The sequence below is a fragment of the Aeromonas sp. ASNIH7 genome, from assembly GCF_002903485.1.
GTDB lineage: Bacteria > Pseudomonadota > Gammaproteobacteria > Enterobacterales > Aeromonadaceae > Aeromonas > Aeromonas caviae.
In genome coordinates this window covers 4641863-4697534 of the sequence record NZ_CP026226.1, presented here as the reverse complement: position 1 = coordinate 4697534, position 55672 = coordinate 4641863, and the positions used below count along the sequence as shown (strand labels likewise).

At 62.9% G+C, this 55672-nt stretch carries 48 protein-coding genes, 6 tRNA genes and 8 pseudogenes (1 of these 62 only partly in view); 39 read left to right on the top strand and 23 right to left on the bottom strand.

The genetic code is table 11. The annotated features are described in order from the left end of the window. The first annotated feature begins 87 nt into the window (after window positions 1–87). Together C2U47_RS21995 and C2U47_RS21990 are read left to right on the top strand one after the other, a co-directional pair. Window positions 88–1823: pseudogene (locus C2U47_RS21995) on the top strand (ABC transporter transmembrane domain-containing protein). A gap of 109 nt (window positions 1824–1932) precedes the next feature. Beyond that, window positions 1933–3684, top strand: coding sequence for an ABC transporter transmembrane domain-containing protein (locus C2U47_RS21990; RefSeq protein WP_103261909.1), 1752 nt, complete (start codon window positions 1933–1935; stop codon window positions 3682–3684). A gap of 54 nt (window positions 3685–3738) precedes the next feature. On the opposite strand, the gene C2U47_RS21985 is transcribed toward C2U47_RS21990, so the two are convergent. After that, window positions 3739–4920: a hypothetical protein gene (locus tag C2U47_RS21985; RefSeq protein ID WP_045524570.1), complete on the bottom strand. Its 1182-nt coding sequence runs from the start codon at window positions 4918–4920 to the stop codon at window positions 3739–3741. A 426-nt stretch (window positions 4921–5346) separates the two neighbouring features. On the opposite strand from C2U47_RS21985, the gene C2U47_RS21980 reads away from it, so the two are divergent. Further along, on the top strand, window positions 5347–5820 hold the full coding sequence (locus tag C2U47_RS21980) for a DUF4442 domain-containing protein (RefSeq protein ID WP_010674883.1): 474 nt from the start codon (window positions 5347–5349) through the stop codon (window positions 5818–5820). 149 nt (window positions 5821–5969) lie between these two features. On the opposite strand, the gene ybcJ is transcribed toward C2U47_RS21980, so the two are convergent. The 4 genes and pseudogenes from ybcJ to C2U47_RS21955 all read right to left on the bottom strand — a co-directional run bounded on the left by ybcJ (window position 5970) and on the right by C2U47_RS21955 (window position 8778). Then, window positions 5970–6203, bottom strand: coding sequence for a ribosome-associated protein YbcJ (gene ybcJ / locus C2U47_RS21970; RefSeq protein ID WP_103261908.1), 234 nt, complete (start codon window positions 6201–6203; stop codon window positions 5970–5972). Window positions 6204–6368: 165 nt separating this feature from the next. Continuing rightward, window positions 6369–6491 (bottom strand): annotated as a pseudogene (locus C2U47_RS21965) (enoyl-CoA hydratase); the annotation flags it as partial. Window positions 6492–6544: 53 nt separating this feature from the next. Beyond that, the gene (locus C2U47_RS21960; RefSeq protein WP_103261906.1) at window positions 6545–8332 is read right to left on the bottom strand and encodes a class I poly(R)-hydroxyalkanoic acid synthase; all 1788 of its coding nucleotides are present in this window, start codon (window positions 8330–8332) and stop codon (window positions 6545–6547) included. Window positions 8333–8427: 95 nt separating this feature from the next. Then, window positions 8428–8778 (bottom strand): phasin family protein, encoded by a 351-nt coding sequence (locus tag C2U47_RS21955; protein WP_041211496.1) that lies wholly within the window; start codon window positions 8776–8778, stop codon window positions 8428–8430. Between the two features lie 294 nt (window positions 8779–9072). On the opposite strand from C2U47_RS21955, the gene C2U47_RS21950 reads away from it, so the two are divergent. The 3 genes from C2U47_RS21950 (at window position 9073) to pdxY (ending at window position 11853) form a co-directional block, all read left to right on the top strand. Further along, on the top strand, window positions 9073–9636 hold the full coding sequence (locus tag C2U47_RS21950; RefSeq protein ID WP_010674879.1) for a VC2662 family protein: 564 nt from the start codon (window positions 9073–9075) through the stop codon (window positions 9634–9636). Window positions 9637–9713: 77 nt separating this feature from the next. Beyond that, a complete protein-coding gene (locus C2U47_RS21945) occupies window positions 9714–10469 on the top strand; it encodes a DUF429 domain-containing protein (protein WP_103261905.1) in 756 nt (251 codons plus the stop codon). Window positions 10470–10989: 520 nt separating this feature from the next. After that, window positions 10990–11853: a pyridoxal kinase PdxY gene (gene pdxY, locus C2U47_RS21940; protein ID WP_010674877.1), complete on the top strand. Its 864-nt coding sequence runs from the start codon at window positions 10990–10992 to the stop codon at window positions 11851–11853. Window positions 11854–11893: 40 nt separating this feature from the next. Here pdxY and C2U47_RS21935 read toward each other — a convergent pair whose 3' ends face one another. From C2U47_RS21935 to C2U47_RS21920, 4 genes are all read right to left on the bottom strand, one after another. Continuing rightward, window positions 11894–12202, bottom strand: a complete 309-nt coding sequence (locus C2U47_RS21935) for an antibiotic biosynthesis monooxygenase family protein (protein ID WP_010674876.1) — start codon at window positions 12200–12202, stop codon at window positions 11894–11896. 104 nt (window positions 12203–12306) lie between these two features. Beyond that, the gene (locus tag C2U47_RS21930) at window positions 12307–12813 is read right to left on the bottom strand and encodes a GNAT family N-acetyltransferase (protein ID WP_010674875.1); all 507 of its coding nucleotides are present in this window, start codon (window positions 12811–12813) and stop codon (window positions 12307–12309) included. Between the two features lie 101 nt (window positions 12814–12914). Further along, window positions 12915–13307: an NUDIX hydrolase gene (locus C2U47_RS21925; protein WP_010674874.1), complete on the bottom strand. Its 393-nt coding sequence runs from the start codon at window positions 13305–13307 to the stop codon at window positions 12915–12917. 26 nt (window positions 13308–13333) lie between these two features. Then, on the bottom strand, window positions 13334–13888 hold the full coding sequence (locus tag C2U47_RS21920; RefSeq protein WP_103261904.1) for a class IV adenylate cyclase: 555 nt from the start codon (window positions 13886–13888) through the stop codon (window positions 13334–13336). Between the two features lie 267 nt (window positions 13889–14155). Between C2U47_RS21920 and C2U47_RS21915 the strand changes: the two genes are divergently transcribed. The 3 genes and pseudogenes from C2U47_RS21915 (at window position 14156) to C2U47_RS21905 (ending at window position 16077) form a co-directional block, all read left to right on the top strand. Further along, window positions 14156–15001, top strand: coding sequence for a DUF5718 family protein (locus C2U47_RS21915; RefSeq protein ID WP_103261903.1), 846 nt, complete (start codon window positions 14156–14158; stop codon window positions 14999–15001). 117 nt (window positions 15002–15118) lie between these two features. Next, window positions 15119–15603: pseudogene (locus C2U47_RS21910) on the top strand (GNAT family N-acetyltransferase). Window positions 15604–15639: 36 nt separating this feature from the next. Next, entirely contained in the window at window positions 15640–16077 is a 438-nt protein-coding gene (locus C2U47_RS21905; protein ID WP_103261902.1) for an acetyltransferase, read from the top strand. A gap of 70 nt (window positions 16078–16147) precedes the next feature. On the opposite strand, the gene C2U47_RS21900 is transcribed toward C2U47_RS21905, so the two are convergent. Both C2U47_RS21900 and C2U47_RS21895 read right to left on the bottom strand, forming a co-directional pair. Further along, on the bottom strand, window positions 16148–17536 hold the full coding sequence (locus C2U47_RS21900; protein WP_103261901.1) for a DEAD/DEAH box helicase: 1389 nt from the start codon (window positions 17534–17536) through the stop codon (window positions 16148–16150). A gap of 195 nt (window positions 17537–17731) precedes the next feature. Then, complete coding sequence (locus tag C2U47_RS21895; RefSeq protein ID WP_103261900.1) at window positions 17732–18208, bottom strand: glutathione peroxidase; 477 nt, start codon at window positions 18206–18208, stop codon at window positions 17732–17734. Between the two features lie 208 nt (window positions 18209–18416). Here C2U47_RS21895 and C2U47_RS21890 point away from each other — a divergent pair, with 208 nt between their 5' ends. From C2U47_RS21890 to C2U47_RS21875, 5 genes and pseudogenes are all read left to right on the top strand, one after another. Further along, window positions 18417–19025, top strand: coding sequence for a 2OG-Fe(II) oxygenase (locus tag C2U47_RS21890; RefSeq protein WP_041211488.1), 609 nt, complete (start codon window positions 18417–18419; stop codon window positions 19023–19025). Between the two features lie 200 nt (window positions 19026–19225). After that, window positions 19226–20215, top strand: a complete 990-nt coding sequence (locus C2U47_RS21885) for a D-alanine--D-alanine ligase (RefSeq protein WP_010674866.1) — start codon at window positions 19226–19228, stop codon at window positions 20213–20215. A gap of 190 nt (window positions 20216–20405) precedes the next feature. After that, window positions 20406–21155 carry a tRNA-uridine aminocarboxypropyltransferase gene (locus C2U47_RS21880; RefSeq protein WP_010674865.1) on the top strand — a complete coding sequence of 250 codons (750 nt, stop codon included), beginning with the start codon at window positions 20406–20408 and terminating at the stop codon, window positions 21153–21155. A 2-nt stretch (window positions 21156–21157) separates the two neighbouring features. After that, window positions 21158–21271 (top strand): annotated as a pseudogene (locus C2U47_RS23140) (DTW domain-containing protein); the annotation flags it as partial. Between the two features lie 366 nt (window positions 21272–21637). Continuing rightward, complete coding sequence (locus tag C2U47_RS21875) at window positions 21638–22417, top strand: TSUP family transporter (RefSeq protein WP_010674863.1); 780 nt, start codon at window positions 21638–21640, stop codon at window positions 22415–22417. Between the two features lie 52 nt (window positions 22418–22469). On the opposite strand, the gene C2U47_RS21870 is transcribed toward C2U47_RS21875, so the two are convergent. Both C2U47_RS21870 and C2U47_RS21865 read right to left on the bottom strand, forming a co-directional pair. Beyond that, the gene (locus C2U47_RS21870) at window positions 22470–23402 is read right to left on the bottom strand and encodes a LysR family transcriptional regulator (protein WP_010674862.1); all 933 of its coding nucleotides are present in this window, start codon (window positions 23400–23402) and stop codon (window positions 22470–22472) included. 51 nt (window positions 23403–23453) lie between these two features. Continuing rightward, entirely contained in the window at window positions 23454–24371 is a 918-nt protein-coding gene (locus C2U47_RS21865) for a DMT family transporter (protein ID WP_010674861.1), read from the bottom strand. Window positions 24372–24540: 169 nt separating this feature from the next. On the opposite strand from C2U47_RS21865, the gene C2U47_RS21860 reads away from it, so the two are divergent. The 12 genes from C2U47_RS21860 to yjjG all read left to right on the top strand — a co-directional run bounded on the left by C2U47_RS21860 (window position 24541) and on the right by yjjG (window position 31660). Then, window positions 24541–25428: a helix-turn-helix domain-containing protein gene (locus C2U47_RS21860; protein ID WP_103261986.1), complete on the top strand. Its 888-nt coding sequence runs from the start codon at window positions 24541–24543 to the stop codon at window positions 25426–25428. 62 nt (window positions 25429–25490) lie between these two features. Then, on the top strand, window positions 25491–25613 hold the full coding sequence (locus C2U47_RS23580) for a hypothetical protein (RefSeq protein ID WP_256094327.1): 123 nt from the start codon (window positions 25491–25493) through the stop codon (window positions 25611–25613). A gap of 76 nt (window positions 25614–25689) precedes the next feature. Next, window positions 25690–27324 (top strand): ATP-dependent endonuclease, encoded by a 1635-nt coding sequence (locus tag C2U47_RS21855; RefSeq protein WP_010674859.1) that lies wholly within the window; start codon window positions 25690–25692, stop codon window positions 27322–27324. A 106-nt stretch (window positions 27325–27430) separates the two neighbouring features. Further along, complete coding sequence (locus tag C2U47_RS21850) at window positions 27431–28150, top strand: hypothetical protein (protein ID WP_041211484.1); 720 nt, start codon at window positions 27431–27433, stop codon at window positions 28148–28150. 224 nt (window positions 28151–28374) lie between these two features. Next, a tRNA-Met gene (locus C2U47_RS21845) sits at window positions 28375–28451 on the top strand. Window positions 28452–28547: 96 nt separating this feature from the next. Further along, window positions 28548–28624: transfer RNA gene (locus tag C2U47_RS21840), tRNA-Met, on the top strand. A 97-nt stretch (window positions 28625–28721) separates the two neighbouring features. Beyond that, window positions 28722–28798, top strand: a tRNA-Met gene (locus C2U47_RS21835). Window positions 28799–28894: 96 nt separating this feature from the next. Further along, window positions 28895–28971: transfer RNA gene (locus C2U47_RS21830), tRNA-Met, on the top strand. Between the two features lie 96 nt (window positions 28972–29067). Beyond that, window positions 29068–29144 (top strand) — tRNA-Met (locus C2U47_RS21825). 96 nt (window positions 29145–29240) lie between these two features. Next, window positions 29241–29317, top strand: a tRNA-Met gene (locus C2U47_RS21820). A gap of 144 nt (window positions 29318–29461) precedes the next feature. Further along, on the top strand, window positions 29462–30946 hold the full coding sequence (locus C2U47_RS21815) for a M17 family metallopeptidase (protein WP_041211483.1): 1485 nt from the start codon (window positions 29462–29464) through the stop codon (window positions 30944–30946). Window positions 30947–30979: 33 nt separating this feature from the next. Continuing rightward, entirely contained in the window at window positions 30980–31660 is a 681-nt protein-coding gene (gene yjjG, locus C2U47_RS21810; protein WP_010674855.1) for a pyrimidine 5'-nucleotidase, read from the top strand. Window positions 31661–31731: 71 nt separating this feature from the next. Here the strand turns inward: yjjG and C2U47_RS21805 are convergent, their stop codons facing one another. Beyond that, window positions 31732–32988: an amidohydrolase gene (locus C2U47_RS21805; RefSeq protein ID WP_041211482.1), complete on the bottom strand. Its 1257-nt coding sequence runs from the start codon at window positions 32986–32988 to the stop codon at window positions 31732–31734. Window positions 32989–34359: 1371 nt separating this feature from the next. Between C2U47_RS21805 and C2U47_RS21800 the strand changes: the two genes are divergently transcribed. After that, window positions 34360–35213, top strand: a protein-coding gene (locus C2U47_RS21800) for an IS5 family transposase (protein WP_103261584.1) whose coding sequence is annotated in 2 segments (ribosomal slippage) — window positions 34360–34702 and window positions 34702–35213 — 855 coding nt in all. Because the reading frame shifts where the segments join, the coding sequence is not laid out codon by codon here. Here the strand turns inward: C2U47_RS21800 and C2U47_RS21795 are convergent. From C2U47_RS21795 to elyC, 4 genes and pseudogenes are all read right to left on the bottom strand, one after another. After that, a pseudogene (locus C2U47_RS21795) lies at window positions 35149–36116 on the bottom strand (IS1595 family transposase). The gene C2U47_RS21800 and the pseudogene C2U47_RS21795 sit on opposite strands and share 65 nt — an antisense overlap. 112 nt (window positions 36117–36228) lie before the next feature. Next, the gene (pfkA, locus tag C2U47_RS21790) at window positions 36229–37200 is read right to left on the bottom strand and encodes a 6-phosphofructokinase (RefSeq protein ID WP_010674852.1); all 972 of its coding nucleotides are present in this window, start codon (window positions 37198–37200) and stop codon (window positions 36229–36231) included. A gap of 143 nt (window positions 37201–37343) precedes the next feature. Beyond that, entirely contained in the window at window positions 37344–38099 is a 756-nt protein-coding gene (tpiA, locus tag C2U47_RS21785; RefSeq protein WP_029314576.1) for a triose-phosphate isomerase, read from the bottom strand. A 135-nt stretch (window positions 38100–38234) separates the two neighbouring features. Further along, entirely contained in the window at window positions 38235–39020 is a 786-nt protein-coding gene (gene elyC, locus C2U47_RS21780; RefSeq protein ID WP_041211480.1) for an envelope biogenesis factor ElyC, read from the bottom strand. Between the two features lie 128 nt (window positions 39021–39148). On the opposite strand from elyC, the gene cmoM reads away from it, so the two are divergent. The 9 genes from cmoM to C2U47_RS21730 all read left to right on the top strand — a co-directional run bounded on the left by cmoM (window position 39149) and on the right by C2U47_RS21730 (window position 49675). Further along, complete coding sequence (gene cmoM / locus C2U47_RS21775) at window positions 39149–39925, top strand: tRNA uridine 5-oxyacetic acid(34) methyltransferase CmoM (protein WP_010674849.1); 777 nt, start codon at window positions 39149–39151, stop codon at window positions 39923–39925. Between the two features lie 114 nt (window positions 39926–40039). Then, window positions 40040–41359, top strand: coding sequence for a chromosome partition protein MukF (mukF, locus tag C2U47_RS21770; RefSeq protein ID WP_029314574.1), 1320 nt, complete (start codon window positions 40040–40042; stop codon window positions 41357–41359). After that, the gene (gene mukE, locus C2U47_RS21765) at window positions 41340–42077 is read left to right on the top strand and encodes a chromosome partition protein MukE (protein WP_029314572.1); all 738 of its coding nucleotides are present in this window, start codon (window positions 41340–41342) and stop codon (window positions 42075–42077) included. Before mukF ends, mukE begins: the two co-directional genes overlap by 20 nt. Before the next feature lie 45 nt (window positions 42078–42122). Further along, window positions 42123–46550, top strand: coding sequence for a chromosome partition protein MukB (gene mukB, locus C2U47_RS21760; protein ID WP_010674846.1), 4428 nt, complete (start codon window positions 42123–42125; stop codon window positions 46548–46550). A 150-nt stretch (window positions 46551–46700) separates the two neighbouring features. Then, complete coding sequence (locus tag C2U47_RS21755) at window positions 46701–47087, top strand: septal ring lytic transglycosylase RlpA family protein (RefSeq protein ID WP_103261899.1); 387 nt, start codon at window positions 46701–46703, stop codon at window positions 47085–47087. A gap of 288 nt (window positions 47088–47375) precedes the next feature. Beyond that, on the top strand, window positions 47376–47849 hold the full coding sequence (locus C2U47_RS21750) for a cupin domain-containing protein (protein WP_103261898.1): 474 nt from the start codon (window positions 47376–47378) through the stop codon (window positions 47847–47849). A gap of 17 nt (window positions 47850–47866) precedes the next feature. Then, a complete protein-coding gene (locus C2U47_RS21745; protein ID WP_029314570.1) occupies window positions 47867–48352 on the top strand; it encodes a GNAT family N-acetyltransferase in 486 nt (161 codons plus the stop codon). Between the two features lie 264 nt (window positions 48353–48616). Further along, window positions 48617–48925, top strand: a complete 309-nt coding sequence (locus C2U47_RS21740; protein WP_010674842.1) for a putative quinol monooxygenase — start codon at window positions 48617–48619, stop codon at window positions 48923–48925. A 258-nt stretch (window positions 48926–49183) separates the two neighbouring features. Continuing rightward, window positions 49184–49675: a SixA phosphatase family protein gene (locus tag C2U47_RS21730; protein ID WP_103261897.1), complete on the top strand. Its 492-nt coding sequence runs from the start codon at window positions 49184–49186 to the stop codon at window positions 49673–49675. A 56-nt stretch (window positions 49676–49731) separates the two neighbouring features. On the opposite strand, the gene C2U47_RS23440 is transcribed toward C2U47_RS21730, so the two are convergent. The 4 genes and pseudogenes from C2U47_RS23440 to C2U47_RS21710 all read right to left on the bottom strand — a co-directional run bounded on the left by C2U47_RS23440 (window position 49732) and on the right by C2U47_RS21710 (window position 51398). Then, window positions 49732–50112, bottom strand: a complete 381-nt coding sequence (locus C2U47_RS23440; RefSeq protein WP_085943958.1) for a hypothetical protein — start codon at window positions 50110–50112, stop codon at window positions 49732–49734. Then, the gene (locus C2U47_RS23435; protein WP_085943960.1) at window positions 50102–50329 is read right to left on the bottom strand and encodes a hypothetical protein; all 228 of its coding nucleotides are present in this window, start codon (window positions 50327–50329) and stop codon (window positions 50102–50104) included. The genes C2U47_RS23440 and C2U47_RS23435 overlap by 11 nt, the downstream gene beginning before the upstream one ends. Before the next feature lie 125 nt (window positions 50330–50454). Then, entirely contained in the window at window positions 50455–50658 is a 204-nt protein-coding gene (locus tag C2U47_RS21715; protein WP_039040737.1) for a hypothetical protein, read from the bottom strand. A gap of 123 nt (window positions 50659–50781) precedes the next feature. Beyond that, a pseudogene (locus tag C2U47_RS21710) lies at window positions 50782–51398 on the bottom strand (LysE family translocator). Between the two features lie 441 nt (window positions 51399–51839). Between C2U47_RS21710 and C2U47_RS21705 the strand changes: the two are divergent. Beyond that, window positions 51840–52865, top strand: a complete 1026-nt coding sequence (locus C2U47_RS21705; protein WP_010674839.1) for a Wadjet anti-phage system protein JetD domain-containing protein — start codon at window positions 51840–51842, stop codon at window positions 52863–52865. A 344-nt stretch (window positions 52866–53209) separates the two neighbouring features. Here C2U47_RS21705 and C2U47_RS21695 read toward each other — a convergent pair whose 3' ends face one another. After that, a complete protein-coding gene (locus tag C2U47_RS21695) occupies window positions 53210–53788 on the bottom strand; it encodes a PhnA domain-containing protein (RefSeq protein WP_103261896.1) in 579 nt (192 codons plus the stop codon). 179 nt (window positions 53789–53967) lie between these two features. Between C2U47_RS21695 and C2U47_RS21690 the strand changes: the two are divergent. Together C2U47_RS21690 and C2U47_RS23680 are read left to right on the top strand one after the other, a co-directional pair. Then, a pseudogene (locus tag C2U47_RS21690) lies at window positions 53968–55160 on the top strand (methyltransferase). 188 nt (window positions 55161–55348) lie between these two features. Further along, window positions 55349–55672 (top strand): annotated as a pseudogene (locus tag C2U47_RS23680) (chitinase); it runs 1109 nt beyond the window's last position.

Genomic DNA, 55672 nt, shown 5'->3' with positions numbered 1-55672 from the left:
CCCACTCGTTCGCCCCCGCCAGGGGGCGATTGTATTGAGCTTCTCTTCATGATCACGCGGCAGCGCGCTGCGACCAAGGACTTCTCTGTGAGCGTATTTTTGCGGCTTGGCTGGTTTTTCAAGGATCAGTGGCGGCGTTATCTGGTGGCCATCTCCCTGCTGATGCTGGTGGCCCTGTTGACCGTGATCCCCCCAAGGTGGTGGGCTGGGTGGTGGATGGCATCGCCAAGGGTGACCTGGACAGCGGCACCCTGACCGGCTATCTGGCGGGGCTTTTGGGCCTGGGATTGCTTATCTACCTGCTGCGCTATGTGTGGCGGGTCATGCTGTTCGGTGCCTCCTACCGGCTCGCCTACGTGCTGCGCAACCGGCTGTTCAGCCACTTCACCCGCATGAGCCCGGATTTCTACCAGCGCCACCGCACCGGTGATCTGATGGCCCACGCCACCAACGACATCCAGGCGGTGGAGATGACCGCAGGGGAAGGGGTGCTGACCCTGGTGGACTCCTTCATCGTCGGCATCCTGGTGCTCTCCATCATGTGCAGCCAGTACTCCTGGCAGCTGACCCTGCTCTCCCTGCTGCCCCTGCCGGTGATGGCTTTCTTCATGAACCGCTTCGGGACCCAGATCTACAAGGAGTTCAAGGCGGCTCAGGGGGCCTTCTCCCGCCTCAACAACAAGACCCAGGAGGCCCTCTCCGGGGTGCGGGTGCTCAAATCCTACGCGGTCGAATCCCTGGAGGACGAGGGCTTTGCCGAGCTGACCCGTCAGGCGGGGGAGCGCAACATGGCGGTGGCCCGCATCGACGCCAAGTTCGACCCCGTGATTTACCTGTGCATCGGCTGCTCCTATTTTCTGGCGGTCGCAGGGGGCAGCGCCCTGGTGCTGCAAGACAAGCTGACTCTGGGGGAGCTCACCAGCTTCACCATGTACCTCGGCCAGCTCATCTGGCCCATGTTCGCCATCGCCTGGCTGTTCAACATCATCGAGCGGGGCAGCGCCGCCTACTCGCGCATCGAAAGCCTGCTGGGGGAGCGCAGCGACATCGAGGAGCCGGCCCATCCCGTTGCGCTGGCCTCGGCCTTTCCCCTGCGGGTGCAGGGGCTGGGCTACCGGCTGGAGCAGCGCACCCTGTTGCAGGGGGTGGATGTCACCCTGCAGGCTGGCGCCATGCTGGGGATAGTGGGACGTACCGGGGCAGGCAAGAGCTCCCTGCTCAAGCTGCTGATGCGCCTGGCCAACCCCACGGCCGGGGAGATCCGCATGGGGGAGGTGCCCATCTCGCAACTGTCGCTGGGTGAGCTGCGCAGCCAGTTTGCCTATGTGCCCCAGGAGCCGTTTCTGTTCTCCACCACCATCGCGGCCAACATCGCCCTGGGCCGCCCCGAGGCGAGCCGGGAGGAGATTGAGCGGGTGGCGCGCATCGCCTGCGTTCACGACGACATCAGTCGCTTCCCCAAAGGGTATGAAACCGAGGTGGGAGAGAAGGGGGTGACCCTCTCCGGCGGTCAGAAGCAGCGTCTGGCCATCGCCCGCGCCCTGCTGCTGGATGCCCCTATCCTGGTGCTGGATGACGCCCTCTCGGCGGTGGATGCCCACACCGAGCAGCAGATCCTGCTGGCCCTCAAGGTCCACAAGCGCACCCTGGTGCTGGTGAGCCACCGCATGACGGCGGTGGAGCAGGCGGACGAGATCCTGGTGCTGGAGCAGGGAGCGATCAGCGAGCGGGGCCGTCACGAGACCCTGATGGCCAGGAACGGCTGGTACGCGGACATGGTCCGCTACCAGCGCCTGGAGCAGGACGTGGAGGAGAGCCTGTGAACAGGATGACAAGGCCCCTGGTTTCCTTCACCCCCCGCCCGGCTCCCGCGAGCGGAGAGGGGAGCAAAGAGAGTCAATTCCCGTGGAACGTTGCGCTGGAGGCAAGTCTGTGAATCCAACCATCAAACGGCTGCTCGCCTACTGCGCCAGCTACCCCCGCTGGCTGGTGCAGGCGGGCATCTGCCTGCTGCTCGCCACCGGCGCCGAGGTGGCGGGCCCCTTGCTCATCAAGCTCTTCATCGATGACTACCTGGCGCCGCGCCGGCTGGAGTGGGGCATCATCGCCGCCCTTGCCGCCGGTTATCTGGGGCTGCAGGTGTTGTCGGCGGCCGGCTTCTATCTGCAATCCCTGCGCTTCAACCGTATCGCCCAGGCGGTGGTGCAGCGTCTGCGCGAGCAGGTGTTCGCCACCGCCATCCGCCTGCCTGCCCGCTATTTCGACAAGCACCGCTCGGGCTCCCTCATCTCCCGCATCACCAACGACACCGAGGCGATCATGAACCTCTATGTCCAGGTGATAGGGCTCCTGGTGCAAAAAGTGGTGCTCCTGTGCGGTATCCTGCTCTCCATGGCGCTGCTGGACTTGCGCCTGATGCTGGTGTGCGCCACCCTGCTGCCGGCGGTGGGAGCCGTGATGTGGCTCTACCAGAAACTGAGCGTGCCCGTGGTGCGGGCGACCCGATCCTTGCTCTCCGACATCAACAGCCGTCTCAACGAGTCGTTGCAGGGGATGCCGGTGATCCAGGCCATGGTGCAGGAGCGCCACTTCGCCAACGCCTTTGCCGGGGTGAACCAGCAGCACTGGCAGGCGCGGATCAAGAGCCTCAAGATCAACGGCATCCTGCTGCGCCCCCTCATCGATCTCTTCTACATGATGGTGCTCATCGGCCTGCTGGCCCTGTTTGCCCACGAGGGGCTGAGCACGGCGGGGGCCATCCAGGTGGGGGTGCTTTACGCCTTCATCAGCTATCTGGGGCGGATGATCGAGCCCCTCATCGAGATGACCAACCAGCTCAACCAGTTGCAGCAGGCCATGGTGGCGGGGGAGCGGGTGTTCGCCCTGCTCGATGAAACCCGCGAGAGCACCGACGGGGAGGTGCGCCCCCTGGAGGGACGGGTACGCTTCGATGGGGTGGGCTTCTCCTACGACGGGGAGCAGCAGGTACTGCAAGATGTGAGCTTTGCCACCCGGCCGGGCCAGATGCTGGCGCTGGTGGGCCACACCGGCAGCGGCAAGTCCACCATCATCAGCCTGCTGATGGGTTTCTACCCCCTGGATCGGGGGAGCATCCACTTTGATGATCACCCCATGAACGGCCTGGCCCTCTCGGCGGTGCGCCGCAGCATCGGCCTGGTGCAGCAGGATCCTTTCATCTTCGTCGGCACCCTGGCCGAGAACCTGCGCCTTGGGCGTGACGGCATCGAGGATGGGCGGCTCTGGCAGGCCCTGGAGGAGGTGCAGCTGGCCGATTTCGTGCGCCGCCTGCCCGATGGCCTGACCACCCTGATGGAGGAGGGGGGCAAGAACCTCTCCGCTGGCCAGCGCCAGCTGCTCTCCTTTGCCCGCGCCCTGGTGGGGGATCCGCGCATCCTCATCCTGGACGAGGCGACCGCGAGCGTGGACTCCCAGACCGAGCTCGCCCTCTCCCAGGCGCTCTCGGCGGCGCGCCGTGGCCGCACCACCATCGCCATCGCTCACCGCCTCTCCACCATTGTGGATGCCGATGAAATCCTGCTGCTCTCCCGCGGGTGGGTGAGCGAGCGCGGTACCCACGGCGAGCTGATGGCGCTGGGAGGACATTATGCCCAGCTGTTCGAGATGCAGAGCCAGGGGGCCTGGCTTGAAGAGAAACGGGCCTGAGGCCCACCTAAAAAAACAGCCGGCATCTGCCGGCTGTTTTTTTGACTGGCGGGGTTACACCGTGGCCTTGCTGCGGCTGACCAGCTTGGGCTCCAGGGGCGGGAAGTCATCGTTGAAGAAGGTATCCGCTTCTTCAATTTGTGCCTTGCGCTGCTTCTGGATGAAGTTGTCGAAGTCGCGCTTGATCTCGGGGTCCTTGAGGGCCTCGTAGTCGAACACGTTGGCGGCATAGAGGTAGTTGAAGTAGATGTCGACGAACTCGGCGCTGGCACAGGCGGAGGTGAACTTGCTGTTCTGGCGGTCGAAGTTGACGCGGTACTGCTTGATCTTCGGCACATAGACCAGCTCGTTGCCCACCTTGAACACTTCCACCGTGACCCCCACCGTGATGGTCTTGTAGAAGTCCTTGTTGTTCTCCACCCCGAAGCGGATGGCATCCCCCTGCTTTTGCAGGAACTTGTTGAAGCTGGCCAGCGCCGTGGTGCCCTGGCTCACCACCACGTCCATGATGAAGTTGATGAAGTCGGTGGCGATGCTGAGCCCCTTGATGTGGCGGCTGTAGCTCTGCTGATCGATCTTGCTCGGCCCCATCAGGGGGATCTTGGAGAGGGCCCTGGCCCAGAGATCCGCGTCCGTCTTGTACTGCTCGCCATAGGCTTCGGCGTAACGGTTGATGTAGGCGGTGACCACGGAGGTGATGGCGATGAGGTAGGCCTTCTGTTCCGCCAGCTTGGCCATGACGGCGGGATCGTCCAGCAGCTCGTTGGCCACGATGAACTCCACCAGACCGTCCTTGTCGGCATAGGGATCATTGCCCACCGCCCGGACGGTGTCGGGCAGATTGACGTCGTTGAAGAAGGCCTCGGCCTCGGCGAACTGATCATGGTTGCTCAGGCGGTTGGCCGGTGCCTCGCGCACCAGCTGGCAGAGCACCAGCTCGGCCTCGTAGTCCGACTCGCGCCACAGGGGGGCCTGCAACTGGTTGCCGAAGGTCTTCTTGTAGGCGAGGTTGAAGTCAAACAGCACCGAACTGCAGCCGCAATCCATGGCGAAGTCGACGGTGTAGCTCAGCGGCCCGGTGGGCAGGGGCTTGCTCATCTTCCCCTTGGCGCTGAGGTTGGCATAGCACTTGAGGTACTCTCGGCCAAACAGCTCGTAGGCACGGTTGTTGTTGAAGTTGAGCTGGAAAGTACCGGCGCTCTCGCCCCCGTTGAACAACTGTTGCACGTGACTCATCTCTCTATCCTTATGGTGAGATTGGTAGACGGGTTGACCCGGTGCCGAGTGGCTACTTCCGGGCCAGCAACAGCCTAGCGAGGGAGTGGGGGTTTGGTTACTGCGAATAATCCCAGTGGCGGGGGCGGGATCCTGGGCTAGCCCCCTGACGGGGAGTATTTCTTGTTGTGTTTCATTCGGATATGGCTGTCATGGTCCCGTCATCCGGGGCGGGACCTTGAAAAAATCGGAAAAGGGAAAGAGAGGGGCGACCCGGGGTCAGGAAAGGCCGGTTTTATCATTTGCCAGGCAAATAGAACCCGACCATTGCATGAATTTTGCAAATACCCTTTGGGGGCCCGCTCACAGGGATGGCACGGGAGGCTTGTCTATCGGGAAGCAGGCTGGCAACATTTGCGTCACATTCACTCATCGGATCAGTTTGCAATGGACCTGCAACGCCTCAAAGCCAACCTCGCCCTGCGTCTGTTCGCCTGGCGCTACATTCCCGTCATTGGTTTCTGTGCCCCCGTCATCGAGCAGATGGACGCCAGGGCGCTGCGCATCCGCATTCCGCTGGGCTGGCGCACCCGTAACCACCTGGGCAGCATGTATTTCGGGGCGCTCGCCACCGGTGCCGACCTGGTGGGGGGGCTCCTGGTCATGGAGAAGGGGCGGGCGCGGCGCAAGAAGGTGCATTTTGCCTTCAAGGATGTGCAGGGGGAGTTTTTGAAGCGCCCGGAGGGGGACGTGCAGTTTGATTGCGCGGCGGGGGAGCTTATCGACGCCATGATCGACGAGTCCCTGGCGAGCGGCCAGCGCATCAACCGCCCCATCCAGGTGGTGGCCACCTGTCCTTCGCGCAACGGCGACGAGGCCATGGCCCGCTTCGTGCTGACCCTCTCCATCAAGGCCAGCTGAAGGCCAGAGGGCGCTTGGCGCCCTTGTTCAAGCCGGGATCAGAGGATCTCGGGATTGATCCCTTCCTTCACGACCACCTTCATGCCATTGAAGTTGACCGCCCGCTCGGCCACTGTGCTGGGTAGCGCTTGCGTGGCAGGGCGTCAGGATCAGAGGAGCTCGGGGCTGATGCCTTCCTTCACGACTACCTTCATGCCGTTGAAGTTGACCACCTGCTCGGCGACTATCTTGCAGCGTTTGCGGGTCTCGACCTGACCGTCCACTTCCACCAGGCCCTCGGCGACCAGCGCCTTGGCGGCACCGCCACAATCGGCCCAACCCTGATGCTTGATCAGGTCACACAAGGCAACGAAGGGGTGACCTTCGAGCAGAAACGTCTCCATGGGAAATCCTCTAGCTGGATGAATGGCTGAAACAGCGGGGGCTCATTCTAGGCAGTTAGGCGGGGCAGGGAAAGGGTCCGGGCCGAATTGCCCCGAAAAAGGGGCGAGCACAGGCAATAAAACCAGCCCGACCGGGCTGGTTATGTCTCTGGGGGCCACTGGCGCTCAAGGGAGTTTCACCACCGCTTCCCCCGTCACGGCGAGGGCGCCGCCCTGGGTGAAGATGCGGGTGGCCAGGGTGGCGATGGGCTTGTCGCTTCGAAGGGCAATCACCTCCACCTCCGCCGGGCCGAAGCGCTTGGTCAGGCGAGCCTTCTGGCCCACGGCAAGGGGTTGTGTACTCATGCGGGTTCCTCTTCTTGCATCCTGACGCCGGCAAACACCGGATTGAGCCGTACCTTGACGTAGCTGCCGGGGGCCGCCTCCAGCCCCTCGACAGGCTGCCGGGCGGGGACGGGCTCTGCTTCGTCACGGTCTTTGATAAAGCGCATCATCTCGGGCCACCAGGAGCCGCTCTGGTGGGTCGCCCCCGCCAGCCACTGCGCCGGGCTGTCCGCCTCGACCTCGCTCTGCCAGAAGCCGAATTTGTTGGCATCCGGTGGATTGATGATGCCGGCGATGTGCCCGGATTCGGCCAGAATGAAGCGCCGTTCGCCCCCGAACAGCGCCATGCCCTGCCAGGTTCCCTGCCAGAGGGCGATGTGATCGTCCACGGCGGACACCAGCAGCACCGGGGTCTTCACCTTGGCGAGAGCGATGCGGGTGTGGCGGATCTTGAGCTCCCCCTTCACCAGCTGGTTTTCCAGGTAGAGTCGGCGCAGCAGGCTGTTGTGGATCTTGCCCGCCACGTTGGTGCTGTCGCTGTTCCAGTGCAGCAGATCGAATGCCACCGGGCTCTGGCCCTTGAGGTAGCTGTCGATGTAGTAGTTCCAGTAGAGGCTGTTCTCCCGCAGCAGACTGAAGGAGACCGCGAGCTGGCGCCCGTCCATGATGCCCCTGGCCTCGTTCTGCGCCTCCAGCGCCGCGATGATGGGCTCGTGGATGAAGATGCCAAGCTCCCCGGGCTGGGATAAGTCCAGCAGGGTGGTGAACAGGGTGGCGCTACGCACCCGCTGCTTCTGGCGCCGCGCCGCCAGCCAGCCCATGGCGAGTGACAACGCAGTGCCACCGATGCAGTAGCCGATGCCGTGCACCTCCCGCTCGCCGGTGGCCGCCTCCACGGCGTCCAGGGCGGCGATGACCCCGTCCACCACGTAGTCGTCGAGATCGACCTGCCCCTGTGCCACCCCCGGGTTGCGCCAGGAGATCATGAAGACCGTCTGCCCCTGGGCGACCAGCCAGGCCACCAGGGAGTTCTGGGGGCGCATGTCCATGATGTAGTACTTGTTGATGAAGGGGGGCACGACCAGCACCGGGGTCTTGCCCACCGTCGCTGTGGTCGGGCTGTACTGGATGAGCTCAAAGAGCTCGGTGCGCAGCACTACCCGGCCCGGGGTGGTCGCCAGATCCCGGCCGAGCTCGAAGGCGGACTCGTCGGTCAGGCGGATGTTGAGGTGATCGGCGCTGCGCTCCAGATCTTCGGCCAGGAGCGCAAGGCCGCGCACCAGATTCTGGCCGTCGGACTCCAGGGTGAGCTTGAGCAGCTCCGGGTTGGTGGCCAGGAAGTTGCTGGGAGCCATGGCGTTGACGTACTGGCGGGTGAAAAAGCGCAGTCGCTCCCGGCTCTTCTCGGGCACGCCCTCCAGGGCATCCACCGCCGCCAGCAGGTGTCTTGCGGTCAGCAGATAGGATTGCTTGAGGTAGTCATAGAGGGGTTGCTCGCTCCAGGCGTCGGCCTTGAAGCGGCGATCGCTGCGATCCGGGGTGATCACCGGCTCGCTCGGCTGGCCTGCACTCTTGAGCAGGGTGTGCTGCATCAGCTTGAGCTGATCCTGCCACCAGTTCATCTGGGACTGGATCAGCTGCCAGGGCTGCTGGCTGCCCTGCTCCAGCACCTGGCCCAGATCGTCCAGACTGGTCTGCAGCAGGGCCTGGGCGGTGCGCTCGGTCTGGGCTCTGGCCATGGCCAGCAGCTTGTCGTTGTAGTGGGCCAGGGCCTCGAACAGCGGGCCGTAAGATGATTGGCTCATGTGTTCTCCTTCACCCACGCCCGGGGCGGGCACTTGCCCGTTCTGTCGAGTCGTGGGGAGATGTGGCTGCCCGCAAGACGGGCAGCCAGGGGTTATCAGGCCTTGCCCGTGCTCTTCTTGATGCCATCTGCGGTCAGGGCATCCAGTTCTTCCTTGAACTGCTGGCCGAGGGTGCTGAGCTTCTGGATGTCATCCAGCATCTGGCGGGAGAGCTGGCTGGCGCTCTCCAGCTGCACGGTGCCGAGGGCCGCCAGGCTCTGGGCATCCTGCACCTTGCCGACGGCCTGCAACTGGTTGAGCCCCAGTTCGGCGTAGGCATTGGCGGACGCCAGTTGCAACCGGGTCAGCTGTTCGATGTTGCTGGCCAGCAGCTGGTTGTAGCGGGTGAGGGGAGCGGCAAAGCCTTGCATCTGCTCGGTAAAGCTCTTGATCACGTCCATATTCATCATGGGTCTCCGGTTCGGCAGAACACTGTTTTTGCGGGTCAATCGACCCTTCTTGCGGGTACAGCACGTCATCCCTGTGTTACGTGTTGTTTGCTCTGTTCAAACACACGTTTGAGCATTCTGCAACCAATCTACCTTTGGTATAAATGTTAGTTTCTGTTTGAATTTTCCAATCCGCCGAGAGAGCCATCCCCGGGTTCAGACGAGAGGTGACGCAGGGCAGGGGGCGGGGTCTCGTTCCCCGGGGCCTACGCTGGTACCCTTGAGCCACACCCTCTTCACAAGGAATCCCCGATGAAACCGTTCGCCCTGCTGCTCGGCTGTGGTGCCCTGACCCTCGCCGGTGTCGCCCAGGCCAGCACGCCGGTCCAGATCTCCCTGCCCGGTGTCAACCTGCCCTCGTCCAATCAGGTGGAAGGGGCAAGGGCTTCCTTCCTCTACGGCCGCACCGGCCAGGTGAAGGGGATCGATCTGCCGGTGTTCGCCCTCTCCGACGTGGATCAGTTCACCGGCCTGCAGCTTGGTGTGTTCTTTGGCGCTAGCCGGGTGCGCCATCAGTTTGGCGGGGTCGCCATCAACGCCGTCAACTGGCACGAAGGGCAGGATACCGGCCTCAATCTGGGCTTCGTCAACCTGACCAACAATGTGAAGGGGCTCAACTGGGGGGCGGTCAACATCGCCCAGGGCAATGCCCTGGCCAACGTCGGCTTCGTCAACTATGCCGAACGCACCACGTTCCAGCTGGGATTCGTCAATGCCACCAAGCACCTAGACGGCTTGCAGATTGGCCTGGCCAACTACGCCGAGAACGGCATCTTCCCCATTCTGCCCCTGATCAACTTCAAGAAATCCTTCTAGGGACCAACTTGCCCTTGCTTTAGGAGGGGCAGCCATTACCCTGTGCTCCATCAAGGCTGCACAGAGGTAACAGGGGCATGACAACGGAACACATGGACGCCATCGGCATCGGCTGGGACGTGAGGGGCTGGCAGGGCAATGCCCAGGCGGTGGCGGTGGTGGGTTGGCAGGCCCGGGAGTCGCGTCTGCACTGGCTCGGGATCTCCCCCCTGTTTCGCCTGAGCTCCCGGGTCGCGCCGGATCTGGATGCCCTGCTGCGCCCGGCCCTGCAAGACGAGGTGGCGCTGATGCAGGTGCTGGCCTGCCCGCGCCTTGCTCTCGGCATCGATGCGCCCCTGGCCTTTCCCCGCGCCCTCGCCGATCTGCTGGCGGGGCGGGGGAGCGGCTTTCCCGTGCCCCAGCGGGAGATTGACAACCCTTACGCCTACCGGGATTGCGAGCGCTGGCTCCATCAGCACTATGGCAAGAAGCCCCTCTCCGCCACCTTCGACAGGCTCGGCAACAACGCCACCCTGGCCCTCTCCATGCTGCCGCGCCTCGGGGATCTGCAACTGGTGCCAAAACGGGCGAGGGCTGCCGGGCGCGCGGTGCTGGAGGTCTATCCCGCCCTGGCCAAAATGGGGGGCAAAGCCTCTGCGGTGCGGCCCGAGCTGCAACCCCACCTGCCAGCAATCCTCATCCCTGGAACGGATCCCTATGATGCCGCGCTCTGCGCTCTGATGGCCCTGCAATTTGCGGCCGAAGGGGCCGTCACCTCGCTGCCTGCCCTGGTGGACCTGCCGGACGAGATGGCACCGGACGAAGGCTGGGTCTACCACTTCGCCCGGGATTGAGGCGCCCAAGGGCACCGCGCTCCCCCTGATGACTGCTGGCGACTCGCTGCAGCCACGGCACTGGTGACGTGACTTGCTGTCGCCACTGCGTATGGCTTGCCGTTGCCACGGTGTCAGGCAAGGGTAGGCCGCCTTTGTCCTGTGATCTTCCGACGCCTCCTTGACCCTTGCCCTTGTTGCCTTACTTTGCGACTGCCGACTGCCGACTGCCGACTGCCGACTGCCGACTGCCGACTGGCGCCTTTTCATCGGACCTCATCCTTGATCCCGACTGTTCATGGCTGGTTTAAAAATCACCTTGTATGCCATCAGACAAGAGACGTACAAGTACATTTATCACGCCGCAGCAGCGGGGAGATGGCTCCAGGGTTGTACAGAAACAGGGTAGCGGGGGTCAAATATGCGGCAGGTTAAGCCTGCAGAAGCATAAATAGGGAGTCAGGGCGTTAATTGCTGGAAGAGCCGTCTCTTCATCCGATATATTGCCTCTTTTCCTCAGGCTTCTTGTCCGGTGGTGTCGATGAAACGCATTCTCTCTATCCAGTCCCACGTGGTGTTTGGCTGTGCCGGCAACAGCGCCGCCGTGTTCCCCATGCGCCGTCTCGGCATGGAGGTGTGGCCCATCAATACGGTGCAGTTCTCCAACCACACCCAGTACGAGGCGGGTTGGCAGGGAATGGCAATGCCGGCGGGCCACATTGCCGCCTTGTGCCAGGGGCTTTGCAATATCGAGGTGCTGGCGCGCTGCGATGCGGTGCTAAGTGGCTATCTGGGCTCGGCGGAGCAGGGGGACGAGATCCTGGCGGTGGTGGCGGCGGTGAAACGAGCCAATCCGGCGGCCCTCTATTTCTGCGATCCCGTGATGGGGCATCCGGAGAAGGGGTGCATCGTCGCCCCGGGCGTCACCCGCTTTCTCACCGAGCAGGCCCTGCCGGTGGCGGACATCATGGCCCCCAATCTGCTGGAGCTGGAGACCCTGTGCGATGTCCATCTGACAACCCTGGCCCAGACCCGGGTCGCCGCACGCCAGTTGCTGGAGAAGGGGGTGAAGATGGTGCTGGTCAAGCATCTGGGTCGCGCCGCCAGCGTCCCCGGCCGCTTCGAGATGCTGCTTGCCACCCCCGAGGGAGACTATCTGATCGCCCGTCCCCTTTACGATTTCGCGCGCCAACCGGTGGGCGTGGGGGATCTCATCAGCGCCCTGATGCTGGCCAACCTGCAGGCGGGATATGATGGGGTGAGCGCCTTCGAGCGCACCAACGCCGCGGTGGATGCGGTGCTGAGACAGACCTGGGAGGCGAATGCCTACGAGCTGCAGCTCATCGCGGCCCAGAGCGCCTTTGCCGAGCCGCAGATTGCCCACAGGGCCGAGCGCCTGGCCTGACGCCATTGATCAGCCCGTGACGGGACGAGCTGATCAAGGTTCAGCTTGCGGCACTGATCGGTGTTGCATCCTGAAAATGTTCGACCCTGGGGAAGGGGTCGTAGAAGTGGTGCAGCAGGGCCTTCCACTCCTGGTACCGGGGGGAGCCCCTGAACCCCCGGGTGTGATCTTCCAGCCGCGCCCACTGCACCAGCAGCAGGTAGTGATGGGGATCGTCCAGGGCACGCTGCAACTGGTGGCCCAGGTAGCCGGGCATGGCGCTGATGATGTGCTGGGCTCGGGCGAAGGCCTGCTCGAAGTCAGTGGCCTTGCCGGGAATGATCTGCAGATGGGCGACTTCCAATATCATGATGGCTCCATGCCGATGAGTCTGGTTGAACCAAAAACCTATGTACGCCGAGCCTTGGAGGGGGCAAGACCGGCACGCTGTCCGGTCTTGCCAGGCCGTCTGCCTCAGAGCTGCTTGTAGAAGAACTGGGTGGCGGCGAGGGTGCCGTCCCCATTGCGGGCGAAGTCCGGGATCTGGCCGGCCTCCTGATAGCCGAGCTGGCGATAGAGGCTGGAGGCCACGTCGCCGACCCGGGTATCCAGCACCAGCAAGGTACGCCTGGCGTCCCGGGCCCCTTGCTCCATGGCGTTCATCAGGGCGCGGCCCACCCCCTTGCCACGGGCCTGGCTGTGGACCATCAGCTTTTCCACTTCGGCCCTGTGGCCCCCGTTGGCCTTTGTGCACAGGGAGAGCTGCAGGGCGCCCACCAGATGGTGCTGATCAAACGCCACCCAGAGCTTGCGCACTCCATCCGCCAGCTCCCCCTCGATGCCTTGCCAGTACGCCAGCCCCTGCTCTTCCTGCAGGGGAGGCAGAAAGCCCACCGAGGCACCGCTGGCCACGCAATCTTGCAGCAGGGCGATCAGCGCCGGTTTGATGCCTCTGGTGCTCTCGACCTCAAGGATCTCCATTGAATGTCCTCATCTTCTCTCTTGGCCCACGTGGGGGATTAACGTCTCGGGCGCGGACTCTCCTGCCGGTGCTATTATCATCCGGTCAGGTGCGCCGTCTCTTAATGGATCAGTCCCTGCGCTGCCAGCCACTGGAACAGCAGGCGGGAGACGGGGGAGACTTCGGCCAGGTGGCGGCTGTCCAGCCAGCGCAGCTCGGCGATCTCCGCCGAGGCGACGGGCGTGCCGTCGGCGTCCCCCGTGTAGCAACGCAGATTGACATTCACCCCTTGCGGCTTGCCGTCCGCCTGGGCGCTGAACTCGCAGGCGAACGCCAGGGTGTCGGGTTTCAGGATGACCGCGAGCTCTTCCTCGATTTCACGAACGAGGGCCGCCTCGTCGCTCTCGCCCGGCTCGCGCTTGCCCCCCGGAATGTAGTAGATGTCCTTGCCGTGGGAGCGGGCGCACAGCAGTTGTCCCTCCTTGAAGGTCAGCCAGGCGAGTTTGTCGATCATGGGCAGATTCCTCTTGTTGCCGCTTGTCAAAGGGGGGGGGCTCGCTGCTCGCACAGGGTGCGATAGGAGCGGGTTTCCCGCATCTCGGGCGCCAGTCCCAGCCGGCTAGCCAGCGCCAGCAACTGCGCGCGGTAGGCGGGCAGGGCGGTCTCGTCGTCAGTCATGATGGCGAACTCGGCAAAATCACCGACGCCTGCCAGGTGATCCACCGTGACGTGGAAGGCCCCCAGAAAATAGATGCTGCGCCGCTTGTCGATGGTCAGCACCGGCTGGTAGCCCAGGGTGCGCACCATGCTGGCCGCCTTGTCCGCATCGGTGATGTTGACCGCCTCGCAGCGATCGGGTCCGGGTCCTTTGACTATCCAGAGCCGGATGCCGCTGGGGGCCATGGTGCGGATGATCAGGCTCTTCTCTGCCCGGGCCAGGGCGCCATCTGCCGTGTCGAAGTAGCAGTCCTGCTCATGATTGTCCGCCACCATCACCTCGGGGCCGAGGGCCGTGAGGGTATGCACAAAGGCGGCGCTGTCCGTCAGGCGGTATTTGAACTCCACCTCGAAGCGCCCCTGAAAGTGGGTGGTCATGGCCTTGCGACGGCTCCCGAACGGCAAATGAATAGGGCAGCCTAGCAAAAGTGCCGGGCTCTCCCAAGCATCGGGATCACAGCTTCGCATCGACTGCCGACTTTATGACCAGATGGTGAGGGAAAATCCGCCCTGGTGCACAGCTTGTGGCCCGGTGGCTGGGCGCCGTACGGGGGCTGTGCTCTAATAAGCTCCCTCTTTGGCGGTATTTCCGCCCTGAACAACGACAACGAGGCGGCGGCCCCGGCCGCGCCAGTGGAGCCACAGATGCAGATCACCTCACAGACCCCCTTTATCGGACTGGGCGTGGCGGGCAACTTCGCCGGTCACCTGGAGCAGGCAGGGGAGGCGGCGGACTTCGTCGCCGTCAAGGTTGACGACAAGGTCGCCCCCAAGGCGCTGTTCCCCTTCTATGTGCCGAACCATCCCGGCCAGCTCGGGGTCTTTCCCCTGAGCGGCGATGCCATCTTCCTGCCGGAGGCGGCGGTGAGCGGGGACGAGAAGGTGCAGATTGAACCCGAGGTGGCACTGTGGTGCGAGCTGGAGTACGCGGGGGAGCAGGTGGTGGCCATCCATCCCAAGGCGTTTGGCGCCTACAACGACTGCTCCATCCGTCGCCCCAATGCCAACAAGATCAGCGAGAAGAAGAACTGGGGTGAAGAGAGCAAGGGGCTGGCCGCGAACCTGCTGCCCCTGACCCACTTTGCCGCAGGATGCGAGCTCGATGACTACCGCATCGCCTGCTATCTGGAGCGGGACGGGGAGCTGCACCCCTACGGGATCGACAGCGCGGCGGTGGACTACAGCTACTTCCACGGTCAGTTGCTGGCGTGGGCCATCGACAAGTTCAACCATCAGCAGGACGAAGGCCCGGCCGAGCATATCCAGGGGCTGCTGGCCCAGGCGGGGCGCCCGGCCCATGCGCTCATCAGCATTGGCGCCACCCGCTACACCCCCTTTGGCGAGACCCACTTCCTCGCTCCCGGTGACACCGCCTGCGTGGTGGTCTACCCCGCCAGTCGCTACAGCGAGAGCGACATTCGCGAAGCCATCGCGACCCGCCGCGTTGGCGCCGATGTCTCTGTCCTGCTCCAGGCGGTCAAGACCCGTTGATCGCGATGCCTTCCCAACCTGGGGAGGCATCTTCTTTCTCTATTATGCCTGCGCACACTCCATGCTGGCGTCATGCATGATCAGCCGAAAGAGGAGTGGCAGATCAGGTGGGTTGCCATGGTGGTGATCAGAGAGTGCAGGGAGCAGGATCTGGCGGCTTGCTCAGCCTTTACGCCGAGCTCAGACCACGGGATCCCGTGATGCCGCTTTCCATGGCGAGGGAGACGCTCGCGAGCCTGCTGGCCAGGCCCGAGGTGCGGATCATCGTGGCGAAGGTGGGCGGTGAGCTCGCCGCCACCTGCCAGCTCGGGGTGATCCCGACCCTGAGCAACGGCGGCAGGCCCTTTGGCATCATAGAGCACGTGGTAACGGCCTCTGCGTTCCGACGCCAGGGGCTGAGCCAGAAGGTGCTTGAACAGGCGCTCTCCCTGGCCTGGGGGCTGGATGGCTACAAGGTGATGCTGCTCTCGGGGGAAGGGCGCGATGAAGCCCATCGCCTCTATGAGAAGCTGGGCTTCAAGGCGGGCATCGAGAAGGGGTTTGTCATCAAGCAGGCAGAGGCCCAGGGCTGCACCTTGACGAGGTTCGGCCCCAAGGCTTAGCATCGGCGCTTTTGCCATAAATTGAGCCAACAATTCATGAAGATAGAACCAGCACAAACCGAGGATTACCCGGCCCTGATCGCTCTCTGGGAGGCCTCGGTACGCGCTACCCATCACTTCCTGCAAGAGGAAGACATCGCCACCCTCAAGCCTCTCATCCTCGAACACTATTTCGATGCCGTGCGCCTTTATTGCGCCAGGCAGGATGGCGTGATCGTCGGTTTTATCGGGGTGGCTGAGGGCAATATCGAGATGCTGTTCATCGCTCCCGAGGCGAGAGGGGGCGGGGTCGGCCGCCAGCTGGTGGACCACGCCATCCGTTGTCTGGGGGCGACTCGCGTGGACGTCAACGAACAGAATGCCCAGGCTGTCGGCTTCTACCAGCACCTGGGCTTCGAGGTGACGGGGCGCTCCCCCCTGGATGGTCAGGGCAAGCCCTATCCGCTGCTGCACATGGCCTTGGTCGCCGGTTAAGGGCGCCAGAGCATAAAAAAACCGCCCGAGGGCGGTTTTTTGTTGTTCAGGAGGTTTGGCTTGCGCCCCCTCACTCCTCGCTGGAGTTGTCCTGATAGTCGCCCCGCTGGGCCTTGGGTAGACGGCGCATGGGGGCGAAACCGATGTCCTCGCCCACCACTTCCCGCTTGCGGGCTGGGGCTGGCTTCTTGCCGCCATCGCTCTTCGCCTTGCTCTTGCCTGTGGTTGTTTTGCCGTTGCCACCCTTGGCGTTGGCATGGCCACGGGCGCGGGGCGGGTTTTGCACCGGCTTGCTGCCCGGCAGGGTCTGGCGGCTCGGCTTGCCGCTCGGCTCGTACCCTTCCAGGATCTCCACGGTCAGGGATTGGCCGATCAGCGCCTCGATCTCCTTGAGCTGACCCAGCTCGTCCTGGCTCACCAGGGAGATGGCCTCGCCGCCGCGCCCGGCACGGCCGGTGCGGCCGATGCGGTGGATGTAATCCTCCGCCATCTGGGGCAGCTCGAAGTTGATCACGTGGGGCAGCTGATCGATGTCCAGACCCCGTGCGGCGATATCGGTGGCAACCAACACCCGCACCTTGCCTTCACGAAAATCCGCCAGCGCCCGGTTGCGGGCCCCCTGGCTCTTGTCACCGTGGATGGCGACCGTATCCAGGCCATCTTTCTGCATCTGCTGGGCGAGCCTGTCGGCAATCTGCTTGGTGCGCACGAACACCAGCACCCGCTGCCAGTTGCCACGGCCAATCATGTGGGAGAGCATCTCCCGGCGGCGTTCCCGATCGACCTGGATGATGCGCTGGCTTACCTGCTCGGCGGCGGTGTTGCTGGGATCCACCTCGATGAGGGTGGGATCCTTGAGCAGATCGTCCGCCAGCGCCTTGATGTCATTGGAGAAGGTGGCGGAGAAGAGCAGGGTCTGACGCTCCTCCGGCAGGGCCTTCATGATGCGGCGAATGTCGGTGATGAACCCCATGTCGAGCATTCTGTCCGCTTCATCCAGCACCAGCACCTCGAGGGCGCTCAGGGTCAGGGCGCCCTGGGTCAGCAGATCCAGCAGGCGGCCCGGGGTGGCGACCAGGATGTCGACCCCGAGCTTGATGGCGTCCAGGTTCGGCTTGATGCTGACGCCGCCATAGGCGATCAGGGTACGAAACGGCAGGTGGTGGGCATATTTGATGATGCTCTCGCCCACCTGGGCGGCCAGCTCCCGGGTCGGGGTCAGCACCAGGGCTCGCACCTGGCGACGACCGCCACGGCCGTGGTTGGCCAGCAGTCGATGAAGCATGGGCAGGGTGAAACCGGCCGTCTTGCCCGTGCCTGTCTGGGCGCCGCCCAGCACGTCCTGCCCGGCCAGGATGGCGGGAATGGCTTGCTGCTGGATGGGGGTGGGTTGTTCGTAACCCAGCTCCTTGACGGCCCGCAGGATGTGCGGTGACAGACCCAGTTCATTGAATGACATGTTCGAGGGACACTCCGAGCCTTGGGCTCAACGGGTGACGGCAGCCTTGGTCCGTCACGACATGGAAAATAGGGTGGGCCGCCATCGAGGCTGGGCCTGAGCCCGGCAAAGCGACCGCACAAGAGACAGTGGGCGCGTAATATAGCAGATGCGAGGCGCACGCGCAGCAGCCGTGTCGCGAGCAGCGCACGCCTGTCAGAGCAGTCCCTCGATGGCCAGCACCAGATCCTCCGGCCTGGTCTGGGGGGCGAAGCGGTCCACCACCCGGCCTTCACGGTCAATCAGGAACTTGGTGAAGTTCCACTTGATGGCCTCGCTGCCAAGGAGCCCGGGCTTTTGCTCCTTGAGCCAGCGATAGAGGGGGTGGGCCCCGGCGCCGTTGACCTCGCACTTGGTCATTAGGGGGAAGCTGACCGGGTAGTCGAGAGAGCAGAAGCGGGCGATCTCCTCGGCATCGCCCGGCTCCTGATGGCCGAACTGATCGCAGGGAAAGCCCAGGATCTCGAAGCCTTGGGGGCCGAACTGGCGATAGAGGGCCTCAAGCCCGGTGTATTGGGGGGTAAAACCGCAGCGGCTTGCCACGTTGACCACTAGCACGACACGGCCCTGCAGATCGGCGGTGGACCAGGCCATGCCATCGAGTCGTTGCAGGGGGATGAGGGGCAGGGGCATGGTTTCTCCTGATGCAAGAGGGGCGACAAGGCGCCCGGGGGACAATCCTTGCACGTTAACGGGCCGAGGGCCGGGGAGCAAGGGGGAGGGCGTCTGTGCCCCCCAGACTCCTATTGATGGCGGGACTTCTCAAGAGAAGCAATCCGGTTTGTGCCGATGGTCCGAAGTCGCTACAAAGCGCACTCTCTCCCCTCGCTGCGAGCCTATCTTGGACTATCAAGCCGTCATGGATGCCATCTACACCCGGGGTTGGGTGATAGTGGATGATTTTTTAACCGCCGCCGAGGTGGATGCCCTCAAGGCCTGCCTGCCGGACGAGTGGCGACCGGCGGGGATCGGGCGCGAGACCCTGCATCAGGACAACCGCGATATCCGTCGGGATCAGATCCACTGGCTCGACGCCTCCCTCGGCGCGCCGGTGGCCGACTATCTGGCCCGGATGGAGTCCCTGCGTCTGGCCGCCAATCGCAGCCTGATGCTGGGGCTGTTCGACTACGAGGCCCACTTTGCCCGCTACCGTCAGGGGGACTTCTACGCCACCCATCGCGACGCCTTCGCCGGGCGATCCAACCGCCGGCTCACCTCGGTGTTCTACCTGAACAACGACTGGCAGCCAGAGGCGGGGGGAATATTGCGGGTCTATGACGACAGCGAGCAGTTTCTGATGGATGTCTCCCCCCGGGGCGGGCGGCTGGTGCTCTTCCTGTCTGAAGAGTTTCCCCACGAGGTGCTGCCCGCAAGCCGGGAGCGCTACAGCATTGCCGGCTGGTTTCGGGTCAACGGCAATGGCGCCGGGCGGGTCGATCCCCCCCGCTGAGCGCATTTCATCCTGTTTCTGACACAGGAAGAGACTTTTATCTGCCCGGGCAGGGGGAGGTGCGCCCCATCGGCTGACAAGGCTTCCCCTCCCTTGCTACACTGCCCGCACTTATGTTCGTTTCTGGCTTCGTCCGGTTTTCATGCGGTTGGGTTTGACATGGTGATGACGAAGCCGCTTCTCCCAAGGGATCACATCTAATGAAGAACATGCATGTCTTGCTGCTGTGCGGCGGTGGCGGCTCCGAGCACGAAGTCTCGCTGCGCAGCGCCAATTTCCTCGAAAAACAGCTCGGGCTCCTGCCCGGTATCGAAGTGACCCGGGTCGAGATGTTTGCCGACCGCTGGCTCTCCGCCGACGGTCGCGAGTGCAAGCTGGGGCTGGACAAGCTGCTCTCGTTCGACAGCGTGGCCCGTCCGGTGGACTACGTGGTGCCCTGCATCCACGGCTATCCCGGTGAGACCGGCGATCTGCAATCCTTCCTCGAGCTGGCCGGCCTGCCTTATCTGGGTTGTGACGCCGAGGCGAGCAAGGTGTGCTTCAACAAGATCACCACCAAGCTGTGGCTCACCGCCATCGGCATCCCCAATACCCCCTACCTGTTCCTGACCGAGCAAGGCGAGGCGAGCCTGATCGAGGCGAAAGCGGCGCTGGCCAAGTGGGGCAAGGTCTTCATCAAGGCGGCCTCCCAGGGCTCTTCCGTGGGTTGCTACTCCGCCAGCAACGAGGCAGACCTGGTGAAGGGTATTGCCGATGCCTTCGGTTACTCCGAGCAGGTATTGATCGAAAAAGCGGTCAAGCCCCGCGAGCTGGAAGTGGCGGTCTACCAGTATGGTGACGAGCTGGTGGCCACCTATCCGGGGGAGATCTGCGTACCCCAGGACAAGTTCTACACCTATGAAGAGAAGTACAGCAGTGCCAGTCACACCGAGACCGCGCTCAAGGCCGAGGGACTGACTCAGGCGCAGGCTGACGCCATTCACGAGTACGCGCTCAAGGCGTTCCGTCAGCTCAAGCTGACCCACCTGTCGCGCATCGACTTCTTCCTGACCGAAGAGGGGGAGATTTTGCTCAACGAGATCAACACCTTCCCGGGCATGACCTCCATCTCCATGTTCCCGAAACTGCTGGAGCACCACGGCCACAGCTTCGCGCACTATCTGGAGCAGATCCTGCGAAAGGCGGTCTGATGTCGCCAGACCCGGTTGCAACGGATGGTGAGTAGGGGCCTCAGGGCCCCTTTTTTCATGGGGGGAAGCGGGCAGAGCGCGGGGAGGGAAGGGGGCAGGGCGCCGCCCGGCAAGCCTTGCCGCCAGGAGGGCGCGCCGTTACAATCAGCCCCCTTTTGTCCCGCCACAGGCACCGTCAGAGCCGCGTTCCATGAAGCCCATCCCCGATCACGCCGTCAACCGCCTGCGCATCTGGCGCAAGAGCGTCTCGACCCGGCCCTTTCTTGCCCGTGGCGGCAGCGTGCCACGCTGTGATGCCTGCCAGCTGCGCCACGACTGGTGTGCCTGCGACTGGCGCCCGGCGCTCAAGGCCGAGGCCGGTTTCTGCCTCATGATGTATGACAGCGAGCCCATGAAGCCCTCCAACACCGGGCGCCTCATCGCCGACGTGCTGCCGGACTCCACCTGGGCCTTTCTCTGGTCGCGTACCGAACCCCATCCCGAGCTGCTGGCCCTGCTGGCGGATCCCGCCTGGCAGCCCTACTTGGTCTTTCCCGCCTGCGAGAAAGCGCCCGACCGCCTGACCGGCGAGGTGGTACTGGCCCCCGGCAAGAAGCCGCTGTTCATCCTGCTGGACGGCACCTGGCCCGAGGCGCGCAAGATGTTCAACAAGAGTCCCTATCTGGACGGCTTCCCGGTGCTCGCCATCAAGCCGGATGCGCTCTCTACCTACGGCATGCGCGTCGCCCACAGCGACGAGCACCTGTGCACCGCCGAGGTGGCCGCCTGCGTGCTGGAAGTGGCCGGGGAGCTGCGGGCGGGACAGGCGCTGCAGCTCTGGTTCAATCTCTTCAGCAGCCGCTACATGGCTGGCCGGGTTAGCCGTGCACCCGGTGCTGATGAAGGGCCCCTGCTGGAGGGGCTGGAGGCCATCAAGGGCCAGAGCCGCGCTCTGGATTAATCCTCATCAGCAGCCGCTACATGGCTGGCCGGGTAAGCCGTGCGCCCGGTGAGGATGAAGCGCCCCTGCTGGAGGGGCTGGAGGCCATCAAGGGCCAGAGCCGCGCTCTGGATTAATCCTCATCAGCAGCCGCTACATGGCTGGCCGGGTAAGCTGTGCGCCCGGTGCTGATGAAGCGCCCCTGTTGCAGGGGGTGGAGGCCATCAAGGGCCAGAGCCGCGCTCTGGATTAATCCTCATCAGCAGCCGCTAGATGGCTGGCCGGGTAAGCCGTGCACCCGGCGAGGATGAAGCGCCCCTGTTGCAGTGGGTGGCGGCTATCAAAGCACAGGCCCTCTCGCACGCTGATTAATGAAAATAAGGAATTAGTTGGCTGCCATTGTTTCGTTGGCTTCATGAGCCCGCCCTCGCTAGGATAGCGACCTGTTGACTCCTTCAGGCTCCAGGCCATGCCGGGCGCCGCCAATCACACGAGGTCTATGGATGGAACTGGAACTGCTCACCCTGGTCGCCCTGTTCGGGGTGGCCCTCATCGCCGGCTTTATCGATGCCATCGCCGGGGGCGGAGGGCTCTTGACGGTGCCGGCCCTGCTGGCCACCGGCATGCCGCCGGCCCTGGTGCTTGGCACCAACAAGTTGCAGAGCAGTTTCGGTTCTTTCTCCGCCACCTGGTTTTATGCCCGCAAGGGGCTCCTTGAGTGGGCCATCATCTGGCCGGCTGTCATCTGCACCTTCATCGGGGCGGCCATCGGCACCCTGGCGGTGCAGACCATCGATGCCGCCATCCTGGAGCGGCTGCTCCCCTTCCTGCTGATGGCGTTTGCCTGCTACTTCTACTTCTCCCCCAGGGTGAGCGATGCGGAGAGCCAGCGCCGCCTCACCCCCATGGCGTTCGCCCTGCTGGTGGGAGGGGGCGTGGGCTTTTATGACGGCTTCTTCGGGCCGGGCACGGGGTCGTTTTTTGCCATCGGTTTCGTGGCCCTGGCGGGCTTCGGCATGGCGCGGGCCACCGCCCACACCAAGCTGCTCAACTTCACCTCCAACATCGCTTCTCTGCTCTTCTTCACCCTGGGGGGCAAGGTGGTGTGGAGCGTGGGGCTGTGCATGGCGCTGGGGCAGTTCATCGGGGCGCGCATGGGCTCCAAGCTGGTGCTCAAGAAAGGGGTGAAGCTCATCAAGCCGCTGCTGGTGACCGTCTCCCTGGTGATGTCCGCCAAGCTGGTGTGGAGCCAGTACCCCGAGCTCTTTGCCTGGTTGGGCTGAGCCGGTACCCGCCATGACGAGGGCCCGATCGCAGATCGGGCCCTCTTGCGTTTCAGCCCAGTGCCGAAAGTTGCCGGAAATGGGCTTGCAGCGCCTGCACCAGGCGGGCAATGCGATCGCGCTTGAGGCTGTTTGGCCGATAGACCAGGTGGAGCGGGCGGCCCAGTCCCGGCAGGGGGCGTGCCTGTGTCCCCTGCTCACCCACCAGCGCCAGCAGGCCGGCGGGCAGGAGCACGGGGCCAATGCCTGCCTTGGCCAGCTCGATCAGTGCCAGGTAGGAATCGAGCTCCATGGCGGGTATAAGCCCGAGGGCGGCCAGGGGCTCGCGCAGATAGCGGTTGGAGGGGTTCTCCAGATCCATGGTCAGGATATTGCGCACCTTGCCCTGCATCCCCTTACTCACGTCGCCTTCAGTCAGTTGCTTGCTGGTCACAGTTTCTTGCAAGGCGCTCTGGTGATCCGGCTGCGCCGCCTCATCCAGAGCGTCCCCCACCAGATAGAAGGGCTCCTCCAGCAGCCGTTCGGCACACAGCCCATGGCCCGGCGGCAGGCGACCGGCGCAGATCCCGAGCAGGGCATCCCCGCCGCGCACCCGGGCCAGAATGACCGGGGTGTGGTGGGTAGAGAGGGCAATGTGGGGATCCCGTTCAAGGTAGGCGTGCATGAAGCGGGCGAGGTAGCCCGCCAACAGGGTTTCGGAGCAGGCGATGGACAGAGGGGTCTGATCCGTGAGGATCTGGCTGTCCGCCAGCACCCCCTTCATTTCGGCGAGGCTCGGGGCTACCCGGGCGAGCAGTTCACGGGCCTGGGGAGTGAGGCGGATATGACGGCCATCCGGCTCGATGAGCTTCTTGCCAAGGCGCTGCTCCAGCTGGGCGATGCGCTTGCTGACCGCCGACTGACTGATATAGAGGCGGCTTGCAACCTTGGCCATGGTGCCCTCGCTTGCCAGCAGGCAGAGTGTCTCCAGCCCTTCCAGTAACATGCGTCCTCCCTCCTCGTGTGTTGGACGCGGTTACCTTAGGGGCTGGTGGCATCAGGGGCAAGTACCGTTTGCGGCCCTTGATAGCGGCCAGCGCCACGCCTTGACGGGGGGCGCGAAGATCACCAGGTTGCCAATGAGACTCACCACCACGCCGACGATGGAGACCGTCTGCCAGACAAAGCCTTCATAGAAGGTGGAGAGGGTGAGGGCCACCAGGGGGAAGAGCACGGTGGCGTAGGCCGCCTTGCTGGCACCGATGCGCCCCACCAGGGTGAGGTAGGCGGTGAAGGCGATGACGGAGCCGAAGATGGCCAGATAGACCATGGCGGCGAGGTAGCGCGGGTCGGTGGGCAGGGTGAGTGACTGACCGAGTACCGTGACCCAGCCCAGCAGCAGCGCCACGCCGTAGACCATGCCCCAGGGTACCATCTGCAATACGTGATAGCCCTGGCGCTGTCCCCGGGCGGAGACCAGGTTGCCCAGGGAGAAGCAGAGAGTGCCGGCGCAGGCAAAGAGCAAGCCCTTCCAGCCGTTTGCACCCAGTTGCGCATCCGCCAGCACCGGCCAGAAGAGCAGCAGGGTGCCAAGCAGCCCCAGCAACGATCCTTGCAGCCAGCGCAGGCCCGGTCGTTTACCCTCGAACAGCCAGAGATTGAGGCCGTTGAAGATGCTGGCGCTGGCGAAAATCACCGCCGACAGACCGCTCGGGATATAGAGGGTGGCGTGGTAGAAACAGAGGAAGTTGGTGGAAAAGAGCAACGCGCCGAGCAGGGCTGCATAACGCTGGCCCGCCCAGGGCAGGCGCGGAAACTTGCCGCTCACCGTGAGCAGGGTGAACAGGGCCAGGGCCGCCAGGGCGAAACGATAGAGCACCGAGACCTCGATGGGGATGGGGCCGAGCTGCCAGGCGATGGCAATCCAGGTGCTGCCCCAGATGAGGACGGTGGAAACATAGAGCATCAGATTCATGGTGTGATCCCATCAAGAGAAGATGATGTGATCAGCATGAACCGGGAGGCGGGGTGCCGGCTTGCACCATCTTGCGGTTTTTTCAACGGAGGCGCAGCCTTTGACCATGAGGCGCGATAAGATGGCGACAGGAAAGGGGCGGGAGAGGGACGCAAGCGTGCAGCATGCCATGCAGCAGACAAGACAAACGGGGGTCTTTGATGCCCTGGTGAGCACCGGTGCCAGACTGGAGGACTCCTGCTGGCTGGAGCCCGGGCTCGGGGTGGCGAGCTGGTGCAACCGCTACGATCAGACCCGCTACCACAAGCCGGGCAACCACACCATCAGCGTCTACCTGCAGGGGGGCGAGCAGACCGAGCGGCTGGACGGCCCCGGTGGCCATGGTGGTGCCGGCAAGGTGTGCATCATGCCGGATCACCACAGGTCCGAGTGGTTGGTGCGCGAGGAGTTTCGCTTCTTCCACCTCTACTTCACCCCCGCCCACTTCACCCGCATCGCCGAGCAGGCGTGTGACAAGGAGGGGCGTCATCTGCAACTGGAAGACAAGACCTTCATCGACGATCCCCAGGCGGTGGCCCTGGTGCAGGGGCAATTGATGAAGCTGGACTGGCAGCACGGCATCGATCGCATGGCGCTCTCCCACGGTGCCTGGATGCTGATGCTGCACGCCTATCGCCATCACACCCGCGAGGCCCCGGCGCTGCCGGAAGTGCGCGGCGGCCTGGCCCCGGCCGTGGTGCGCCGGGTGCAGGAGTATCTGCAGGCTCACCTGGCCGAGCCGGTCACTCTGGGAGAGCTCGCCCGGGAGGCGGGTCTGAGCGAATACCACTTCGCCCGGATGTTCGGGCAGAGCCTGGGCTGTCCGCCCCACCGCTACCTGCTCGGGCTGCGGCTCAAGCGGGCCAAGCAGTTGCTGGCGGGAAGCGAGCCCCTGGCCAGCATCGCCGCCCAGTGCGGCTTCTCCTCCCAGGCCCATTTTGGCAACCGCTTTCGGGAGGCGTTCGGCCTGAGCCCGGGCCAGTGGCGAGCCCAGTTGTCATTCTCCTGTCACAGATAACCCTGAGACTCTGGGCAAAAGAGGTGTACCCTCTGTCTCTTGTCCATTGAAAGGAATGCCCATTGAATCATCGCAAACGTCAGACCCGTACTCGCCATCTCTGGTTCAACCACTGGAATGCCCCCCTCTATCGCGCCACCCAGCCGACGCCGCCCGAACCGCTCGTTCCTCACAGTTCCCGCTGAAAACGCCGTAACCCGATAGGATTTTTCCGGCAACTTTGCCACTATTGCGCCATCAGGATGGACTGGATATGGCCGCATGTTTCTGGAACGCATTGAAGTCAAAGGTTTTCGCGGAATAAATCGCCTCTCCCTCGGGCTGGACAACACCACTGTGCTCATCGGCGAAAACGCCTGGGGCAAATCCAGCCTGCTGCGGGCCCTCTGGTGCCTGCTGGGGGATGCCGAGCCCTATCAATTTGGTCAGGATGATTTTCATCGGCCGGAAGATCCCGAGCTCGAACCCTCGCGCACGCTGCAACTGGTGCTCACCTTCAGCGAGTATCGTCCCCAGATGTGCCAGCACTCCCGCCGTCTGGCCCGCCTCGGGGCGGCCTGGATCCCGCACAAGGACAAGTTCCACCGGGTGCATTATCGTGCCAGTGCCGAGTTGCAGGACGATGGCAGCGTGCTCACCACCCACGACTTTCTCGACGGCATCGGCAAGAGCCTGACCATCGACAACAACGAGGCGCTGGTGCGTCTGCTCATCACCATGAATCCGGTGTTCAGGCTGCGGGATGCCCGTACCGCCAGGGATGGTATCGAGCGGCTGCCCTGGGGGGATCTGTGCGAGCAGCGGCTGGACGAGCTGGCCGGCAAGCTCACCGATGAGCCCCAGCGCATCGGCGAGCCAGAACTCAAGGAGGCGCTGCAGGCGGTGCAGCAGTTGATGGAGCACTACTTCAGCGCCCTGGCGCCCATCAAGCACAAGCCTCGCAGCCAGCGGGATATCGTCAATCGCCCCATGACCCTGCGCAATCCCGGCAACCTGCAGGTGCTGCTGCGCAATGCGGACAACCGGGCGCTGCAACTGGCCATGGCGGGCATGGCGGCCATGCTGCTCCACGCCCGGGGCAACCGGGAGCTGGAGGAGGGGGCCAGACCCATACTGATGCTGGAAGACCCCGAGAGTCGCCTGCATCCCACCATGCTGGCCCTGGCCTGGGGTCTGCTGGAGCAGTTGCCCGGCCAGAAGCTGCTCACCACCAACTCGGGGGACCTGCTCTCCTCCTTGCCCCTCAATCAGGTGCGCCGTCTGGTGCGCCGCCAGCAGGACATCCTCTGCCATCAGTTGGGAGGGGAGCGCTACAGCAGCGACGATCTGCGCAAGATTGCCTTCCATGTGCGCATCAACAGGCCCATGTCGATGTTTGCCCGCTGCTGGTTGCTGGTGGAAGGGGAGACCGAGATCTGGCTGCTCTCGGAGCTGGCCCAGATCTGCGGCTACAGCCTGCGGGCGGAGGGGGTGCGCATCATCGAGTTCGCCCAGTGCGGCCAGGCTCCTCTCATCAAGGTGGCCCGGGACTTTGGCATAGAGTGGCACCTGCTCACCGACGGTGACGAGGCGGGTGCCAAGTATGCGAGTTCCGCTCGCTCCCTGCTCAAGGGGGAGCGCGAGCGGGATCGGCTGACCCAGTTGCCGGCGGCAGACATAGAGCACTACCTCTACCAGAACGGGTTCGAGGGGGTGTTCCGGCGTGAGGCGGGGGTCGGGGGGCGCTCCACCCTCAACGCCGGGCGCATCATCGCCAAGGCGATCCACCATCGCAGCAAGCCAGGCATGGCCCTGGCGGTGGTGGAGGAGGCGGAGCGTCTCGGCAGCGAGCACATTCCCCCTGTGCTCAAGCAGATGTTTGCCCGGGTGGTCGCCCTTGCCCGGGGACAAAGCTGACCGGCGACGTTGGGAAGACGGGGGGAGTTTGGATATACTCCCTGCCTCTTGTCCTTCCTTACCCTGTGATGGGTGCACCCGCACCCGGACTGCTGCCGGAGACCCTATGTTCGTCCAACTTCCTTTTTGGCTCTTTCCCCTGACCGGTCTGATGGCCCTGGGGGCCCTGATCGCCGTGGGGCTCGTCCTGTGGCGCGGGGATCTCTGCCCGGGCCAGCGCTCGCGGATCACTACCCAGCTCTTCTCGGTCTGGGTGATCACCGGGCTCTCCCTGATGCTGGCGGTGGAGGCCAAGGTTGCGGGCTGGCTCATCTGGAGTGGGGGGGCCGCCCTGGTGCTCGGTATCGTGCTCTCCCTGCTCCAGTCTCGCCTGGAGGGCAAGCGCGCCATCCCCGCCACCCTGCTGTGGTTGCCCGCCATGCCGCTCGCCCTCTACGGGCTGGGTCTGATGCAGATCCAGGGCTGGCTCGGCGGCCTGCTGCAGATGGTGCTGCTGGGGTCGGCCTTTGCCCACCTGATGCTGCTGCGTGCCCGCCACCGCCTGCAAGCCTTCAATCTGCTGCTGCCCCTGGCGGGGCTGGTCTCTGCCATCCTGAGTCTTATCTGGCTGGCGGTGCTGGTGGGTTGGCAGGGGAGCAGCGCCGGGCTCGACCCGCTGATCCCCGGTGTAGTGACCCAGGCCGGCCTGCTGGTCGCAGCCCTGCTGCTCTGGTTCAGCCCCATCTACCGTCAGCAGGAGACGGCCCCCGTGGTGGTCTCTGTGACCCTGTGCGGCCTCATCATCGCCCAGATTGCGTCGACCAGCGTGTTGCACCAGCTGGCCTGATCCCGGCGCATCCTTCCGCCCGCACCTTGTCGTGCGGGCTTTTTTTATGGCAAAGAGGGGCAAGGCGGGGAGGGGCCTGAGGGGGAAGAGATCGCTAGCTGCCTGAAAAAACTGCGATTTGTTGCAAAAGAGCGCAGTATGTGACGGTTTAATCCCCGAATAAACTTTTTTTAGGATATTTACTTGCAATCTCAGCGTTGGCGCCTATTATGGGCGACCTCGGACGCGGGGTGGAGCAGCTCGGTAGCTCGTCGGGCTCATAACCCGAAGGTCGTCGGTTCAAATCCGGCCCCCGCAACCAACTATTTGTATCCATGGCAAGCGCATAGCGCTGCGGTGGAGTCGAAGACAGCAAGAAGCAACTGCTCTGCTTTTTGTGGTGGCAATACAATTCGGACGCGGGGTGGAGCAGCTCGGTAGCTCGTCGGGCTCATAACCCGAAGGTCGTCGGTTCAAATCCGGCCCCCGCAACCAACCATTTGTGTCCATGGCAAGCAGCATAGTGCTGCGGTGGAGACGAAGACAGCAAGAAGCAACTGCTCTGCTTTTTGTGGTGGTAATGCAATTCGGACGCGGGGTGGAGCAGCTCGGTAGCTCGTCGGGCTCATAACCCGAAGGTCGTCGGTTCAAATCCGGCCCCCGCAACCAACCATTTGTGTTCATGGCAAGCGCTAGCGCCTGCGGTGGAGACGAAGACAGCAAGAAGCAACTGCTCTGCTTTTTGTGGTGGCAATGCAATTCGGACGCGGGGTGGAGCAGCTCGGTAGCTCGTCGGGCTCATAACCCGAAGGTCGTCGGTTCAAATCCGGCCCCCGCAACCAACCATTTGTGTTCATGGCAAGCGCTAGCGCCTGCGGTGGAGACGAAGACAGCAAGAAGCAACTGCTCTGCTTTTTGTGGTGGCAATACAATTCAGACGCGGGGTGGAGCAGCTCGGTAGCTCGTCGGGCTCATAACCCGAAGGTCGTCGGTTCAAATCCGGCCCCCGCAACCAACTATTTGTATCCATGGCAAGCGCTAGCGCCTGTGGTGGAGACGAAGACAGCAAGAAGCAACTGCTCTGCTTTTTGTGGTGGCAATGCAATTCGGACGCGGGGTGGAGCAGCTCGGTAGCTCGTCGGGCTCATAACCCGAAGGTCGTCGGTTCAAATCCGGCCCCCGCAACCAACTTCTGACTGATTTTCTTCTGCATTACCTCTCTGATCCCCTCCAGCATCTGTTGCTTGCACACAATAATGTGTGTTTTTCCGATCCCTCTCGCCATTTGTTCGGTATCATCCTGCTTTCTGTTCATGGATGAGGCCGCACCCTGTGATGACCCCTTTTAGCTATTCTTCTCCCCAAATCACGATGCAGAACACCTCCCTCGCCGAGGTAATGGCAGGGCCGACAGCCGTCAAACTCCTGCTCATTGCCGACTCAGCGCGCGATACCCTGCTGGCGACGCCTCCCTTTGCCGCCGTGGCAACCCAGATAGCCCTGGGTCAGAAGGCCCCCTATTCCCTCGACGACAGTCAGGGGCTGCAACGGGTGATCTTCATGGATGCCCGCCCGGTCCTGGATCATCGGCTCTACAAGCAGGTGCGCAGCTGGGTGGGCTCGCTGGCGGGCCTCAAGGCGACGCACCTGGCGCTCCATCTGGAGGGCTTTGACGATGAGCACCGCGCGCAACTGGCAAGGGTGGTGCTTGCCTGCCTGCTCGCCGCCGATGTGACCCTGCCGACCCAGAAACGGAGTGAGGCGACAAGACCGGGTTATCAGCAGTTGCAACTTTCCCCCCCTTGCGAGCTGGACATGACCCGCCTGAGCGCAGAAGCCGAAGGCAACGGTCTGGCTCGCCACCTGGCAGTGCTGCCAGCGTCCGAGCTCAATGCCCGTCATTACCGAGCCTATGCCCGGGAGCTGGCGCAGCAGGAGGGGTGGCAGTGGCAGGAGTTTGATGAGACGACCCTGGCACAGAAGGGGGCTGGCGCCTTCCTGGCGGTGGCCCGTGGTTCGGCGGACGGTCAGGCCGCCATCGTCAGGCTCAGTTACTGCCCGGCCAACCCGGTGCGCCGCGTCGCGCTGGTGGGCAAGGGGATCTGCCACGACTCCGGTGGCTACAACCTGAAAGTCGGTGGCAGCATGTATGGCATGCACCTGGACATGGGGGGCAGCGCGGTGGCCCTTGGCACGTTGCTGGCCATCAGCCGGGCGAAACTCCCCGTTGAGGTGCACTGCTGGCTCGCCATCGCCGAGAACCACATCGGCCCGCAGGCCTTCCGGCCCGGTGAGGTGGTGACCGCCCTCAACGGCACCACCATCGAAGTGGTGGACACCGACGCCGAGGGGCGCATGGTGCTGGCGGATGCCCTGACCCTGGCGGCCGGGGACAAACCCGACTTGCTGATCGACTACGCCACCCTGACTGGCGCCTGCAAACGGGCGCTCGGCAGCCGTTACAGCGGCGCCTTCACCAACCGCCCCGAGTGGCTCACCACTCTGATAGCGTTGGGCCAGCAGAGCGGGGAACGAGTCTGGCCCTTCCCCCTGGACGAGGATTACGATGACAACCTCGATAGCGAGTGGGCCGATCTGTTACAGTGCGCGCCGGGCGCCTCCCCGGATCACATCGATGCCGCCCGTTTTCTCACGCACTTCGTGCCCGCCGAGCTTCCCTGGTTGCACCTCGACCTGAGTGGTTTTCGCAACAAGGGGGGCAATGGCGTGGTGGGCAGCGAGGTAACCGGCTTTGGTGTCAGGCTGACGCTGACCCTGCTCGACAGCCCTCTGGGGATGGGTGCGCCCGACGCATGACAACGTGGCCAAGCACAATCAATAAGGACAAGCGTGAAACAAGCAAGCTATGACTGGGTGCTGTTCGATCTGGACGAAACCCTGCTCGATTTTCCGGTCGCCAGGGCGCTGGAGCGGACCCTGCAGATCTACGGCGTGGCGCCGACTCCCCCCAAGATGGCGGAGTACCATGCCCTCAACCAGCGGCTCTGGCAGCAGTACAACTCAGGGGAGATTGACGCCACCCACCTGCAGCAGACCCGTTTTTCGCTCTTTGCCGAGCAGGTCAACGTGGCGCCCATGGCGATGAACGAGACCTTCCTGCAGCAGATCATCGCCCTGAGCGTGCCGCTGGAGGGGGTGGAGGAGACCCTGCAGGCCCTGAAGAGCAAGGTCAGAATGGGGATCATCACCAACGGCTTCAGCCTGCCCCAGCGCGGGCGCCTCGACAAACTGGGCTGGAACAGCTGGTTTGAGCCTCTCGTTATCTCTGACGAGGTGCAAGTGACCAAGCCGGCGGCGGCCATCTTCCAGCATGCCCTGGCGCAGATGGGTCAGCCGAGCCCGGCGCGGGTGTTGATGGTGGGGGACAATCCCAAGACCGACATCGCCGGTGCCGCCGCCCAGGGGCTTGCCACCTGCTGGTACAACCCGGGACGGGAGACAGGCCCGTGCGAGGCGACCCACGAGATCCACCACTTCGCCCATCTCTGCGCGATCGTGCTGGGAGAGTAGGTCCTCTATGCCCGCAAGGGTGTAAAAAAACAAGGCAGCCCATGGGCTGCCTTGTTTGCATCCGGCGTCTGCTAGCGGCCGAGGCGGGCGAGCAACCAGGCCTCCAGCAAGGCCACTCCGGGGGCCAGCACGGCTTCGTCGAAGTCGAACTCCGGATGATGGTGGGGGGCCGCGAGGTTGGCTCCCAGGATGAGATAGGCGGCTTCGCCGCCGTGCTGCTGTACCCGCTCGATGAGGAAACCGGCATCCTCGCTGGCCCCGAAGCGGCGGGTGTGGATGGTATCAAGGGAGATCCCCTGTGCGAGAGGCACGATTTCCTCGATGAGGGCTGGGCTGTTCTCGATGCCGATCGCTTCCCCCTGTTTGCGGATGTGGTAGGTCGCGCCCTGCATCAGGGCCGCCCCCTCCACAATCTGCTGCACCTGATTGAACATGTAGTCGTTGAGGGCCGGCGTCGCGCCACGGGTCTCCCCCATCAGGCGGGCATGGCCCGGGATGACGTTGCGTCCACTGCCGCCGTTGAGCTGCCCCACGTTGATGCGGGTCATGCCGTCCCGATGGCGGGGAATGCCGAGCATGGCGGTGGTGGCCATGCAGGCCGCCGCCAGGGCATTGTGGCCCGCGTTGGGCTCGAGCCCCGCATGGGCGGCTTGCCCCATGAACTCCACGTCGAATTTGGTTGAACAGAGAAACTCGGTGGGGTTGACCACCAGCTCACCGCTGCTCGCGTGAATGCCGATGTGCAGTGCCAGCAGAGCGTCCACGTCGTCGAGCTGCCCCCCTGCCGCCAGCGCCTTGCCGCCTCGGCAGCCCTCTTCAGCCGGCTGGAAGAAGAGCTTGATGCGGCCAGTGAGGCGATCGGCGAGGGCCGCGATCCGCTCGGCCAGCACCAGCCCGATGGCGGTGTGGCCATCGTGGGCACAGGCGTGCATCCAGCCCGGGTTGGCGGAGTGCCAGCCTCCCTGGCCGGGCAGGTGTGACGCCTCCTGGCTCTCTTCGACCTCCACCGCATCGATATCGAAGCGAAACGCCAGGGTGGGGCCGGGGCGCCCGCTCTCCCAGAGTCCCATCACGCCGGTGAGTGCGTCGATCCGCGTCATCCACTCCGGATGCGCCCCCTGGTGCAGGGCACGGGCCTTCTGGGCCTGGACGTCTATTTCCCGTCCCATGATGAGGGTGCTGGCGAGCAGTTGATCCCCCAGCATGATGGAGAAACCGAGTTCACTGAGGTGTTGGGCGATGAGGGTGGTGGTGCGAAATTCACACCAGGCGGCTTCGGGGTGACGATGAAGGTCGCGGCGCCAGTGGCGCAAGGCATCCTGAGTCATGGTGGTTCCTGCGTGGCAAATCCAGCGGCCATTGTGACGGGCAGGGGGCAAGAGTAAATCCCGCAGGGGGAGATGCGACAAGGGGAGTCCGGGCTCCCCTTGAAAGATAGCATGGATGTCGACGAGGTCGTTTTGTGTGCGCAAATCGCATTCAAAGATGGCTTGGCATCATCCTTTGCCAGAGTGCGTCAAAAACCCATGTTGCAGTCTGTTTTTTGAACCACCCCTCTGGTGCAGAGGGGGCAGATGGCTGATTGACCGACTTAGAGCTGTGCCAGCGACGGCATGGAGACGGCAACCAGAGTGAAAAACACGGTGAAAACGGCGGTAACTACGAACTCTTTCATGATTTTATCTCCCTTGGTTGGCTCATGATGGAACCAAGATACCACAACAGAACGATAAAACAACGAAGAATGTAATTATGAGGCGAAAATGGTTTGGCGGTGAAATATGGCTGCATTTTCCCAAGTTTAAGGGCGTTTTTTGTCCTGAAAAGGGTTTTATGGTGATGCCAGTGAAATGGTATGCGTATAAAGTCTTTAAATACATTTAGTTACGTTGTTTTTGTGACTCTTTCCTTTGTGGTTCCGATTGGGGTCTTTGTGGTGATCTCCATTTTTAGTCAGCAAAATGGCCTGCGGGATGCGCCGATTGGTGTCGTCCTAGGGGGGTTGGTGGCTGTCAGCCAGGTTTTGTCATTCCATGTCATGTTTTCTCACGACTTGTGTCCTAACCCCAGTCTGCAAGGCTGTTGCCAGCCAGGGTTATCCGATGAAGGCTCAATTTTCTGCTCATCCCAAACAGGATGGGAGCAAAAAGAGAACGAAAAAACGACAAAAGGGCCGCCAAAGGAGCATGGAAGGGAAGGGGGAAGGCGGGAAAATGGGGGAGCGATCTTCATGGGGCCTTGGGTGGCCGGAAGCCCCGTTTTTCGCTGTTTTCTTGGGGGGGCGAGCCACCGGGCCCGCGCGCAGGGGAAGCGGGCGATATCGTCGGCCTACCCGGGTTGCTATATGGCGCCAGTGTGATGAGATGAAGGGCAGGGGAGGCCTGGCGCAGGGCCGTGGCACTGCGGCACGAGGGCCTTTATCCAGACCCGTCGCGAACAAGGTGAGCAAGCAGAAAAGCGGGGAAAAGAAGTAAAGGAGAAGGTTGTGGGGTCAGAGGCTCAGGGCCGCCGGGCAAGGGGTAAGACATGGCGACAGTGGCGAGTGGATAGTCGGGCCCCCGCAGGGGGAGGAGGGGGTGAGGAGCCCGCATAAAAAAGGCTATGTCCCAATTACGTGTTGCATCGGGTGCCCTAGGCTGTGTTCTTAAAAGTGATGAAGATATAATCTCACATCTTCTCAACAGCTTAAGATCCATTCCGTGTCCCGCCGTTATCAGCTGACTGATGCACAATGGGGGCTTATCGAGCCCCAGTTTCCTTCTCGAAGCCTGATCGGGCGCCCTACCCGTGAACCGCGCCAAGTGCTCGATGGCATTCTCTGGATACTCCACACCGGAGCTCCTTGGCGAGACCTTCCAGAACGTTTCGGACCATGGAATTCGGTCTACAACACCTTCCGGCGTTGGCAGGATGCAGGCCGGATTGATGCCATTCTGGAAGCGCTGCAACTCAAGCTCAATGAAGAAGGGCTCATCGATTTCGACCTGTGGTGCCTGGACGGCTCCAATGTCAGAGCATCCAAAGATGCTGCCGGTGCACGTAAAAAAACACCTCAATGAATCAAGCCCTTGGCCGTTCGCGGGGAGGTTTCGGCAGCAAAATTCACTTGGTCACGGACGGTCATGGCTTACCACTGAGCTTCTGCCTGTCACCGGGGCAATCAGCAGAAATCAGCTATGCAACAAGCGCGTTGGCCATGGCGAGGATACCAACGTCATCAGGTCGCTACCGAACACGGCCAGCGCATCTTGCCGCAGACAAGGCCTATAGCAGCAAAGCCTTTCGAGCCGAGCTACGGCGGAGAAGGATAAAAGCGGTCATTCCGCAACGCAGCGACCAGCAACGCCGCCATAAGGGGCGTCCATTGGTACTGGACAAGGTGCATTACCGCAGGCGCAATGTCGTGGAGCGGTGCTTCGGTTGGTTGAAGAAGTTTCGCCGGTTTTCAACGAGATATGAAAAGCTAGCCAAGAGTTTTGCAGCCTTTATCAAACTGGCTTTCTGCCTTCGCTACTTGCGCGAGTTATGTGTGGACAGAAAACCAGCATTTTGAGAACACAGCCTAGCGCCTCATGCAAACACATCTTGGTATTTACCTCCCTGCCGTAACGTTCCAGCATCCTGCGCCAGCCCAGATAATTCCTCAGGTAGTGGGTTGCGACTCCATGGAATCGTTCCATCCACTCCTTCAACCGCCGGTGATATCCGTTCACATGCTGGATGTGGTATGCCCCAATGACTCGCTCACCTCGACGGTTGTACACCACCTGATGTGTTATGCCCCGCGCTTGGCTGAAACTGGCATACACCCCTGCACCATCACTGCAGAGCACTGCATCGGGCGCGATGAGTGGCTGCAACACCGCTTTCACCGTCTGCGCATCCAGCCTTTCCAGCTGAAAGTCGGCTTGATGGCCCGCCCTGTCCCCCGGGTACGCCCTTTCCCGCCACGATGTCTTGCCGGACGAGGCAACCCTCGCTGCCCCTTGAACGATTCGAGGAAGAAGGTTTCATCCACTTCCACAATGCCTTCTTCCCGTGTTGCCTGGTGGTTTGCCATCGCCTTCAGGAAGCGGTGACGCCACAAGAAGGCGGTGTTCTTGCAAACACCGCAGCGGACGGCGGCCTGGCGGACAGTGAGCCCGTCGATGAGAGCCTGGGCGTAGTCCTCCCAATGCTCAGCCTTACGTAATCTGGCCAAAGGCGTCTTGGTGAGGAGGGAGCTGGTTTGCCGACACTGCTTACAACGTTAACGACGCAGCCCACGGCTCCAGCCCCAGGGGGCCAGCTGGGTGGCATCCGCCTGGCAGTGGGGACAGCCGCAGCATGTGGGTAACTGGGCATGGAGGGACGTAATCGGGTGTGGAGCGGCGAGCTCATGCTGAGCGACACGGCGCTGACGCAGAGTAAGTAATGGAAAGAGGGACAACAGGTGTTGGAAGGCTGGCGTATCCATGATGAAGGTCCTCGCGGTGATGACCTACTTCCAGATTAGCCTTCCAACACATAATTGGGACAGCGCCATAAAAAAACCCTCCAGAGGAGGGTTTTTTGTCAGACCACAGCCTTTAGAACAGGGTGGTGGAGAGATCGTACAGCTCCTGGTTGAACGGGCGCTTCAGGTTCTCGATGCAATCGATGATGTCGTGGTGCACCATCTCGTTGCCCTGAATGCCGACGCAGCGGCCACCCTGGCCTGCCAGCAGTTGCTCGACGGCGAAGGCACCCATGCGGCTGGACATGATACGGTCACGGGCAGTGGGAGAACCGCCACGCTGGATGTGACCCAGGATGGTGGCGCGGGTTTCGCGGCCGGTCATGGCCTCGATGTCTTTCGCCAGGGCGTTGACGTCGGTGACGTGCTCGCAGATGGTGATGATGGCGTGCTTCTTGCCCTTGGCTTCCCCTTCCTTGATCTGTTGCAGCAGCTTCTCCTTGTCGAAGGCCACTTCCGGCACGATCACGTACTCGGCACCACCGGCAACGGCGGCAGACATGGCCAGATCGCCGCAGTGGCGGCCCATGATCTCGACCACGGAGATGCGGTGGTGGGAGCTGCAGGTGTCGCGCAGGCGGTCGATGGCGTCAACCACCACGTTCAGAGCGGTATCAAAGCCGATGGTGAAGTCGGTACCGGCGATATCGTTGTCGATGGTGCCCGGCAGGCCGATGCAGGGGAAGCCCTCTTCGGTCAGCTTCTTGGCACCCATGTAGGAGCCGTCACCGCCGATGACCACCAGGGCGTCGATGCCGTGTTTCTTCAGGTTTTCGACCGCTTCGGCACGGACTTTCGGATCCTTGAAGGCGGGGAAACGGGCGGAGCCGAGGAATGTACCGCCACGGTTCACGACGTCGGAAACGCTGTGACGCTCGAGCTTGACGATACGGTCCTGGTGCAGACCGAGGTAGCCATCATAGATGCCGTAAACTTCCAGGCCATGATGCAGACCGGCGCGCACCACGGCGCGGATGGCTGCGTTCATACCCGGTGCGTCACCACCACTGGTCAAAACACCAATACGTTTGATTTGTTTGGTCATGAGTGCCTCTGGATCTGAGTTGTCGAAAATCAAGATTCTGAAAAATACGGCTGGCCGCTTTTACTATATCGGCTTTCCTATGGCGAGAGGGTCCATAGGAAAGCGATATGCAAAGAGGGGCGGGGCCCCTCTTTGCTTGGCGCTTACTTGGCGGCGCCAGCGATGATCTGGGAGAAGTCGTCCACTTTCAGGGACGCGCCACCCACCAGGCCACCGTCGATGTCCGGCTGGCCGAACAGGTCGGCAGCGGTGGCGCCAGTCACGGAGCCGCCGTACAGGATCTGTACCTTGGCAGCCACGGCTGCATCAAAACCGGCCAGGTATTGACGGATGTGAGCATGCACGGATTGTGCGATCTCCGGGGTGGCGGTCTTGCCGGTGCCGATGGCCCATACCGGCTCGTAAGCGATGACGGCGTTCTCGAAGGAGGCGATGCCGCAGCGATCGATCACGGCCTTGAGCTGGGTCTCGACCACCTGGTTGGTGGTACCGGCTTCGAACTGGGCCAGGGTTTCACCGATGCACAGCACGGGGATCAGGCCGCCCTTCTGGATGGCTTCGTACTTGGCAGCCACCACGTCGTCGGTCTCTGCGTGCAGGGTACGACGCTCGCTGTGACCGACCAGGGAGTAGGTGCAGCCGAAGGCTTTGAGCATGGAGGGGGCGTTTTCGCCGGTGAAGGCGCCGGACTCGTGAACGTCGGCGTTCTGGGCACCGTAGGCGATCTTGCTGCCAGCGGTCAGCTGTTCAACCAGACCCAAAAAGATAACCGGCGGGCAGACGGCCACTTGCACGGAAGGATGAGCGGCAGCGGCCGGGGTCAGTCCTTTGATCAGGGCTTCTACAGAAGCCTTGGTGCCGTTCAGTTTCCAGTTACCCATTACCAGGTGCTGTCTCATCTTCTATATCTCCTAGGCATTTGATTGCGCAACATTATATGAATTGAACCGAGCCCAAGATAGCTGACCCGGCGGCAAATGACGTAATTTTTTTTCGCTTTCCTGATCCAAATCAGGAATGCAAGGCGCGATTGCTCACTCGGTGACCTGCCCACGCAAACGGGCCCACCATACCCCAATCCACTCGTGAATGGCAGCCTCGGAATACATCAGATAACGTCCCTTGGGGAGGTAACTGTAGAGGGGTTGCGGCTCCTGACTCTGCTTGGCGGTGTAATCGGTGGGAGCAGGCACCGCATCGAGTCCCTGACTGCGATAGAGGGCCATGGCCCGGGGCAGGTGGGTGGCCGAACTCACCAGCGCCACCCGCTTGCCGTTGAGGTGGGCGGCGATGCTGACCGCCTCGTCATGGGTGTCTTTGTTGTTTTCAAACAACGTCATGCGCGCGCGCGGGATGCCAAGGCTGGCCGCCATGCGGGCGTTGACCTCGGCGTTCGACAGGGGATCCCCGGCCACGGCGCCGGAGAAGACCAGCTCGGCTTCTGGATAGGCCAGAGCCAGGCGAACTCCTTCCAGGGTGCGCGCCAGGGAGATGTTGTTTTGCCAGGCGCGCTCTGGGATGGCCGGATCGCTCACATGACCGTTGCCCAGCACGACGATGGCCTGGATGTCCGGATGCAGGCTCACCTCGAAGGGGGGATAGGTCTGCTCCAGGCTGCGGGCCAGCTCGTAGCTCACCGGCCGCGTCCCCATCAGGGCAATGATCACCAAGGAGAGGGTCGCCAGCAGCCTGCCGCTTTTTTGAAAGCGGGTGAACCAGAGCAGCACGAGCGCCAGCACCAACAAGGAGAGAGAGAAGGGGAGCGGCATCAGCAGATGGCCCAGCCATTTCTTGATGACAAAGAAGTTGAGCTCGAACACGACAGACACGTCCTTGAGTTTTCAGCAAATTCGGGATGTGACAGAATACCCCTCTTTTTTCCTGTGGCCCAATCCTGTGTGGTTCCTCCTGCGGCCCTCATGGCGGGGCGGTCGAAGATGAGTGTGTCTTGAAGCAAGATCAGAGTTTTGACGGGCGCGCGGACAAGTTCGCTCGCAACATTTACGACTCCACCAAGGGGCGCATTCGCACCACCATTGTCTGGAGTGACATCGAAGCCTGCCTGGCGCGCCTGGGCAACCGGCCGCTGCGCATCCTGGATGCCGGCGGCGGCTTTGGCTACTTCGCCCAGAAACTGGCGGCCATGGGCCATCAGGTGGAGCTGTGCGATTTGTCGGCAGAAATGCTGGATCTGGCCCGGGAGCAGATCGCCCAGAAGGGCTTGGAAGACAGAATTCGTCTCATCCATTGCCCCATTCAGGAGCTCAAGCAACACGTGACCGGCACCTTCGATCTGGTGCTCTGTCACGCGGTACTGGAGTGGCTCGCCGAGCCGCGCCAGACCTTGCTGGGTCTGTTCCCTTTCGTCAAGGCTGGGGGCATACTGTCGCTGCTTTTTTACAATCGTCACGGCCTCCTGTTCCAGAGCCTGGTGGTGGGCAATTTTGACTATGTGCGCCTGGGCCTTCGCAAGAAACGCCAGACAGCCCTGACACCCACCAATCCCCAGTTGCCGGAGCAGGTCTATGACTGGATAGGCCGGGGGGGATTGCGGATCATCGGCAAGACCGGGGTGCGTGTCATCCACGACTACATGCGCCACAAGCAGGATCAGGTCGAGAAGTTCGAGGACCTGCTGGCCATGGAGCAGCAATATTGCCGCCAGGAGCCCTTTGTTTCCCTGGGGCGCTACATCCATGTGATGGCCCAGAAACCGGCCGGTTGAGCCCCACCGGCATGAATACGATGCGGGATCCAGCCGCCGGGGCGCCACCGACCCCGGCCTATATCACCACGGCAGGCAAAGACCTGCCGACTATAACAACGAGATGATAACGTCATGATGAGTACATCCCGTACCCTGCCAGAGACGGTGGGATGGGTCAGACAGGAGGGGTTGGCGCTGAACCTCCCCACCGACAGGCTGGCCTTTCTGATAGCGATCAAGACGCTCTCCGAGGACGAGTCTGATCTCTCGGAGGCCGCGCTGCACGATGCCTTTGGCTATGTCAGCAGTGCCTTCGGCCAGATGGACGAGACCCTCACCGGTCGCGCCAACAACGCCATCAACGATCTCATTCGTCAGCAACTGCTGTCGCGTTTCACCACCGACATGGTGGCGGGGGAGAGCCTCTACCGCCTGTCGCGCCTTGGCATGAGCATCGTCGATTTCTTCATGGATCAGCGCCAGGTGGACTCCATCAAGCTCTCCATCCTGCTCGAGCACCTGGCGGCCGAGCTCGACACCGCCCGCAAGGCGGCGCTCGAGACCAACACCCGGGAGCAGTGGGACGCCGAGGTGCTGCCGCGCCTCTCCTTCTCCTTGGAAGAGACGCTCGGGCGCATCGATCTCACCCAGCGCGCCATGGACGAGCAGCAAAACCAGGTCAAGAGCGAGATCGCGGCCCTGCTGACCCAGAACTGGGTCGATGCCATCCACAGCTGCGAGAAGCTCCTGCACGAGACCGGCCAGACCCTGCGCGAGTTGCAGGACACCCTGGACGCCGCCGGCCACCGCCTGCAGGCGGGGCTGCTCAACATTCAGGAAGCGGCCCAGGGGCGTGATGATCTGTTCCACGTCGAGGAGCTGACCCACGCCCTGCAGGGGCGTCTGGACGTCATCACCGCCTGGGGCCAGCAGTGCATCGAGCTCTGGTCCCGTTATGACAGGCACGTTCACAAGTTCATCCGCAACGCCATCGACATGGACAAGAACCGCGCCTTCAGCCAGCGGCTGCGGGAATCCATCCGCAACTTCGAGCAGCACAACTGGCTGCTGCGCGTGGCCGAGGAGCCCCGTCTGCTGGAGCTGCGGGATGAAACCATCGCCATCCACGACGAGGAGGTGACCGGCGAGGTGCCCCTCGAGATGGAGTACGTAGAGATGGTGGACATCAACCAGGAGCTGGCGGAGCGCATCGAGCGCTACCTGGCCCGCTACCCGGAGCAGGGAGATCGGCTGGATCTTGCCGACGTGCTGCGGGAATACCTGCTGGACTACCCGGCTCATGCCCACTTCGACGTGGCGCGCCTCCTGATCGATCAGGCCGTGCGTCTCGGCCATGCCAGCGGTGAGCGCGAGCACCACCGCCAACCCGCATGGAAACCCATCAACCAAGCTGGATCCAAGGTTCAGGCCTATGTCATCGATCAATACTGAATTCCCCTTGCCCCTGCGTCTCGCAGAGGCCATCGCCAACCCCTTGTTTCCGCGCATCGACACCGCCCTGCGCTCCGGTCGCCACATCAGTGCCGACGAATTCGAGCAGCACTCGGCCCTGGTGGAGTACCACCAGGAGCTGGAGATCTTCTACGGCCGCTATCAGGTGGAACTCATCAAGGCGCCGGAAGGCTTCTTCTACCTGCGTCCGCGCCCGAGCGCAGACATCGGAACAACAGTGTTATCTGAGCTCGATATGCTGGTGGGCAAGGTGCTCTGCTACCTCTTCCTGAGCCCGGACAGGCTCGCCTCTGAAGGGGTGTTCGCCATGGGCGAGCTGCAAGAAGAGGTGCTGAGTCTGGCGGACGAGAAGCAACTGCTGCGCATGGTCAACAGCCGCTCCGGCGGCACGGATCTGGACAAGAAGAAGCTCCTCGAGAAGATCCGCACCTCCATGCGTCGCCTCAAGCGCCTCGGGATGATCACCCCCCTTGGCAACAGCGACAAATTCCGGGTCAACGAGTCCGTGTTCCGCTTCGCCGCCGATGTGCGCTCCGACGAGGATCCTCGCGCGGTGCAACTGCGGATGATCCAGGAAGGGGAGGCCATTTTCCACGACGACGAGATGCCGAGCAGCGATTCCCTGTTCGAGGATATCGAAGAGGATCTGGACGAAGAGCAGCTGGAGCTGGAGGTGGAAGATGATCTGCAACGTTAATGTGCCGGCACTGATGGTGTCTGCCGGTTTGATGGAGAGTGTGGCGTGAGAGGCAAATTCAAATCCCTGACCATGGTCAACTGGAACGGCTTCTTCGCCCGCACCTTCGATCTCGACCAGCTGGTCACGACCCTGTCCGGCGGCAACGGCGCGGGCAAGTCCACCACCATGGCGGCCTTTATCGCGGCCCTCATTCCCGACCAGTCACTGCTCCACTTCCGTAACACCACGGAGGCGGGCTCCTCCAGCGCGTCCCGCGACAAGGGGCTCTACGGCAAGCTGCAGCGCGGCCACTGCTATTCGCTGCTGGAAGTGATGAACAGCCGCGAGCAGCGGATCTGGGTCGGCGTCCACCTCGAACAGGTGGCCAACCGTGACAACAAGGTCAACATCACCCCGTTCGCCCTGGTGGATGTGCCCGAGCACCTGGCGCCCACGGATCTGCTGCTGGAGAAGCTCGACGACGGCAAGGGCCGGGTACGTGCCTTCGCCGATCTGAAGGGGGCGGCAGCGGAGCTTGGCGCCATCAAGGTCGCCAAGTTCAATACGGTGACCGATTATCACAACTTCATGTTCGAGTTCGGCATCACCCCGAAGAAACTGCGGGATCAGAAGGATCGCGGCAAGTTCTACCGCCTGATCGAAGCTTCCCTCTACGGCGGTATTTCGTCTTCCATCAGCCGCTCCTTGCGTGAATACCTGCTGCCGGAGAACTCCGGAGTACGCAAGGCGTTCCAGGACATGGAGGCGGCCATCTACGAGAACCGCCGCACCCTGGAAGCCATCAAGGAGACCCAAGGTCAGCGTGATCTCTTCAAGAATCTCATCACCGAGACCACCCACTATGTGGCCGCGGAGTATGTGCGGGGCGCTGCCGAGAAGAGCCGCCTCTCCGAGCTGGCCCTCAAGGCACGCTCTGAGCTCGCCGGCAAACGCCGTCTGCTGGCCGAGGAGAAGCAGCGCGCCATCTATCTGGCGGACGAGGTGGATCAGCTCACCAACCGCGAGAAGCTCCTGACCGACGAGCTGGAGTCCGCCGCCGAGCACCTGGCCAAGGTGATGGCGGCCGTGGCCCTGCAAAAGAAGATTGCCCTCTATCGCGCCGATCTGGCGGAGCTCAACGACAAGCTCGAGCAGCAGCAGGCGGTGGTGGAAGAGATCCACGGCCAGTTGCTGGAAGTGGAGGAGCGCAAGGAGCTGGCCCAGGCAGAGGTGGACAGCCTCAAGACCCAGCTGGCCGACTACCAGCAGGCGCTCGATATCCAGCAGACCCGCGCCATCCAGTACCGTCAGGCGGTGCAGGCCCTGGAAAACGCCCGCGAGCAGTGCGAACTGCCGGGGCTCGAGCCTGCGCAGGCGAGCGACACCCTGCACCAGTTCCGCGCAGCCGAGCAGAGCCTCACCAGCCGGGTGCTGGGGGCCGAGCAGCAGCTGGCGCTGGCCAAGGCGGCGGTGGCCGAACACGAAGCGGCGCTGACGCTGCTGCTCAGCATCGCACCCGAGACAGTGCGCGAGGCTGCCTGGCCCACCGCGCAGGCGCTGCTCAAGCGCCACATCGAAGACAAGGCCCGCATTGCCCAGGGGCAGGGTCTGCGCGCCGCGCTGGCTCGCCTCGAGAAAGAGAGCGAAAGCCAGAAGACGCTCTTGCGGCTGCGAGACGAGCTGGCCCAGGCGTCTGGTCAGCACATTGCTAGCCAGGACGAGCTGGAGATCTTCCTCGAAGCCCAGCGCACCCGCCAGGAGGAGCTCTCCGAGCAGCAGGCAGAGGCCAATCAGCGCCGCGCCAGCCTCGAGCATCAGGGCACTCAGCTGGGTCGCGATATCGCGGAGCTGACCAAGCTGGCCCCGCGCTGGCTCAAATCCTTTGAAAAACTCGAGCAACTGCGCGAGCAGAGTGGCTTGGCCTTGGCCACCGCCGAAGAACTCTCTTCCGGCATGCAGAGCGTGCTCGACAAGGAGCGGGAGTTCGAGCAGGAGAGCAACCGCATTCAGGGCCAGAAACAGGCGCTGGAGCTGCAAATTCGCAACCTGCAGCTGGGTGCCGGCGAGGCGGATCCCCGTCTTGCCCGCATCGCCGAGCAGGTGGGGGGCGTGCTGCTCTCGGACGTCTATGACGACATCTCCATCGATGATGCCCCTTACTACTCCGCGCTCTACGGCCCGGCTCGCAGCGCCCTGGTGGTGCTCGACCTCGAAGGCGCCATCGAGCGGCTGAAAAAGCTGGAAGATTGCCCGGAAGATATCTACCTCATCCAGGGCAACCCCGACTCCTTTGACGAGGATCTGGTGGAAGCGGATGAGCTGGGGGACGCCGTGCTGGTGCGCACCAGCAAACGTCAGGTGCGCTTCTCCCGCTACCCCGAGCTGCCGCTGTTTGGCCGCGCCGCCCGGGAAAAACGGATCGAGCAGCTCGATCTTGAGCGGGAAAACCTCATCGAGGGCTACGCCAAGGCCGCCTTCGAGCAGCAGAAGTACCACCGTCTCTACGGCCACTTCCGCGACTTTATCGGCCAGCATCTGGATATCGCCTTCCGCCCGGACCCCGAAGCCGAGGTGCAGGCCAAGCAGCACGAGCAGCGAAAGCTGCAAGAAACCATCGCCGAGTGCGACAAGCAGCTGAGTGATGCCAAAGCCGCCGCCGCCCAGCTGACCCGCCATATCCAGCTGGTGCAGGGGATGCTGCCCTTTGCCCACCTGTTTGCCGAGGCAGACCTGGCGGCCCGCCTCGAGGCGGCTCACGCCGATGTGGAGGCCCTTAAAACAGCCGAAGCCTTTATCGCCAGGCACGGCAAGGCGCTGGAAAAACTGGAAACCATGGTGCAGGTGCTGCGCCAGGATCCCCAGGATCTGGCGGCCCTGCAGGCGGCCTTTGACGAGGTGAGCGACCTGCTGGCCGAGCAGAAGCGCCGTTGCTACGCCCTCGATCAGCTGGTGGCCCGTTTGCCGCACTTTGCCTATCAGGATGCGCAAGATCTGCTGGGCAAGGCCTCCGAGATGAGCGAGCGACTCAAAGAGAAGCTCAAGGCGGCAGAGCTTGCCGCCCGCACCGCCGGTGAGCAGCACAAGCAGATCACCCAGCGCCACACCGAGGCGCTGCAACTGCGCACGGCGCTCGATTCCAGCGCCTCGGCCAAGGGGCAGACCCTGGCGGAGTTCGAGCAGGAGCTGGCGGCCATGGGGCTGACCCTGTCGGATGACATGGAAGAGAAGGCCCGTGCCCACAAGAAAGAGATTGAAGAGCTGCTTATCCGCACCCGGACCCGCCGCACCAGCGCCGAGGCCCAGTTGCAGGTGTGCAAGCGCGAAATCGAATCCCTTGGCGGTCGTCTCAAGCTCGAAGGCAAGGATTACTACAGCGCCCGCAAATCCCTGGTGGGTCACAAGGCGAGCTGGTCGCGGGTGGTGCGTCTGGCACGGGAGACCGACGTCGAGAAGCGTCTGAACAAGCGCGAGCTGGCTTATCTTGACAGCGACGAGCTGCGCTCCATGTCGGACAAGGCCCTCGGCGCCCTGCGGGTGGCGGTGGCCCACGACGAGGCCCTGCGCGATGCGCTGCGTCTGTCGGAAGGCAACCGCAGCACCGAGCAGAAGGTCACCTTCTACGTGCAGGTCTACCGTTACCTGAAAGATCGCATCCGCAACGACATCATCCGCTCGGACGATCCGGTTGAAGCCATCGAGGAGATGGAGATCGAGCTGGCGCGCCTCGCCGATGAGCTCAAGCAGCGGGAAACCCATCTGTCCCTCTCCTCCCACGAGGTGGCGGCCAAGATCACCAACATCATCCGCCGGGAGCAGAACCGCATCCGGGTATTGAACCAGGGCCTGCAGAACATCGCCTTCGGTCTGGTGCGCGGGGTGCGTCTCAACGTCAATATCCGCGAGGCCCACACTCGCCTCCTGACCGCACTCGCCGATCAGAGCGCCATGCACAACGATCTCTTCGCCGACAAGGAGCTCAGCTTCTCCGAGGCCATGGCCAAGCTCTTCCAGCGTCTCAATCCGCAGGTGGAGCAGGGGGAGCGCAACTATCAGGTGATGGGGGACGTGCTGCTGGATTATCGCAACTACCTGGAGCTGGAGATCGAGGTGCAGCGCGGGGCCGACGGCTGGCTGCGGGCCGAGAGTGGCGCCCTCTCCACCGGCGAGGCGATCGGCACCGGTCAGGCCATCCTCTTGATGGTGCTCATCAGCTGGGAGGAGGAGTCCCGCCGCCTGCGCGGCAAGGACATCGCTCCCTGCCGCCTGTTGTTCCTGGACGAAGCGGCGCGGCTTGATGGCAAATCCATCGCCACCCTGTTCGAGCTGTGCGAGCGCCAGGACATGCAGCTGCTTATCGCGGCGCCCGAGAACATCAGCCCCGAGAAGGGCACCACCTACAAGCTCATCCGCAAGGTGCAGGGCAAGCACGAACATGTGCATGTGGTGGGGCTGCGCGGCTTTGGCTTCGCCGACGACAAGCTCATCGCCTGACCCCTTCCCCTGACAGGGGCTGACGGAGCGATACGCAAAACGGGAGGCCTGGGCCTCCCGTTTTCCATGGGAAATATGAGAGAGTAGGCCCCTGTTAACGGAAGCCCGACTGGCGATGCTGGTCGCTCTGTCCCATCGAGGAAGCAACGCATGACGACGCGACAAAAAAGGCTGCTGGCCTCCCTGTGCCTGCTGCTGGCCGCCTGCAGCAGCCAGCCTGATGCAGGCAGTGCGGGCAACTGGCGAGGCTATAGCGAGACGGGGCTCGCCTCCTATTACGCCGATCGCTACCACAACAAGCGCACCGCCAGCGGGGAGCCTTACCAGCGCCACGCCAACACCGCTGCCCACATGACACTGCCCTTTGGCGCCCTGGTCAGGGTCACCAACCTGGCCAACGACAAGAGCGTGGTGGTGCGGGTCAACGACAGGGGCAATTTCCCCCGCGGGCGCATCATCGATCTCTCCAGGGCAGCGTTCAGCGCCATCGGCAATCCCCGATCCGGGCTTATCAAGGTCAGGATTGAGGTGCTCTAGTCACCGGGTCTGCATGTGCCGGTGCCCCTCCATACCCGGGCCGCTGGAAGAGGGCATTTTCCAGTGATCGCGGGCCATCTTCTTTATTCCATTGGTGAGGTCGCCAACGCGACTTCCCATTTTCCGGTGTGCCATTAAGATAGCCAAACGAAAATCAGGGCGTCTTTACCATCTGGCGGCAACCGGGCATGACATGGTGTGTGAGACACCCCTTCAACCCCCTGCCCATGTTTTGTCGCTAAGGAGCAGGCTATAAAGAGAGACGTCATTCACAGGGAGGATCAGAACATGACTGACAAACGCGTCATTCAGGCAATGGCCATCCCCGAGCACAAGGCAAAGTCCCTCTATCCGGAGCCCTTTGCTTCCCTGGTCAAGCACCGCACCCGGCGCAGGCTGGGGGATCATTTCGGCCTCGCCAATTTCGGGGTCAATCTGACGACCCTGGCACCGGGGGCCATCTCGGCGCTCAAGCACCATCACGGCCTGCAGGACGAGTTCGTCTATGTACTCTCGGGCAATCCCACCCTGCGCCACGGGGAGGAGGAGTACCGGATGTCGCCGGGGGAGTGCATCGGCTTCAAGGGGGGCAGCGGCCTGGCCCACCAGTTGCTCAACCACGGTGAGGTGGACGCCGTCTATCTCGAGGTGGGGGACAGGCTGCCAGGGGATACCGTCGACTATCCCGACGACGATCTGGCCCTGGTACAGGGTGCCGATGGTGCCTGGTCAGCCAGACACAAGGATGGCAGCCCCTACTAGGGGGGCCTCTTCGGGCAATGAGAGAGACCTCCATGGTGTTCAGCCCCTTTTCTGCTGTCAGGGCAGAGGATTTTCTGCCGCTGCTCAACGACGAGACGCTGCGAAAGCACCTGATCCCTCACCCGCTTTTCGAAGTGGCCGGGGTGCGCGACTGGATGGCGTACAAGCTGGGAGTCGACGCCCGGCCAGGTTGCCGCGTGCGCGCCATCTTCCTCGACGGCACCCTGGCGGGGTGGTGCGGCATCCAGCCTGATGACGAGGGGGTGGAGCTTGCCATCGTGCTCGCCAAGGCCGGCTGGGGAAGCGGCGTGGCGATTTTCAACGAGATGATGGGGTGGGCGAGGGAGCTTGGCCATCGGACGATCCTCTTTCACTTGCTGGATACCCGCCAGCCTTATCGATCCCTCGCCAGACGGGCCATCTGGGTGAGGAAAACGCGCCTGGGCGAACACCCTTTCACCACCTATTGCCTTGACGTTGAACGTTGGTCTGCAGGCCCTTAGCCTGGACCAGGGGCAGCAAGCCGTGCCGCCTCCTGGCGGGTCCCGTTGCCACCCTTTGCGCCATGATCCCTCCCGCTCGTTTGTTCCTCCGTGCACGGTGTGGTTATCCACCCCGTTGAACACAGTGTTCATTCTGCCCCCCTATATGGCCCCCACCGTCCTGCCTACACTGGGCAACGTCTGATGGAGGCGCATCCGGCAGTATAAATAGCTGTCCAGGTTGCACTCTCTGGCGTGTTGACGATGTACAACGGAGATAACTGGATGAAAAAAGAGACAGACAAACTGGTATCGATCGCGGTGCTCAAGGCCCGTGACGGCATGGGAGAGCGTCTTCGCGATGCCCTGCTTACCTTGATTGGTCCCACTCGCCAGGAGCCGGGCAACCTCGATTACGTGCTGTTCGAGTTGAAGGATGAACCCGGCACCTTCTACATGCGGGAAGCCTTCGTGAGTCAGGCCGCCCTGGATGCCCACTGTGAGACCGCGTATTTCCAGGCTTTCGCTCGCCAGGCGGACGAACTGCTGGCCGAACCCCTTCGGCTTGTTTTCATGGAAGAAGTGAGTCCCTGATCCTTGCCGCAGAGCCCGATGATCCCCTCATCGGGCTTTTTTCCTTCAGCCTCGCTCCCGGCAATCGCATCTACCTGCTCGGCTGCGTGGCCATGGCCCTCAACCCCATCCTGATCAAGCGCTGCTACCGGGGGAGTCCTTCCTCCACCTGACCGGCTGGACCCTCATCTGCGCCACTGTGCTGCTGCCCCTTCATGCTGGCAAATGGGGGGTGGTCTGAGGGGCTGCCTGTCGCTCTGATCAACCAGGGAGTGCGTCATGAGAAGAACCCTGATCCTGGTACGCCATGGCAAGTCGAGCTGGGAGGACGCGTCTTTGTCTGACCGCGCTCGTTCGCTGGCGGCGCGCGGGCTGCGCGATGCGCCCCTGATGGGGGCTCGCCTGGCGTGCCTGGGGGTGAAGCCCGATCTCATCCTCTCGAGCCCCGCCTGCCGGGCCCTGACGACCGCCCGGCTGCTTGCCGCAGAGCTGGGTTATTCCCCGAACCACATCGCCATCGACGAGGGCCTCTACGAGAGCGATGCCGGGACCCTTCTCGGGGTGGTGGGGGCGCTTTCAGATGATCTCGCCTGCGTGCTGCTGGTGGGTCATGATCCTGCCTTCACCGACCTGGCTCATGGCTTTTCCTCCGGTATCACTCGCATGCCGACCTGCGCCCTCGCCCGCTTCATCTTCGACGCCCCCTCCTGGTCGGCGCTCCCGTCCTGCTCGCCGGTGGTGGCCGTGCTGGACTTTCCGAAGAAGAGGTAGGGGGGGCAGAAACGACAAGGGGAGCCGCGGCTCCCCTTGTCGTGATGGTGACGGGGTCATTTGGCCGCGATGGGCCCCTTGGTGCCCGCGTCGTTGTCGACCCAGCCATCTTCTCCCTTGAGGCGGCGATCCCCCTGGATGGTGTAGATGACCATGCCCTCCTTGAACACCAGGGCGCCGTCGGATTTCCTGGCACTGACCTGCTTGTCGTTGACCCACACCTGATCCTTGTCATCGATGCGGATGTTCGCGACCGTGGCGCCCGTCTCGGGGAAGGTGGCGACCCAGTTGCCGGTGTAGGGGCTGGCGCTGGCCGCTGCGGGGGCGGCGCCAAATCCGGCGGCGGCGTTCTCGGCCTTGCTCATGTTGATGTCACAGCCGCTGAGTTCGCTCACCTGGGTACAGCCTGAGCGCTCCAGCTTCTGCTCATAGCTCATAGCTCATGTTCAATCCGCCTTCGTTGGCCGTGGCGGCGGTGCCAAATCCTGCCTTGGCGTTTTCCGCCTTGCTCTTGTGAATATCGCAGCCCTGGGCTTCGGTCACCTGGGTGCAGCCGGAGCGTTCCAGCTGCTCGGCGTATTTGTGGTTGATGGCGTGAACCTGGGCGCTGCCCAACAGGGTGAGGGTCAGGATGAGCGCGGTCTGTCTGAACATGATCAATACCTCTGGCAATGGGTCATTCGGGCTTGCTGCTCCCTGGGCGGCAAGGGGCTTGCGCTGGCGAGATGAAGCCCTCTCTCACCATAGCAAGCAGGAGGGAGCGAAAGACGATGTCTGCGTCAGCTCTGGGGGATGCGGACCCCCTTGTCGAGGTAGAGGCTGCTGTAGTGGGCGCGGTGGGTGACGAACATCACCTGATGGCGACTGCCATCGGAGAGAATGATGAAATCACCGGCCTGTGCCGGGCTTTGCAAGCGGATCTCGTGTTCGGGGGCCGTCAGCTTGTCGGCCTCCTCCCGGAAGGTGAGGGTGTAGGAATACATATGGCGCTCCACCGCAGGCTCATATACAGACACGCCTACAACTCTAGCCCCGGTAGCCGGGATCCGCGGCGCCCAAGCGGCGCCGATGGTGCAGATAATGTCAGCAGCGGTGAGGCACAGGGATCAGGGACGACCACTGAGCAGGATGGCGCCGCCCAGGGTGATGAAGAGCCCGCCGGTGATGCGGCCAACGAGGCGCTCGCCGCGACCTGGCTTGAAGTAGCGACCGGCGCGCCTGGCCAGGGCGACATAGCACAGATGCACCAGGCTGACGATGGCGCAGATGGTCAGGTACATGGTGATGAACTGCAGCGTCAGCGGACTCTGGTGATCGAGGAACTGGGGCAGCAGGGCGCAGAGGAAGACGATGGTCTTGGGGTTGCTGGCGGAGACCAGAAAGGCTTCTCGCAACAAGGAGAGGGTGGTTCTGGTGCGTCCCCGCGCGGTGGAGGGAGAGAGCCCTTGGGCACTGGTATTGGCCGCGCGCAGCGCCTTGTAGCCCAGATACACCAGGTAGCCACCCCCGCCAGCTTGAGGGCGACAAAGAGGGGAGGCAGGGTTTGCAGCAGGGCCCCCACCCCCATGGCGACCAGACCGATGAGGATGGCCTGGCACCCCAGGTTGCCGAGGATACTGACAAGGGCGGCGCGCCAGCCGTGTTGCAGACCGTTCTTGACCACCAGCAGCACATTGGGGCCAGGGGTCAGGGTCGCCAGCAGATAGGCCAGCGCAAACAGCATCCAGGTATTGGGGTTCATGAGCAGATCCTTGGCGTCAAAGCTGGCATGATGCCAGCCTCTTTGACGAGTCGTCCAGCGGCGTCTCTCCCGGCCCCGAAGAGGATCCAGGCGAGAGCAATCAGGTGCAGCATGGTCTGCGGCTGGAAATGAAATAGGCAAGGATATGTATAAAAAAATCGCATGAAGGCAGTTTTTTATGATGTGTTAAAACCGCAGATAAGCTGTCTTTTTTCTCACCGGTTAACCTATGGCGTCGCAGCATACTGATTTCACCGATGTCGATGGATTGCCAATCGTAAGCGCTGACCATCCTGCCACGAGCTTGTGGACGGGTGACGGTTTGAAAGAGCGATCTTCCTTTGGTGCGAGACAGGTCACGGTTGTGGACAGAAAGATCCCCTCTACTTGGCCATATGGAACCGCAATGAATGAGGGGGGAGGATGTCACTTTTTGATGAGCGTCGAGTGCAGGATCTCTGTGCCCGCTTGCTGGCAGACACTAATAACCAGGGATATTCACTCGATAGCAAGCATGGCCGCGAGTTGAGAGATCTCCTGCAGGCTGTGGGTGGAGTCAAGCCAGTGGGACGAGGGGCTCGTCATGTGTTGACCGATGCTGGAAGGAATTATCTCGCAGCACAGCTGGCACAGGTTGCACCAGTGATGCCGGACAGGCGTGACACGATACGGGCTCTCGGGGTGGACCTGCCCGCACATCTAAACCAGGCCAGTTTTCATGCCCTCTGGCATGGGGACAGCAAGAGCGGGATAGATCCAGATAATGATGCTATCGACATCACGCTGACACAGGATGAAGTGATTCGACTTCGCACGCTGAGCCCGCTGTCACTCATCGGCAAGGACGGACTGCGCTACGACATGAGGGCGCAACTGGCACTATTGGGAGAGCTGGTCTTACCGGAGCGCTGCTTGAGTAAGTTACATGGCATTGAGTGGCAGGGGCGGCAACTGGTCACGGTGGAGAACAAGGGAGCTTTCGTGGATTACCCGCTGCAAGTGGGGGAGTTGTTGCTCTATGTGCCTGGCCGCAATACCAAGTTGGCACGTCAGGTATTCCCGCTGTTGCCGGCTGCCGTACCCTGGGCCCATTTTGGCGATTTGGATCAGCGCGGATTGGATATCGCTAACGAGCTGGCCCATGCCCTTCGTCGTCCGTTGGCTCTTTGGCTACCCGACACCTTGATGGCCTATGTTCATCACTATGCCCGCACTCTGATCCGCCGTCTGGAGGGGCAACCGATCAGCAGAGGCAAGATCCCATGGGAGGAGGTACCCGTGGTGAGTGAGCATGGCAAGCAACTGGAAGAGGTCCTTATATATCTGATCGAAAAGGGATTGTGGTTGGAACAGGAAGTATTGGTGCTAGCCGGAGGTTGGCAGTCATGGCCACTCGACGCGCCTTGCGGCCAACGCAGTAATGAAAAAACCGCCATCAGGCGGTTTTAATGGTTGTCAGCCCCTATTTCAGGGCTTTTTTCAGCTTTTTGATCTTGCCTTCGTGCTTGGCGATTTTCGCCTGGCGGGCGGCGATCTTCTTTTTGATCTCTTTCTTGCTGGCCATGGGGCGGCTCCTTGTCTCGTGGGCGCCATGGGGATCAGGGTGCCCGGGGTCTTTCCATGCGTGCCGGGAAGGCCCTCTCCGTTGGCGCACTGGCGGCCAGGGGAGGGGGCATACCGCGGAACTGGTTTGCAGGATAGTCCAGTTTCCCCCGGATGCCACCCGAACGGCAGGAAACAGAGGCAACAAAAAAGTGCCCCCGGGGGGCGCTTCTGGCTTGAAGGGGTCAGTATCAGGCCTTCTTCAGGTAGGCGGCCACCAGCACGATCTGCATGCCGTTGACCTTGCCCTCGATGTGCAGCGGGTTGTTGGTCAGGCGAATGCCCTTGACCAGGGTGCCGCGCTTGGCGGTGAAGCCGGCGCCCTTGACGTCCAGATCCTTGATCAGGGTGACTGAGTCCCCTTCCACCAGCACGGCGCCATTGGAGTCGACGGTCGGTACGCTGTCGTCATCGTCGCTGGTCACGCCGGCGTCTGCCCAGGCCTTGACTTCGTCTTCCATGTACATCATGTCCAGCATGTCCTGGGCCCAGAGCTCGCCCCGGGCGACGAGGGCCTTCAACTGGCGCCAGGCCATCACCTGCACCGCCGGCACCTGGCTCCACATGCTGTCACCCAGACAGCGCCAGTGGTTCACCTCCGTGGTGTCCGGCTGCTCCAGCTGGCCGCGGCAGGTGGCGCAGAGGACCACGCTTTGGTCGTCGTCACTGGCGGGGGAGTGCGGCACCGGGAAGGCAGTCAGCGCATGTTCTGCGCCACACAGCTCGCATTTGGCATTTGCACGGGCTTGCAGGATGGCATTGATGGTCATGATTGGGTTCCGTTTATAGGGGTAAAGCGGCTCGCCGTGGCGGGCTGCGCGAATGAGGGGGCGGAATATAGCACAAATCCCTGCTTTTTGTCAGGCTACCAGCGGCGCACAGGCGAGTGCTTTTTGACGGCAGATCGCTAGAATGAGCCTCCCTTTTTGCGCCAAAGGACAGGTTCACCGTGCTGGCCCACCGTTTTCGACAACTGGACTGCTTGCTCACCGCCGAGCGACGCTGGTGGCAATACCAGCCCTATCACCATTTGGGGATCGCCTTTGCCCGCGAGGCGCCAGCCCTTGCGAAGTGCCTGGCAGCCCTGACCCTTGACGAGATAGCGCACCTCGACGGGGACATGGATGCGCTCTGCACCCTGCTCGCCCCCTGGATCCCGGCGGGGGCCGAGTTGCAGGCCCTCGGCGAGCTTGCCCCTTTCGCCCCAGAGCCCGTCCAGTGCGCCAGGACCATGGCGATGTACATGCCGGGACGCAAGCAGGGGCAGATAGAGGCCTTCACCGGCTGCCTGCCCCCCACCAAGGTCCCTATCTGGAGTGGTGCGCCGGCAAGGGGCATCTGGGGCGCCTGGTGTCGCTGCACCGTGGCGCGGAGATCCTGAGCCTGGAGTGGCAGGGGGCGCTCTGCGAGGAGGGGCGGCGGCTCGCCGCGCGCGACGGCGCCAACATGCGGTTCGTGGAGGCGGATGCCTTTGCCACCGAGTCCGGGGCCCTCATCGCCCCGCACCATCACGCCATGGCGCTCCATGCCTGCGGCGATCTGCACACCCATCTGCTGACGCGGGTGGCCGAGGGGCGTGCCCAGGGGGTGACCCTCTCCCCGTGTTGCTACCACCTCATCAGAGGAGAGCACTATGCGCCCCTCTCCCGGGCCGCCAGGGCCAGTGCCCTGCGCCTTGGCAAGAGCGATCTGAAGCTGCCGCTGCAGGAGACGGTGACCGGCGGCGCCCGCATCGCCCGGTTGCGGGAGCGGGAGGTGGTGTGGCGCCTCGCCTTTGACTGCCTGCAGCGCCAGGTGCGCGGGGTGGATGAGTACCTGCCGGTGCCCAACCTGCAAAAGAGCCTGCTGACCGGGGACTTCGAGGATTTCTGCCACTGGGCCGCCGAACGCAAGGGGATGGGCTTGCCCGCGGGGCTCGACTACGCCGCCTTGCTGGCACAGGGGGAGCGGCGCTTTGGCGATGTCGCCCGCATGGAGCTGGTGCGCCACCTGTTTCGCCGCCCCCTGGAAATCTGGCTGCTGCTCGATCGCGCCCTTTTCCTCGAGGAGCAGGGCTACCGGGTGGAGGTGGGCACCTTCTGCCCCAAACCCATGACCCCGCGCAACCTGCTGATCCGGGCGGTGCGCGCAGGGGGGATCTGAGCAAGCGTCCGCACAGGTCGGATGGCTGCGCCAACAAGGCCAGGGGCTGGATCCCCCTGCAAACGAGCGCCATCTGAGTGCAGGGAGGCGTGGCTCACAATTTCGCCAAATACTTAATTCTTGTCGTGAATTTAGTTGCCAGGATGCCTATGCTCGCCCTGACATTTTCAAGACAAGGATGGTTACCCATGTTCATGCTCACGCGCACCGCCTGCCTGGTTGCCCTCGTCTGGGCACTGCCCGGCCAGAGCGCCATGACAATCCAGCCCGATCCCCAGAACAGCGGCGGCTATGTGATGGCGGCGGCGGATCTTGCCAGTGCGGCCCAGGCCAAGACCGCCAACCCCATGTACGGGATCTGGTCCCACGCCCTGGCCACCCGGCCCAATTCGGTGGTGGAGGCCATCGTAGCCCGCGCCCCCGGCAACCCGGACAACGTCAAGCGGGTCGAGCGGGTCTTCACCGAATCGGACTGGGAGTTCCTGACCCAGATGGCCGCCCCGGAGTACACC

Excerpts from the sequence above, each read along its gene's own strand:
- C2U47_RS21850 (WP_041211484.1), top strand. The coding sequence starts at position 27,431 with ATGTTCGTCCAACTTCCTTTTTGGCTCTTTCCCCTGACCGGTCTGATG.
- C2U47_RS21880 (WP_010674865.1), top strand. The coding sequence starts at position 20,406 with ATGAAGCCCATCCCCGATCACGCCGTCAACCGCCTGCGCATCTGGCGC.
- C2U47_RS21695 (WP_103261896.1), bottom strand. The coding sequence starts at position 53,788 with ATGACCATCAATGCCATCCTGCAAGCCCGTGCAAATGCCAAATGCGAG.
- pdxY (WP_010674877.1), top strand. The coding sequence starts at position 10,990 with ATGAAACGCATTCTCTCTATCCAGTCCCACGTGGTGTTTGGCTGTGCC.
- C2U47_RS21945 (WP_103261905.1), top strand. The coding sequence starts at position 9,714 with ATGACAACGGAACACATGGACGCCATCGGCATCGGCTGGGACGTGAGG.
- ybcJ (WP_103261908.1), bottom strand. The coding sequence starts at position 6,203 with ATGGAGACGTTTCTGCTCGAAGGTCACCCCTTCGTTGCCTTGTGTGAC.
- C2U47_RS21870 (WP_010674862.1), bottom strand. The coding sequence starts at position 23,402 with ATGTTACTGGAAGGGCTGGAGACACTCTGCCTGCTGGCAAGCGAGGGC.
- C2U47_RS21915 (WP_103261903.1), top strand. The coding sequence starts at position 14,156 with ATGCAGATCACCTCACAGACCCCCTTTATCGGACTGGGCGTGGCGGGC.
- C2U47_RS21980 (WP_010674883.1), top strand. The coding sequence starts at position 5,347 with ATGGACCTGCAACGCCTCAAAGCCAACCTCGCCCTGCGTCTGTTCGCC.
- C2U47_RS21730 (WP_103261897.1), top strand. The coding sequence starts at position 49,184 with ATGAGAAGAACCCTGATCCTGGTACGCCATGGCAAGTCGAGCTGGGAG.
- C2U47_RS21705 (WP_010674839.1), top strand. The coding sequence starts at position 51,840 with ATGTCACTTTTTGATGAGCGTCGAGTGCAGGATCTCTGTGCCCGCTTG.
- C2U47_RS21855 (WP_010674859.1), top strand. The coding sequence starts at position 25,690 with ATGTTTCTGGAACGCATTGAAGTCAAAGGTTTTCGCGGAATAAATCGC.
- C2U47_RS21920 (WP_103261904.1), bottom strand. The coding sequence starts at position 13,888 with ATGACCACCCACTTTCAGGGGCGCTTCGAGGTGGAGTTCAAATACCGC.
- C2U47_RS21805 (WP_041211482.1), bottom strand. The coding sequence starts at position 32,988 with ATGACTCAGGATGCCTTGCGCCACTGGCGCCGCGACCTTCATCGTCAC.
- C2U47_RS21715 (WP_039040737.1), bottom strand. The coding sequence starts at position 50,658 with ATGTATTCCTACACCCTCACCTTCCGGGAGGAGGCCGACAAGCTGACG.
- C2U47_RS21930 (WP_010674875.1), bottom strand. The coding sequence starts at position 12,813 with ATGGAGATCCTTGAGGTCGAGAGCACCAGAGGCATCAAACCGGCGCTG.
- tpiA (WP_029314576.1), bottom strand. The coding sequence starts at position 38,099 with ATGAGACAGCACCTGGTAATGGGTAACTGGAAACTGAACGGCACCAAG.
- C2U47_RS21745 (WP_029314570.1), top strand. The coding sequence starts at position 47,867 with ATGAGAGAGACCTCCATGGTGTTCAGCCCCTTTTCTGCTGTCAGGGCA.
- C2U47_RS21755 (WP_103261899.1), top strand. The coding sequence starts at position 46,701 with ATGACGACGCGACAAAAAAGGCTGCTGGCCTCCCTGTGCCTGCTGCTG.
- C2U47_RS21905 (WP_103261902.1), top strand. The coding sequence starts at position 15,640 with ATGAAGATAGAACCAGCACAAACCGAGGATTACCCGGCCCTGATCGCT.
- C2U47_RS21935 (WP_010674876.1), bottom strand. The coding sequence starts at position 12,202 with ATGATATTGGAAGTCGCCCATCTGCAGATCATTCCCGGCAAGGCCACT.
- C2U47_RS21925 (WP_010674874.1), bottom strand. The coding sequence starts at position 13,307 with ATGATCGACAAACTCGCCTGGCTGACCTTCAAGGAGGGACAACTGCTG.
- pfkA (WP_010674852.1), bottom strand. The coding sequence starts at position 37,200 with ATGACCAAACAAATCAAACGTATTGGTGTTTTGACCAGTGGTGGTGAC.
- C2U47_RS23440 (WP_085943958.1), bottom strand. The coding sequence starts at position 50,112 with ATGAGCTATGAGCAGAAGCTGGAGCGCTCAGGCTGTACCCAGGTGAGC.
- C2U47_RS21860 (WP_103261986.1), top strand. The coding sequence starts at position 24,541 with ATGCAGCAGACAAGACAAACGGGGGTCTTTGATGCCCTGGTGAGCACC.
- C2U47_RS21750 (WP_103261898.1), top strand. The coding sequence starts at position 47,376 with ATGACTGACAAACGCGTCATTCAGGCAATGGCCATCCCCGAGCACAAG.
- C2U47_RS21865 (WP_010674861.1), bottom strand. The coding sequence starts at position 24,371 with ATGAATCTGATGCTCTATGTTTCCACCGTCCTCATCTGGGGCAGCACC.
- C2U47_RS21895 (WP_103261900.1), bottom strand. The coding sequence starts at position 18,208 with ATGCCCCTGCCCCTCATCCCCCTGCAACGACTCGATGGCATGGCCTGG.
- C2U47_RS23435 (WP_085943960.1), bottom strand. The coding sequence starts at position 50,329 with ATGTTCAGACAGACCGCGCTCATCCTGACCCTCACCCTGTTGGGCAGC.
- C2U47_RS21955 (WP_041211496.1), bottom strand. The coding sequence starts at position 8,778 with ATGAATATGGACGTGATCAAGAGCTTTACCGAGCAGATGCAAGGCTTT.
- mukE (WP_029314572.1), top strand. The coding sequence starts at position 41,340 with ATGTCATCGATCAATACTGAATTCCCCTTGCCCCTGCGTCTCGCAGAG.
- C2U47_RS21875 (WP_010674863.1), top strand. The coding sequence starts at position 21,638 with ATGGAACTGGAACTGCTCACCCTGGTCGCCCTGTTCGGGGTGGCCCTC.
- C2U47_RS21740 (WP_010674842.1), top strand. The coding sequence starts at position 48,617 with ATGAAAAAAGAGACAGACAAACTGGTATCGATCGCGGTGCTCAAGGCC.
- mukF (WP_029314574.1), top strand. The coding sequence starts at position 40,040 with ATGATGAGTACATCCCGTACCCTGCCAGAGACGGTGGGATGGGTCAGA.
- C2U47_RS21950 (WP_010674879.1), top strand. The coding sequence starts at position 9,073 with ATGAAACCGTTCGCCCTGCTGCTCGGCTGTGGTGCCCTGACCCTCGCC.
- C2U47_RS21985 (WP_045524570.1), bottom strand. The coding sequence starts at position 4,920 with ATGAGTCACGTGCAACAGTTGTTCAACGGGGGCGAGAGCGCCGGTACT.
- C2U47_RS21900 (WP_103261901.1), bottom strand. The coding sequence starts at position 17,536 with ATGTCATTCAATGAACTGGGTCTGTCACCGCACATCCTGCGGGCCGTC.
- C2U47_RS21885 (WP_010674866.1), top strand. The coding sequence starts at position 19,226 with ATGAAGAACATGCATGTCTTGCTGCTGTGCGGCGGTGGCGGCTCCGAG.
- C2U47_RS21960 (WP_103261906.1), bottom strand. The coding sequence starts at position 8,332 with ATGAGCCAATCATCTTACGGCCCGCTGTTCGAGGCCCTGGCCCACTAC.